The following is a 55,111-nucleotide window of genomic DNA, read 5'->3' on the forward strand; positions in this document are numbered from 1 at the left end:
CGGTGACGTCCCGAGCTTCCGGCTGGGGAGAGATTTCGTGCCAGACACGGTCGCGCTGCTGGCGAGCATAGGGAAGTGCTGCGCGCAAATGGGTCAGGCATTGCAGCACCACCCATTCGCTCATCCGGTCGGTCAGGCTGCGATCGACGAAGCGCACGACGGGCAGGTCCGGAAGCTCGTAAGCCGAGAGAATATGATCGACACCGGCGCCGCCGGAGAAAATGGCCTTCAAGTCCCGTGCGCGTTCAAACAGTGCCGGGTCCGGCTTCCAGACAACGGCATAGGGCACGCCGGAAAGATCCCGGCCGGCATTGGCCGGATCGCCCATGTCGATCACTTCGCGGCCGGGAAAGGCTCCCTTCAGCGCCTCGACGACGCCGCTGCGGGCAAATTTGAGGTCGATGACGACGGCATTCCGGTGGTGCATGAAAGGCGGTCCGTTTACTGGCTGACGCCGCCGATTTCGACGGCTTCGAGGTTGAAGGCGGCGGCCATCAGGGCGCGGGTGTAATCGGCCTTCGGCGCCTGGAATATCTCCGTCGCCGGCCCTTGCTCCACGACCTTGCCGGAACGCATGACGATCACCTCGTTAGCGAGCGCCTTTACGACGCGCAGGTCGTGGCTGATGAACAGATAGGCGAGGTCGTGCTTCTTCTGCAGGTCGCGCAGCAGGTCGACCACCTGGGCCTGTACCGTCATGTCAAGCGCCGAGGTCGGCTCGTCCAACATGACGAAACGGGGCTTCAGCACCATGGCGCGAGCGATCGCAATGCGCTGGCGCTGGCCGCCGGAAAATTCGTGCGGATAACGCCAGCGGGTCGCCGTATCGAGGCCGACCTCCTCGAGGGCCCAGCAGACGCGGGCATCACGCTCGGCGGCAGTGAGCTTCCGCTCATGCACCTTCAGGCCTTCTGCGATGATCTCGCCGACCGACATGCGCGGGCTGAGCGAGCCGAAGGGATCCTGAAAGACGATCTGCAGCCGGTCGCGCAGCGGACGCATTTCGGCGAAGGAATAGCCGTCAATGTCCTGGCCGATGAAGCTGATGCGCCCCTTGGACGAGATCAGCCTGGCGAGCGCCAGGCCGAGCGTCGTCTTGCCCGAGCCGGATTCGCCGACGACGCCGAGCGTCTGGCCGGCGCGCAACACCATGTCCACACCATCGACGGCCTTTACGTGATCGACGACCTTGCGCAGGAAGCCGGACTTGATGGGGAACCAGACGCGAATGTCGTCGCCCTGCATGACCACCGGCTTGGTCTCGTCGAGCCTGGGCGGTTCGCCGCGCGGCTCCGAGGCCAGCAGCTTCCTGGTGTAGTCGTGTTGCGGGCTGGTGAAGATGTCCTCGACCGGACCGCTTTCGACGATCTTGCCCCTGGTCATGACGCAGACCTTGTCGGCGAACTTGCGCACGATGCCGAGGTCGTGGGTGATGAACAGCATGGACATGCCGTGGTCGGCCTTGAGCTGGCGCAGGAGATCGAGGATCTGGGCCTGTACGGTGACGTCCAGCGCTGTGGTCGGTTCGTCGGCGACCAAGAGCTTCGGCCGGTTGGCGAGTGCCATGGCGATCATCACGCGCTGGCGCTGACCGCCCGAGAGTTCATGCGGATAGGCGGAAAGGCGCTTCTCCGGATCGCGGATACCGACCTGGCGCAGGAGCTCCAGCGTGCGGTCGCGCGCTGTCTGGCCGGCAATCGCCTGGTGCAGCACAAGGATTTCGCCGATCTGCTTTTCGATGTTGTGGAGCGGATTGAGCGACGTCATCGGCTCCTGGAAGATCATGGTAATGTCGTTGCCACGCACCGCACGCAACTCCTGCTCCGACGCCGTCATCAGGTCGCGGCCTTCGAACAGGATTTCCCCGGACGGATGGCTGGCCGCCGGATAGGGCAGGAGTTTCAGGATCGAGGCGGCCGAGACCGACTTGCCCGAACCGGATTCGCCGACCAGCGCCACGACCTCGCCCGGCGCAATGTCGAAGGACACCCGGTCCACGGCGAGCGTCTCCTTGCCCCCCTGGTGGAAGGCAACCGAGAGATCGCGGACGGAGAGCAGAGGTGCGGTCATCGGAACGTCTTTCTCGGATCAAACGCATCGCGCACCGCCTCGCCGACGAAGATCAGCAGAGAGAGCATGATCGACATGGTGAAGAAGGCGGTCAGCCCGAGCCAGGGGGCCTGGAGATTGCGCTTGCCCTGCGCGATCAGTTCGCCGAGCGAGGGCGAGCCGGGCGGCATGCCGAAACCGAGGAAATCGAGCGAGGTCAGCGTGGTGATCGAGCCCGACAGGATGAAGGGCAGGAAGGTGAGCGTCGCCACCATGGCATTGGGCAGCAGGTGCCGGAACATGATGGTCCAGCTGCCGACGCCGAGCGCGCGGGCCGCGTTCACATACTCGAAGTTGCGGGCGCGCAGGAATTCGGCGCGGACGATGCCGACGAAACTGACCCATGAGAACAGCAGCATGATGCCGAGCAGGACGAAGAAGCCGGGCGGCAGGATCGCGGCGATGATCAGCAGGATGTAGAGGACCGGCATGGACGACCAGATCTCGATGAAGCGCTGCATCAAAAGGTCGGTCCAGCCGCCGAAATAGCCCTGGATCGCCCCGGCGGTAACCCCGACGATCGCCGAGCAGAGGGTAAGGATCAAGCCGAACAGGACTGAAATACGGAAGCCGTAGATCATCCGGGCGGCAACGTCCCGGGCCTGGTCGTCCGTGCCCAGCCAGTTGAGATTGCCAACCACGCAATTCGGGTCCTCGTCCTTCAGCGGATAGGCGGAGCAGCGCTCTTCCTTGTCCATCAGCCAGAACGGCGCGGTCGGGGCCGAATGGGGGATTTCGGAATTGACGGTGCGGTAGGAATAGCGGATCGGCGGCCACAGCAACCAGCCATTGGCGTTGATCTCGTCGGTGATGAAGGGCGAGCGATAATCGGTGACCGCCAGGAACCCGCCGAACTTCTCCTCCGGATAGTCGACGGCGACAGGAAACAGGATCTCGCCCTTGTAGGAGGCGATCAGCGGCCGGTCATTGGCGATCAGTTCGGCAAACAGCGACAGCACGAACAGCACCATGAACAGCCAGAACGACCAGTAGCCGCGCTTGTTGGCGCGGAAGTTCTCCAGACGTCGCTTGTTGGTCGGCGAGAACCACGGCTTCTTGACCGGGGTCAGGGCATCGGTGCGGGAAGCGTCGAGGGAGGTCATGTCAGACATCCCTCCGCTCGAAATCGATACGCGGGTCGATCCAGGTGTAGATCAGGTCGGAAACCAGGCTGACGACGAGGCCCATGAGCGAGAAGATGTAGAGCGTGGCGAAGACGATCGGATAGTCGCGATTGACGACGGCGAGATAGCCGAGGCGGCCGAGGCCGTCGAGCGAGAAGATGTTCTCGATCAGCAGCGAACCGGTGAAGAAGGCCGAGATGAAGGCGCCGGGAATGCCGGCGATCACGATCAGCATGGCATTGCGGAAAACGTGGCCATAGAGAACCTGGCGCTCGCCGAGACCCTTGGCGCGGGCGGTGACCACATACTGCTTCTTGATCTCATCGATGAAGGAGTTCTTGGTGAGCAGGGTGGTGGTGGCGAAAGCGGAAAGCAGCAGGGCCGTCAGCGGCAGGGCGAGGTGCCAGAAGTAGTCGAGGATCTTCTGCCACCAGGAAAGCTCGGCGAAATTGTCGGAGACGAGGCCGCGCAGCGGGAACCAGTCGAAGAAGGAGCCGCCGGCAAAAAGCACGATCAGCAGGATGCCGAACAGGAAGCTCGGCACGGCATAGCCGATGACGATGACGCCGGAGGTCCAGACATCGAAGGGCGAACCGTCCTCGACCGCCTTCTTGATGCCGAGCGGAATGGAGATGGCATAGGAAATGATCAGGATCCACACGCCGAGCGAGATCGATACCGGCATCTTCTCGACGATCAGGTCGATGACGCTGGTATTGCGGAAGAAGCTTTCGCCGAAATCGAAGCGGATATAGTTCCACATCATGTCGAGGAAGCGGGTGAGTGGCGGCTTGTCGAAGCCGAACTGCTTTTCCAGCTTGGCGATCAGCTCGGGATCGAGACCCTGCGCGCCGCGATATTTGGCACTCGTGTCGTCGCCGCCGAACTGCTGGTTCAGCATGTCGCCGCCGCCGGACAAGCGCTGGTCGGCGCCGTCGCCCTGGCCGCTCAACTGGGCGATCACCTGCTCGACCGGGCCGCCGGGCGCAAACTGGATGACAAGGAAGGAAATCGCCATGATGCCGACAATGGTCGGGATCATCAGCAGCAGGCGCCTGAGGATATAGGCCCCCATCAGGCATTCTCTCCCGTCGGATGCGCGCACGCTCCAACCATGGTCGTCCTAGCTTCGATCAATCCGCCGATCCCTTCCGGTGACACCGATTCGTTCCTGCCATTCCTAGCCGTTCGAGGCGCGAGCGCAAAGCCCGGCCTTACCGGGCCGCCGATTTCGACCACCAGACGGTGGGAAAGCCGATCGAATAGGTCGGCAATTCGGCCGGATGGTCGAACTTGTCCCAGTAGGCGATGCGGGCGGTGCTTCCATAGTAGAGCGGCACGACATAGTCATGGGCGAGCAGCACGCGATCCAGCGCCCGGGTCGCCGCGACGAGTTCGTCGCGCCCCTTGGCGAAGATCACCTTGTCGATCAGCGCGTCAATGCCCGGATCGGCAATGCCGGCATAGTTGCGCGAGCCCTGGCGATCCTTTGACACAGAGCCCCAATAGTCGCGCTGCTCGTTGCCGGGGTTGAGCGTCTGGGCCCAGACCACCCAGGTCATGTCGTAGTCGAAGCTTCGGGCGCGGTTGGCATATTGCGCGTCGTCGACCGTGCGCACGCGAGCGTCGATGCCGATCTTGCGCAGGACCTCGCTATAGGGCACCGCGACCACTTCGAGCATCGGATTGGACAGGAGAATCTCGAAACTGAGCGGCGCGCCGGTTGCGGTATTCACCATGCGACCGCCCTTGATCTCGTATCCGGCATCTTTGAGCAGCCCAACCGCCTTGCGCAGGTTGTCGCGTTGCGCCTGCGGCGAGCCCCCGACCGGATTGGAATAGGGCGTGGTGAAAACGTCGGCAGGCACCTTGTCCTTGATCTCGTTGAGGAGTTCCAGCTCACGGCCCTCCGGCAAGCCGCGAGAGGCGAGTTCGGTGCCGAAGAAATAGCTGTCGACCCGCTTATAGGCGCCATAGAAGACGGTGCGGTTCATCTCCTCGAAATCGAGCGCGTAGTTGAGCGCTTCGCGCACCCGCTGGTCCTTGAAGATGTCGCGGCGCATGTTCGGCACCAGTGCCTGCATGATGCCGGTGGCGCGATAGGGGTTGGGCAGTTCCTCGCGCTTGACCCGGCCGTCCTTGACCGCCGGGAAATCGTAGGATGTCGCCCAGCGTGCCGCCTTGGTCTCCATCCAGTAGTCGAAATTGCCGGAGCGGAAGGCCTCGAACTGGACGTCGAGGTCGCCGAACATGGTGTAGCTGATCGCGGCAAAATTGTTCTGGCCGACATTGACGTTGAGGTCCTTGGCCCAATAGTCGTCGCGCAGTTCGTAGCGGATGGTCGCGCCGGCCTTGAAATCGGCTATCCTGTAGGGACCCGACCCCATGACCGGTTCGAGCGTCGTGCGGTTGATGTCGCGCGGCTGGCCATCGGGCCCCTTACCCTCCCACCAATGCCGGGGCAGGATCTGGAACTGGCCGAGGATCATCGGCAGTTCGTGATTGTTCGTCTCGTCGAAGCGGAAGGTGACGTCGCGCTCGCCGGTCTTCTCCACCGCGACCACATGGCGGTAGTAGCTCATGTAGAGCGGATTGAGTTCCTTGGACTTCTCAAAGCTGAAGATCACGTCTTCCGCCGTGACAGGCTTGCCATCGGCCCATCTGGCCTCGGCGCGCAGGCGGAAGGTCGCCGACGACACGTCCTCGGGATAAGAGACGCCCTCGGCGAGCAGGCCGTAAGAGGCCGAGACCTCGTCTTCCGCATCCTTCATCAACGTGTCGAACACCAGACCGAGACCGGGGGCTGCCTCGCCCTTTTCGAGGATCGGATTAAAGGTGTCGTAGGTGCCGGTGGCGGCGAGCTTGAGGTCGCCGCCCTTGGGCGCCTGCGGATTGACGTAGTCGAAATGCGGAAAATCGACGGGGTACTTGACCTCACCGGAGAGGGCCACGCCGTGGCGCAGCGGTTCGGCGGCGCCTGCCGGCGAACCCATCACCATCGCCAGGAAAGACAGGAGCGCCCCTATCCGAACTTTCGCCAACCCCATGCAAATCACCCCTTGTTTCTTATGGATTGTCTGAACAATAAGCCAAACAGCGGCAAAAAACAGACCGGGCATGGCGAAGACGCGGACTGCCGTGGGAAAACACGGATTCACCAAAATCTCGTTCCAGAGTAACGTCACGGCAAATCACCCGGACAAGACGGGCGATCCTTGAGGCGGCGGAAGACGGCATGACGATGATGATGATGCGTAGAAGGTTGAAGACCGTGGCGAAGGGCCTGGCGATGACGGCAGGACTCGTCGCGGCGATGACCGGCGGAGCGTCTGCGGAAAGCCGGCCGGCCAAGGAACTGTTCGGCGGCATGAAACTGCCGGCGCGCGCGGCACCGGCCGCTTACGGCTCCTATGCCAAGGGCTGCATCGCCGGTGCGGTCGCCATTCCGGTGGACGGACCCAACTGGCAGGCCATGCGCCTTTCGCGCAATCGGCGCTGGGGTCATCCGCAGATGATCTCGCTGCTCGAACGGCTGTCGAAGGATGCGCCAAGCGTGGGCTGGCCGGGCATCCTGATCGGCGACGTGTCGCAGCCGCGTGGCGGACCGATGCTCTCCGGCCACGCCTCGCACCAGATCGGCCTCGACGCCGATATCTGGCTGACGCCGATGCCGGACCGGCGAATGTCGGCGAAGGAGCGCGAAGACCTGCCCTTCACCTCGATGCTCAAGGAGAACAAATTCCTGACCGTCAACGACAAGGTCTGGACGCCGGCCCATGCCCGGCTGATCATGCTGGCGGCAGGCTACCCGCAGGTCGAGCGTATCTTCGTCAATCCGGCGATCAAGAAGAAGCTGTGCGACACCTGGACGGGCGACCGTTCGGCGCTCGGCAAGGTCAGGCCGATCTATGGCCACGATGCGCATTTCCATATCCGTATCGGATGCCCGCAAGGGACCACGGGCTGCAAGCCGCAAGCGGCTGTCGGCCCCGGCGACGGCTGCGACAAGTCGCTCGCCTGGTGGTTCACCGACGAGCCCTGGGCCAAGCCGAAGAAGGACCCGAACGCCAAGCCGCCGAAGCCGCCGCGGCCGATGCAGCTTTCCGACCTGCCGAAGGCCTGTGCCGTGGTGTTGCAGGCGCCCTCGCCCGACAGCGAGCTGGCGGCAACATATGGTGGTGGCACAACGACTGTCTCCGCCCTTGCCGCCGCGCCGGCGCGCGCGAACGAGGCCGTTCCCGCCATCGCCGCACAGATGCCCGACGTGCCGGCCGTCGTACCGATCCCGCTTCCGCGTCCCGCCGGCTATTAGGGCGGACGCCGAGCCGACGGGCTTTTCAAGCCGGGCGTCCTGGGTTAGAAGGCGATCAAATCGATTTAAATCCGACCGGGAACGACCATGACCCGATGCATCGCCCTGATTGCGCATGACCAGAAGAAGGACGACATGGCGGATTTCGCCAACCGTCACCAGTCGGTCCTGGCGCAATGGCGGATCGTCGCTACGGGCACGACCGGCGGTCGCATCCAGGCGACCTGCCCGAACCTCGACGTCACCCGGCTGAAAAGCGGGCCGCTCGGCGGCGATCAGCAGATCGGCGCGATGATCGCCACCGGCGAGGTCGACATGCTGATTTTCTTCGTCGATCCTTTGACATCCATGCCTCATGATGTCGATGTAAAAGCCTTGATGCGGCTGGCGACCGTCTACGACATTCCGATGGCGCTCAACCGCGCCACCGCCGAAATCCTGATGACCACCCATACCCCTTAAGCGACCAGCCCCACCGCCGCGGCCCGAAATGGAACCGGACATGCCCAAGCCCCTCGACAATGACAAGCTGACCTTTCCCATCCTGATCGGCGACATCGGCGGTACGAACGCCCGCTTTTCCATCCTGATCGACGCCTATGCGGAGCCGAAACAGTTTCCAAGCGTCCATACCGCCGATTTTTCCACGCTCGACGAGGCGATCCAGATCACCGTGCTCGACAAGACCTCGGTTCAGCCGCGCTCGGCGCTGCTGGCCATAGCAGGGCCGATCGAGGGCGATGAAATTCCGCTGACCAATTGCGACTGGGTGGTGAGGCCAAGGGCAATGATCGCCGATCTCGGATTTGCCGAGGTGATGGTGGTCAATGATTTCGAAGCCCAGGCGCTCGCCGTCGCATCGCTTTCCGACGAGGATCGCGCGCCGATCGGCAACAACAATCACAGCCCGGTCGCATCGCGTGTCGTGCTCGGCCCCGGAACCGGGCTCGGCGTGGCCGGCCTCGTCCATGCGCAGCACACCTGGTTTCCCGTGCCCGGCGAAGGCGGCCATGTCGATATCGGCCCGCGCAGCGAGCGCGACTTCGCCATCTTCCCGCACCTGACACCGATCGAGGGCAGAATCTCGGCCGAGCAATTGCTATGCGGCCGAGGCATCGTCAACATCTATACGGCGGTCTGCCTTGCCGACGGCGTGGAGCCAAAGTTCACGATCCCCGCCGATATCACCGCCACCGGCCTTTCGGCAGCGGACGCCCAGGCCGCGGAAACCATCAGCCTGTTCGTCACCTATCTCGGCCGGCTCGCCGGCGATCTGGCGCTTATCTTCATGGCGCGCGGCGGGGTCTTCCTCTCGGGCGGGATTTCGCAGAAGATCATCCCGGCTCTCCAGCGGCCGGAATTCCGTCAGGCCTTCGAGGACAAGGCGCCGCACACGGCTCTGATGAAGACGATCCCTACCTTTGTCGTCACCCATCCGCTCGCCGCTCTTTCAGGCCTTGCGGCCTATGCGCGAACGCCTGCCAGTTTCGGGCTCGCCACCGAAGGCCGTCGCTGGCGCCGCTGACCGGCGCCGCGGCGCGGCCGATTGACACTGGCCAAACGGCATTCGACTGGCTATAGAGCGCCCAGCGCGGGCCGATGGCGCATGCCGCGGCCCCTTTCGAACGGGAACGCCCTCATTTGAACGCCAGCAGGACAAACCAGACAGCGATCAGCACGGCAAGCGTCACCGCTGTGCTCAAGCGCATCATCGCGGAAAACGGCCGCGATCATGTGCGCGGCTATGTATTTGCCATTCTCTGCCTGATGGCCGTCGCCCTGACGACGGCCTTTACCGCCTGGATCATGGAAGCGGTGGTCAACGAGGCCTTCGCCAACCAGCGTGCCGACGTCGTCTGGCTGATCTGCGGCTCGATCCTGGCCGCCTTCGTCCTGCGCGGCTTCGCCAGTTACGGCCAGGCCGTCACGCTGTCGAAAATCGGCAACAACATCGTCGCGCGCTATCAGCGCCGGCTCTATTCCCACCTGATGACCCTGTCGCTCGGCTATTTCACCGAGTCGCGCTCGGCGCGCCTGGCCGCGCAGATCAGCCAGAACATCAACGGCATTCGCGATGTCCTAAACCTCACCGTGACCTCGATGGCGCGCGACCTGCTGACACTCGTCGCCCTGGTGGGCGTCATGGTGTTCAAGGATCCTATCCTGTCGCTGATCGTCTTCGTGGTCGCCCCGCCCATGCTCCTGGCGATGCGCTACATCTCCAAGCGGCTGCGCAGCGCCACCAAGGAATCGGTGATCTACAACAGCCACGTGCTGGGAGCGATCCAGGAGACCATCCAGGGGATCGCCATCGTCAAGGCCTTCACCATGGAGGCCGAGCTCGAGCGCAAGGTCGAGGGCACGATCTCGGCTGCGGAAAAGCGCGCCAATCGGATCGCCCGGCTGAGCGAGCGCACCTCGCCGATCACCGAGACCTTTGCCGGAGTGGCCATTTCCAGCGTGCTGGCCTATGCGGCCTTCCGATCGATCTATGGCGGGGTCCTGCCCGGCGCCTTCTTCTCCTTCGTTACGGCGCTGCTTCTCGCCTACGAGCCGGCCAAGCGGCTGGCCAAGCTGCAGGTGCAGATGGAACGCGCCGTGGTCAATGCACGGATGATCTACGAGATCCTCGACATGCAGACCCACCAGCGCGACAAGGACGGAGCGGCCGATCTCAAGGTGACGGAAGCACGCATCGAGTTTCGCGGGGTGAAGTTCGCCTATGGCGAAAACGAGGCGGTGCTCAAGGGCATAGATTTCATCGCGGAAGGCGGCAAGACGACCGCGCTGGTCGGCCCTTCGGGTGCCGGCAAGTCGACGGTGATCACGCTCATTCCGCGGTTCTACGATCCGCTCGAGGGCGAGATCCTGATCGATGGCCAGAACATCGCCGACGTCACCAAGACCTCCTTGCGCAAGCATCTCGCCTATGTCTCGCAGCAGCCCTATCTCTTCGAGGGGACGATCCGCGACAACATCCGCTATGGCCGTCCGGACGCCACCCATGCCGAGATCGAAGAGGCGGCTAGGCTTGCCCATGCCCATGATTTCATCGTCGCTCAGCCGCTCGGCTACGATACACCGGTCGGCGAGAACGGCGTGACGCTGTCCGGCGGCCAGCGCCAGCGACTGTCGATCGCCCGCGCCCTGGTGCGCAACGCGCCGATCCTTCTGCTCGACGAGGCGACCTCGGCGCTCGACACCGAATCCGAGGCCGCCGTGCAAAAGGCGCTCGACGAGGCGATGACCGGGCGCACCGTGGTCGTCATCGCCCACCGGTTGTCGACCATTCGCCGCGCCGACAAGATCATCGTCATGCAAGGCGGCACGATCGCCGAGGAAGGCAGCCACGACGATCTTGCACAGCGTCCGGACGGGCTCTACGCTCGCCTGAACCAGTTGCAGCCGACCGCCGCCTCGCAGGACTTCATCTAGGGACAACCGATCACCATGCAGGATGCTATGAAACTCGTCGTGGTGGGTGCCGGTGGGCGGATGGGCCAGACGCTGATCCGCGTGATCCAGGCGAGCGAGGGTGTGACGCTGCATGCCGCCGTCGAGCGAGGCGGCTCCAGCCTGATCGGGCGCGATGCCGGCGAACTTGCCGGGCTCGGACACATCGACGTTGCCGTGACCGACGATCCGCTCGCCGCCTTTCTCGACGCCGACGGCGTCATCGACTTCACCTCGCCGCAGGCCTCCACCGAATTCGCCGCGCTGGCCGCGCAGGCGCGCATCGTTCATGTGATCGGCACCACCGGGTGCCTGGCCGAGCACGACGCCCGGATCGAGGCGGCTTCCCGCCACGCGCGGATCGTCAAGTCCGGCAATATGAGCCTCGGCGTCAACCTGCTCTCGGTTCTCGTGCAGCAGGCGGCGCGCGCGCTCGACGCGGCGGGCTGGGACATCGAGGTGCTGGAAATGCACCACAAGCACAAGGTCGACGCGCCGTCGGGCACCGCATTGCTGCTTGGCGAGGCCGCCGCGCGCGGCCGCGGTGTGGATCTCACCTCCCATTCGGTGCGGGTGCGCGACGGCCACACCGGAGCGCGCGAAACGGGCTCGATCGGCTTTGCCACCTTACGCGGCGGCTCGGTGGTCGGCGAGCATTCCGTCATCCTCGCCGGCGAGGGCGAGTTGGTGACGCTGAGCCACAGCGCCGGCGACCGCTCCATCTTCGCGCGCGGGGCCGTCAGGGCGGCCCTTTGGGCGCGAGGCCAGAAACCCGGTCTTTATTCGATGCTCGACGTGCTCGGGCTGTCTTCATCCATCTGAAAAGCAATGCGGAGGAATTTCCGATGAGTGGTACCCTCGTGCTCGTGCGCCACGGCCAGAGCGAATGGAACCTGAAGAACCTGTTCACCGGCTGGAAGGACCCAGGCCTGACCGAGCTCGGCGTCGAGGAGGCCAATGCGGGCGGCAAGGCACTTGCCGATTACGGCATCAAGTTCGACATCGCCTTCACCTCGGCGCTGTCGCGCGCCCAGAAGACCTGCCAGATCGTGCTCGACAATGTCGGCCAGCCGAACCTCGAGACGATCCGCGACGAAGCGCTCAACGAGCGCGACTACGGCGATCTGTCGGGCCTCAACAAGGACGACGCGCGCGCCAAATGGGGCGAGGAACAGGTGCACATCTGGCGCCGCTCCTACGACGTTCCGCCGCCGGGCGGCGAGAGCCTGCGCGACACCGGCGCCCGCGTCTGGCCCTATTACATGACGGAGATCCTGCCGCGCGTGCTCAGAGGCGAGACCGTGCTGGTCGCCGCCCACGGCAATTCGCTGCGTGCGCTTGTCATGGTGCTCGACCGCCTGTCGAAGCAGGAGATCCTCAAGCTCAACCTCGCAACCGGCGTGCCGATGGTCTACAAGCTGAAGGCCGACTCGACCGTGGCGTCGAAGGAAGTGCTGGGCGACATGTCCTGCGCCCACTGAGCGCCCTTTCATCGTCAATTCATGATGGTGAACTCGACGCGGTCAGCGGGAAACCGGGTGACCGCGTATTGTATAGGAATACCGTCGAGATCGGTGTTGAGCGCCCGGGTTACCAGGACGATGGCCCCCGGGGTCAGTGCCAATTGCGCGACATCGTCCGGTTCGGCATGGGTTGCGGAAACCTGCGTCACATCCCGCAGATAATCGCTCACGCCCTGCTCCAGCAGCGCCATGGTGATCGAGCCCGTCCGGCGGAAAGCCGCGTCGATGCCGTCGAACCGCCCGGCGGGAAACCAGGTGGTCGAGCGCGATAGCGCACGGCCGTCGGCCTTGCGCAGCGCTTCGAGGCGGATCACCGGAGTGCCGATGGCAAGCTTCAGCCATTTTGCCACCTCGGCATCGGCCGGCTCGTGGGCCGACGATAGCAGCAGCCCTTCCAGCCCCCTCGCCTGATCGCCGATGCCTTCGGTGAAGCGTGTGCGCTTGGCGATAGGGAAGGTGAACTTGTCCTTCCGGTCGATCATCGTGCCACGCCCCTGCACGGCGCGTACGATCCCTTCCTGGCCGAGCGCCGCGAGCGCGCTTCGCACCGTGTGACGATTGACCCCGAACTGCTCGGCGAGCTGTGTTTCGGGCGGAACCATACCCGTCGCGTCAAAGTCCCCTTGCGCAATGGAGGCACGGATTCTGTCGGCGATCTGGCGCCACAGCGCCACCCCCTTTTGTCGTTCCATCGATTTTTGCTCAATCATGTCACACGCTTGTCACGCCCGATTGCTAGCCATAGAGTAACTTGTATGGTTGTCTATATTACTAGACATTTAGAGGCCTGACAATGGAAGCAAGACAGGAAAATTCGGGACCGCCGGCCGCAGAACGCAAGCGCGTCGTGGACCTTCTGGCCCGCGCGGCGCCCGACGAGCTGAGCCGCATCTGGGATGCCATGCCCACACGACCGGATGTGAAGATGCTGCGCGGACCGGAAATCGGGCTTGTCATGGTGCGTGGCCGGATCGGTGGCGGCGGCGCGCCCTTCAACCTTGGCGAAGCCACGGTCAGCCGGGCGACCGTCAGGTTGGACAGTGGCCTGGTCGGACACGGCCATGTGCTCGGCGCCAATCTGAAGCGTGCGAAGCTCGCAGCCATCTTCGACGCGCTGTGGCAGGACGAGGCGCATCGCGAGCTGGTCGAGACGCAACTGCTTGGCCCGACCGCCACCCGGATTGCCGAAGAAAAACGGAAAAAGTCGGAAGAAGTGGCCGCAACGCGCGTCGACTTCTTCACCATGGTGCGGGGAGAGGACTGATGCCGACGACGATCGAGGCCCTGACCGGCGGGTTCTCCGAGCCGGTTCACCACGCCCAGAGCGTGTTTCGCATGATGATGGAATGCCTTTCGCGGCCGGGAACCATCCAGTCCATCCTTCCTGAAATCGAACCGCCGAAGCCGATGGGAGCCGCCGCCGGCGCCATGGCTTTGACGCTTCTCGATCACGATACGCCCGTCTGGCTGACCCAAGGCCTTGCCAAGTCGGCGGTGGCGGACTGGATCGCGTTTCACACCGGCGCGCCAATCACCCGCGAAAAATCGGAGGCGCGCTTCGCCTTCGCCGAGAGCGGCGCTTCCTTCGCCTCCTTCGGGCTTTTCGCCCTCGGGTCCCAGGAATATCCCGACCGGTCGACGACGATCATCCTGGAAGTGGCGAGCCTCGACAAAGGGCCGGCGCTGACGCTGTCCGGCCCGGGCATTCGCGACAGCGCAACCATCGCGCCGCTCGGCCTTCCCGACATCTTCCTGCGGCAATGGGCCGACAACCGGGCGCTTTTTCCGCGCGGCGTCGACGTCTTGCTGACCGCCGGGCGCCAGATGCTCGGCCTGCCGCGCACCTGCAAGATCACGAGCAAGGAGGCCTGAGCCCATGTATGTTGCCGTCAAGGGCGGGGAAGCCGCCATCGACAATGCCCATCGGCTTCTGGCCGACCGGCGGCGCGGCGACCGTTCGCTTCCGGCGCTGACCATCGACCAGATTGTCGAGCAGCTCGGCCTCGCGGTCGACCGCGTCATGGCGGAAGCCTCGCTGCACGACCGGGCGCTGGCGGCTCTCGCCGTCAAGCAGGCCCGCGGCGATTTGATCGAGGCGATCTTCCTCTTGCGCGCCTATCGCACGACCCTGCCGCGCTTCGGCTATTCGGTGCCGGTCGACACAGGGCGCATGCAGGTCGAGCGGCGGGTTTCGGCCACCTACAAGGACCTGCCGGGCGGTCAGCTTCTGGGACCGACCTTCGACTACACCCACCGCCTGCTCGACACCTCGCTGCTCGAAGACGACGAAGTGCCTTCTCCCGTGCACAAGGCGCCGCTTACCGAGGCGGTCATGCGGGTCTCGGATATCCTGGCTCAGGAAGGTCTGATCGAAGCCGACGGCGATCTGCCGGCGGACCAGAGCGGCGGCGACATTACCCGGGAACCGATCGAATTCCCCATGGAGCGGGATACCCGGCTTCAGGCGCTCGCCCGCGGCGATGAAGGTTTTCTTCTGGCGCTGGCCTATTCGACCCAGCGCGGCTACGGCCGCACGCATCCGTTCGTGGGAGAGATCCGCATCGGCGAGGTCGAAGTCGAACTCGAGGTTGCGGAATTGCGCTTTGTCGTCTCGCTCGGCGACATCCGTGTCACGGAATGCCAGATGGTCAACCAGTTCAAGGGATCGGCCAAGGCACCGCCGCAGTTCACCCGCGGCTATGGCCTGGTGTTCGGCCAGAGCGAGCGCAAGGCGATGGCCATGTCGCTCGTCGACCGGGCGCTGCGTGCCACGGAATTCGGCGAGGATATCGTCGCCCCGGCGCAGGACGAGGAATTCGTGATTTCACATTCCGACAATGTGCAGGCGACCGGTTTCGTCGAGCACCTGAAACTGCCGCACTATGTCGACTTCCAGGCCGAATTGGACCTGGTGCGGCGTATGCGCACCGAGTTCGAGGCCACGCGGCGAGAGCAGAGGGCCGGACTGGCCGAGGCCGCCGAATGACCGGGTCGAACTCAGTCACGGCTTCCTCAATCACGGCCCTGTTCGTTGAACCAGTAAGCACTGCCGACGGTCGTGGCGATCATGACCGAGATGATGATCGTGAGAATGACATTGATTTCCATATCCAGCACCTCCTTTTGATGCAGGACAACGCCCGATGACGCAGGAAGTTTCACACTATTCCGGACTGGCGAGTTATAATTTTGCCTATCTGGACGAACAGACCAAGCGGATGATCCGCCGGGCGATCCTGAAAGCGATTGCCATACCCGGTTACCAGGTGCCCTTCGCATCCCGTGAAATGCCCATGCCCTACGGCTGGGGCACGGGCGGCGTGCAGGTGACCGCCTCGATCATTGGCCAGGAAGACGTGTTGAAGGTGATCGACCAGGGGGCCGACGACACGACCAATGCCGTCTCCATCCGCGCCTTCTTCCAGAAGGTCGCCAACGTCGCGGTAACCACCCACACCCGGGACGCGACGATCATCCAGACGCGCCACCGCATTCCGGAGGAAAAGCTCCAGGAAAACCAGGTGCTGGTCTACCAGGTGCCGATCCCGGAGCCCTTGCGCTTCCTCGAGCCGCGCGAGACCGAGACGCGCAAGATGCACGCGCTCGAGGAATACGGCCTGATGCACGTGAAGCTCTACGAGGACATCGCCAAGAATGGCCGGATCGCCACGACCTATGCCTATCCGGTCAAGGTCGCCGGGCGCTACGTCATGGACCCCTCGCCGACGCCGAAGTTCGACAATCCGAAGATGCACATGTCGCAGGCGCTGCAGCTGTTCGGCGCGGGCCGCGAAAAGCGCATCTATGCGGTTCCGCCCTTCACCGAAGTCGTCAGCCTCGATTTCGAGGACCATCCCTTCGAGATCCAGACCTTCGACAAGCCCTGCGCGCTGTGCGGCGCCGAGCAGGTTTATCTCGACGAGGTCATTCTCGACGACAAGGGCGGACGCATGTTCGTCTGCTCCGACACCGATCATTGCGAGGAACGCCGCGAGCATGGCCATGTGGGCCATCTGGGCGTGGCGAAGGAGGCCGCAGAATGAGCGACATGCCGCTTCTCAAGGTCCGCGACCTTTCAAAATTCTACGGCAAACGCATCGGCTGCGCCAATGTCGCCTTCGAGCTCTGGCCCGGCGAGGTACTGGCGATCGTCGGCGAATCCGGCTCCGGCAAGACAACGCTGCTCAACTGCCTGTCCACCCGGCTGATGCCGACCACCGGCAGCGTCGAATACCATATGCGCGACGGCGGCTACCGCGACCTCTACCACATGAGCGAGGCCGAGCGGCGGTTCCTGATGCGCACCGACTGGGGCTTCGTCCACCAGAACCCGGCCGACGGGCTGCGCATGACGGTGTCGGCCGGTGCCAATGTCGGCGAGCGGCTGATGGCCATCGGCGACCGGCACTACGGCAATATCCGCCGCACGGCCAGCGACTGGCTGGAGCGGGTGGAAATCAGCACGGACCGCATCGACGACCAGCCACGCGCCTTTTCCGGCGGCATGCGCCAGCGCCTGCAGATCGCCCGCAATCTGGTGACCGGCCCGCGCCTCGTCTTCATGGACGAACCGACCGGCGGGCTCGACGTCTCGGTGCAGGCGCGCCTGCTCGACCTGGTGCGCGGCCTCGTCAACGACCTCGGGCTTTCGGCGATCGTCGTCACGCACGACCTTGCCGTCGCCCGCCTGCTGTCGCACCGGATGATGGTGATGAAGGACGGCCATGTGATCGAACAGGGACTGACCGACCGCGTCCTCGACGACCCGCGCGAGCCCTATACCCAGCTGCTCGTCTCTTCGATCCTGCAAGTCTGAAGCCTTAAAGAGGAAATCCCCATGGCCACGCCCCTCGTCGTCTCGGAAGTCTCCAAGAGCTTCACCATGCACCTGCGCGACGGCCTGCGCCTGCCCGTCGTCGCCAATGTCTCCTTCTCGGTCGCTTCAGGCGAATGCGTCGTGCTCGGCGGCCCGTCGGGCATCGGCAAGAGCTCGATCCTCAAGATGCTCTATGGCAATTATGCCGTGGATGCCGGCCAAATCCTGATCGAGCACAAGGACCGCATCATCGACATCGCCAATGCCGATCCACGCTCCGTGCTGGAAGTCCGGCGCGCCACGCTCGGCTATGTCAGCCAGTTCCTGCGCACCGTGCCGCGCGTCGCCACCATCGACGTCGTCGCCGAGCCGCTGGTCGCTCGAGGGGTCGCCACCGAAGAGGCGCGCCAACGCGCCGCGGAACTCTTGGAAAAGCTCAACCTGCCGCGCGATCTCTGGCAGCTGCCCCCTGCCACCTTCTCCGGCGGCGAGCAACAGCGCGTCAACATCGCCCGCGGCTTCATCACCGATCATCGCATTCTCCTGCTCGACGAGCCGACAGCCTCGCTCGATGCCGCCAACCGCGCCGTGGTGGTCGAGATGATCCGCGCCAAGAAGGCCGCAGGCGTCGCCCTGCTCGGTATCTTCCACGACGAGGAAGTGCGTGAGGCGGTGGCCGACCGCATTCTCGACGTCTCACAGTTTTCGCCGCGGAAGGTTGCCGCATGAGCCGGAAACTCGGGCTCGAGCCCCTGATCCATGACAGTGCCCGCGTGACGAACTCGACGCTCGGCCACTATACCGAGGTTTCCGAGCGCTGCCGCCTCGATGAGGTGGTGATGGGCGACTATTCCTACATCATGCAGGATGGCGCGGCGTGGTGCGCCGAGATCGGAAAGTTCGCCAATATCGCGGCCTCCGTGCGCATCAACGCCACCAATCACCCGACCTGGCGCGCGACCCTGCATCACTTCACCTATCGTGCCGCGGACTATTTCGAGGGCGCCGAAAACGATCACGACTTTTTCGAGTGGCGGCGGGACAACAAGGTCACCATCGGCCATGACGTGTGGATCGGCCATGGCGCCACCGTACTTCCAGGTGTGACCGTCGGCAATGGCGCGGTGATCGGCGCCGGGGCCGTCGTCTCGAAGGATGTCGCCCCTTACACAATCGTCGGCGGGGTGCCGGCTCGGCTGATCCGCGAACGCTTTGCGGCCGTGACAGCGGAGAGAATGGAGGCCCTCGCCTGGTGGAACTGGGACCACGACCGGCTGTTTGCCGCGCTTGGCGATTTCCGTGCCCTCAGCGCCGAGGACTTCGTCGCAAGATACGCCGGTTAATTCATATATTTCACAGACTTGGTGGATTTAATAAAATCTACACAAATCTGACATTCGCGCTTCACGCACCCTGTCTAAAGCCAGTGCGACCCGTTGAACAGGACGTCGAAAGAGCCGACATGAAATTCCAGCTGAAGAATGTCACCCGCAAGTTCGGCCAGCATCTCGCCGTCGATGGCGTGAATGTCGAGATCGATAAGGGTGAGATGGTTGGCGTCATCGGCCGCTCGGGAGCCGGCAAGTCCACCCTGCTGCGGATGATCAACCGTCTGGTCGATCCATCGTCCGGCTCTATCCATTTCGGCGACGTCGAGGTCTCCGCACTCAAGGGTGCCGGCCTGCGCAACTGGCAGCGTGACTGCGCGATGATCTTCCAGCAGTTCAATCTGGTGCCGCGCCTCGACGTCCTGACCAATGTGCTGCTCGGCCGGCTCAACCATCGCCCGACGGCGCTCAGCATTCTCAACGTCTTCTCGCGCGAGGAGCGGATCATGGCAATCGCTGCGCTCGAGCGCCTCGGCATCGAGCAGACGGCCCTGCAGCCGGCCGGTACGTTGTCCGGCGGCCAGCAGCAGCGCGTGGCCATCGCCCGTGCCCTGATGCAGGGTCCCAAGGTCGTGCTGGCCGACGAGCCAATCGCCTCGCTCGATCCGCTCAATGCCAAGATCGTCATGGATGCGCTGCGCGACATCAACGAGCGCGAGGGCATCACCGTCGTCACCAACCTGCACACGCTCGACACGGCGCGCAACTACTGCTCCCGCATCATCGGCATGGCGCAGGGCCGGGTGGTGTTCGACGGCACCCCGGACAAGCTGACCGCCGAAACGGTCCAGGAAATCTATGGTGCCGACAGCCATGGCGCCGGCATCGACGAGACAATGACCTCGACGAGCATCCGCATCCCCGGCGCCGCGGCCGCAGTCGGCGTCCCCGCATCCCCCGGTTTCAGGACCCTGGCCGTCGCCGAAGCCTGAAATCACGACGATCGACCGCCCGCGTGAAGGGCATTTCATTGATCAGAAAAGGTTCCGGCCCGGCCGGACAACAGGAGAGAAACTCATGCTGAAGAAGACCCTTCTTGCCGCCGTGGCGCTCGTGTCGCTCGCCGGCGTTGCCGCTGCAGAAGACCTCAAGGAATTCCGCATCGGCATTCTGGGCGGTGAAAACGAAGCCGACCGCCTGCGCAACTTCCAGTGCATGACCGAAAAGCTTCCCGCCGTTCTCGGCGTCGAGAAGGTCTCGCTGTTCCCCGCTGCCGACTATGACGGCGTCATCCAGGGCCTGCTCGGCGGCACGCTCGACTACGCCGAACTCGGCGCCTCGGGCTTCGCCAAGGTCTATCTGACCAAGGCCGACGCGGTCGAACCGATCCTGACCACGGTCCAGACCGACGGCTCGACCGGCTATCACTCGATCATGGTCGCCCGCAAGGATTCGGGCATCACCAAGCTCGAAGACATGAAGGGCAAGAAGCTCGGCTTCGCCGACCCGGATTCCACCTCCGGCTATCTCGTACCGCTGGTCACCCTTCCGGAGGCCGTCGGCGCCCCGATCAAGGAATTCTTCGGCGAGACCGGCTTCGGCGGCGGCCATGAAAACCTCGTCCTCGAAGTGCTCAAGGGCACCTTCGTTGCCGGTACGACCTGGGGTTCTGGCGTCGGCGAATTCAAGGACGGCTACACCTCGGGCAACCTGAAGAAGATGGTCGACAAGGGTATCCTGAACATGGACGACCTCGTCGAGCTCTGGAAGTCCCCGCTGATCCCGAACGGCCCGGTCGTCGTCCGCGCTTCGATGAACGAAGACATGAAGACCAAGTTCAAGACCTTCATGATGGAACTGCCGAAGTCCGATCCGGCCTGCTTCTCGGCCATCCAGGGCGGTGACTTCACCGGCTTCACCGAAGTCAACGTCGATTTCTACAAGCCGATCATCGACGCCCGCAAGGCCACCATCGGCGGCTGATCGAAACGCATCAACAAGGCCGCCGGACGAGCTCTCGTCCGGCGGTTTTTTTGAGGCAGCGAACCGCCTGTTCTGCCGGAAGGGAAATAGCATGACGTTTTCGACGACGCCTTCTCTGGGCGAGAATGGCGCCCGGATGGAGCGCCACTGGCAGGAACTTGCGGCGAAGCGCCGCCTCTATTCGCTCCTTAGCATCGCCTTCCTTCTCCTGGCCGTCGGCGGCTCGCTGTGGTTCGCCAACGACACCAATTCCGGCAAGTTCTTCGACCGCATCCCGCATTTTTTCGACTTCATCGAAGATCTCGTGCCGCGCGACGGCATGGAAGTCGTCCGCGCCCTTTTCGACCTGCCCTCGCCGTATGACGACGGCAGCATGAAATACAATTATCCGGAGGGCCGTCTGTTTTTCACCGAGACGCTCTACATTCCGGAATACATCCACAAGATGGTCGAGACGGTGAACATCGCCATCCTGTCCACCCTGATCGGCCTCTTGATCGGCTTCTGCCTGTCGTTTCTCGCCGCCCGCAACATGATGACCAACCCTTGGGTCCGCGGCGCTGCGCGGCGCATCATGGAGCTGCTGCGCGCCTTCCCCGAGGTGGTCATCGCCGGCTTCTTCCTCGCCATCTTTTCGCTCGGGCCCATCCCGGCGATCATCGCCGTGTCGATCCACACGATCGGCGCGCTCGGCAAGATGTTCTTCGAGGTCATCGAGAATGCCGACATGAAGCCGGATGAGGGTCTGAAGGCGGTCGGCGCCAACTGGATCGAGCGGGTCTGGTTCGGCATGGTGCCGCAGGTCATGCCGAATTTCATGAGCTATTTCCTGCTGCGGCTCGAGATCAACGTGCGCGCCTCGACGATCATCGGCGCGGTCGGCGGCGGCGGCATCGGCGAACTGCTGCGGCTGTCGATCGGCCAGGGCCATGAGGCCAAGACGCTGGCGATCGTGTTGTTGCTTCTCTGCACCATCATCGCCGTCGACCAGTTTTCCGCCTGGCTGCGCCGCAAGCTTGTCGGCGAACAGGCCTTCCAGAGCATCCAGTGAGGACCACGTCCATGCAAACCATGAACATGAGCGAACTGGAGGCGATCGCCGCCCGTCACCTCGGCATCCTGCAGCGCTCCGTCTGGCAGCGCTTCAAGGTCGGCTTCATCGCCGGTGGCATTCTTCTCTATTTCGTCTTCGCCTGGTGGTTCTTTTCGATCGGCAAGGTTGTTACAAACGCCAACTGGTCGATCGCCGGCTCCTACCTCGCCGACTGGGTGTCCTACGAGGTGCGTCCGGACATCTCGATCGCTGCCGACGGCGCCATGGAAATCACCTATCCCCGCTTCGACCCGCTCGGCCCCAATGCCAATCCGGATTGGCTGAAGGCGACGCGGGAAACGGTGAGCCGTACTGCGACTACACCTGCGGCTCCCAGCGCCGCAGCCGCGGCACCGGCAAAATCCTCGAGTTTCAGCTTCATGGCGCCGGCGGCGACCACAGCCAAGGCGGACGCACAGGACGCGATCGCTCCGCAAATCCGGCAGGAGGAAATCGTCACCCAGGCGCTGGTGGAGATGGGCACGGCCCGCACGGTCGAAATCATGCCGGACCGCGTGATCCTTTCACGCGACGGCGAGACCGTCATGCTCGATCTCGATGGCGCCCGCGATACCGTCGACGCCACGGCAGCGCTTCCCGACTGGGCCGAACAGCGCCAGCCCGGCGCCAAGGTGGTCGCCAGTTTCGGCCTGTCCGGATGGGTCGAGGTGCAGGCCGACAAGGTGAAGATCCGCAAGCGCTTTTTCGGCTGGGAGAATTTCTTCTTCGATACCAACTCCGCCTTCTTTGGCAAGGGTGCGGGCGAAGTGGCCGGGCTGATCTTTGCCGGCGAGCGTCTCGATCCGGCGCGCAGCAATCTGTCGCTGGCGTGGAACGACATTCTCTACAATCCGTCCTGGCAGCATCTCGACGTCTGGACAAAGCTGCTGCAAACCATCGTGATGGCCTTCATCGGCACGCTGTTCGCCATGATCGTCGCCTTTCCCCTGTCCTTTCTTGCGGCACGAAACATCTTCCGCAACCGGCTGGCCAACCAGATCATCAAGCGCTTCTTCGACTTCCAGCGCTCGGTCGACATGCTGATCTGGGCGCTGTTCTTCACCCGCGCCTTCGGTCCCGGACCGCTCGCCGGCATGTCGGCGATCTTCTTCACCGACACCGGCACGCTCGGAAAACTCTATGCCGAGGCGCTGGAGAACATCGACGACAAGCAGCGTGAAGGGGTGAAATCGGTCGGCGCAGCACCGCTCGCCGTGCAACGCTTCGGCGTGCTTCCCCAGGTCTTGCCGCTCTTTGCATCGCAGGCACTGTATTTCTGGGAATCGAACACCCGCTCGGCCACCATCATCGGCGCCGTCGGCGCCGGCGGCATCGGCCTCAAGTTGTGGGAAGCCATGCGGACCAATTCCGATTGGGAAAACGTCGCCTACATGGTCTTGCTGATCCTGATCGTCGTCTTCGTGTTCGACGGTATTTCAAATGCATTGCGCTCACGCTTGATGGGGACGAAGCATTGAATCTCGACCGCCGTCGTTGGCCGTATCATCAATCTGTCACGGTGATCGGCTAGCGAAACCGACTTGTCCCTCGCCGCGATGACACGTCATTGTGGCGGCGACTTCATCTTACGAGGACCCACCCTTGCGCTATGCGCTCTATTTCACGCCCCCCGCCGACGATAGCCTGACCCGGACCGCGGCCGCCTGGCTCGGCCGGGACGCCTTCTCCGGCGAAGACATCGCCGTAGAGGCGGCGGATGCGTTTGTGGTCGAAACCATGGCCGGCCTCACCGCCGAACCGCGGCGATACGGATTTCACGCCACGCTCAAGGCGCCGTTCGAACTGGCCCCGGACCGGACCGAAGAGGAATTGATTGCGCAGTTCGAGGCGTTTTGCGCCGCGCAGCCGGCCTTCGACATTCCGTCCATCGTGGTCGGGCAACTCGGCCCGTTCTTCGCGCTGATCCCCGCCGCGACGCACCCGCCGCTGCAGGAATTTGCCGCCGCCGTGGTGGAGGCTTTCGAGCCGTTTCGCGCAGCCCTCACCGACACCGATATCGCCCGGCGCAAGCCCGAGCGCCTGAGCGAGACGCAGCGCGCGTATCTGCTACGCTGGGGCTACCCCTACGTCATGGAGGAATTCCGCTTCCACATGACGCTGACCGGCCCGGTTGAACCTGAGCAGGCGGATGCCATGCGCGAACTCGCATCTTCGCGCTTCGCCTCCTTCACCAACAAACCGCTCCGAATTTCCGGCCTCGCGCTCTTCGTCGAACCGGAACGGGGCGCACCCTTCACTGTCCACACCTGGCAGCCGCTCACCGGCGCCTGAACCATCGAAAGTCGATCGCATGTCCGCCGAGACCATTCTTTCCAATGCCCGCATCGTCCTTGACGACCAAGTCATCGAAGGCTCCGTCCAGATCCGCGACGGCCGCATCGCCGACATTTCGGAAGGCCCGATGCGCGCCGGCGAGGATTTCGCCGGAGACTATCTGATCGCCGGCCTCGTCGAGCTGCACACCGACCATCTCGAATCGCACTACTCGCCGCGCCCGGGCGTGCGCTGGGACAAGACCTCGGCGATCCAGGCGCATGACGCCCAGGTCGCAACCGCCGGCATTACCACCGTGTTCGACTGCCTGCGCATGGGCTCCGACGAGGACGGCGGCTTCGCGAAAGGCGAGATGCGAGAGATGGCGGATGCCATCCAGGCGGCAGAGCGCGCCGACCGGTTGCGCGCCGAGCATCTGATCCACTTGCGTTGCGAAGTATCCGCCGCCGACGTGCTCGATCATTTTTCCGATTTCGAGACGGACCCCTACGTGCGGCTGGTCTCGCTGATGGACCATGCGCCGGGACAACGGCAGTTCCAGACGATGGAACAGTACACGCTCTACTACAAGACCAAGCGCGGCCTGTCGGAAGAGGCGTTTGCCCATTTCGTTACCCGCCGGCAGGAATCCTCGGCGAGATACGCAGCCCCCCACCGCGATGCGCTGGCACGGGTCTGCGCGGCGCGCGGCATCACGGTCGCCAGCCATGACGATGCGACGCTCGACCATGTCGAGGAAGCCAAGGGCTACGGGGTGCGGCTCGCCGAATTCCCGACCAGCGTCGAAGCCGCCGATGCCTCTCATATGGCCGGTATGAGCGTGCTGATGGGTGCACCCAACGTGGTGCGCGGCAAATCCCATTCCGGCAATATTGCCGCGCGCGATCTCGCCGGTCGTGGCGTCCTTGACGTCCTTTCGTCCGACTACGTGCCGCTCAGCCTGTTGCACGCGCCCTTCGTACTGGCGGATGATTTCGACGAAATCAGCCTGCCGCAGGCGCTGGCCATGGTCACCTCGACGCCGGCGCGCACTGTCGGGCTTGACGATCGCGGCCGGATCGCGCCAGGTCTGCGTGCCGACCTGGTTCGGGTGCGCCGCGACAATGGTGTACCCGTGGTGCGCTCGGTGTGGCGCGAGGGGCGCAGGGTCGCTTGATGGACTTCCAGACCGGCAGATTGCGAAAGCAGGGTTCGACGGGCACGATGGTCGCCATCGTCGGGCCGAGCGGCGCCGGCAAGGACAGCCTCATTCACCTGGCGATGCAACATTTCGCCAGCCGGCCGGACGTGCATTTCGTTCAGCGGGTGATCACCCGGCCCGCAGATTCCGGCGGAGAACAGCATCGTGGCGCTTCGCCGGCCGAGTTCGAGGCGATGCGGGAGCAAGGCGCTTTCGCGGTGGACTGGGACGCCCATGGCCTCAGCTACGGCATTCCGGCCTCGGTGCATGAAAAGCTGGCGCTCGGCCATCTGGTGGTCGCCAACGGGTCGCGTTCGGCGCTGCCGCACTGGGCCAAGGCGTTTCAGTCTCTTCTGGTCATCAATGTCACGGCCTCTCCGGAGGTGCTCGCGGAGCGGCTGGTTGCGCGCGGCCGTGAAAGCCGGGAAGAAATCCTCGAGCGGCTGAAGCGTGGGTCGCTCACCGTCGATGGCGATTACGACGTCGTCACCATCGACAACAGCGGCGCACTCGCAGATGCGGGGGCGAAGCTGATCTCGACGCTCGAGGCGGTGCTGGCGGGCCGCGCCAGGGGCTGACCTCGACAATCAGTCGGGATCGCCGAGACGTTCGACCGAGCCGAGCAGAGACGCGGCATGCGCGAGTGCCGCCGCGGTCGCCTCGATCATCTGCGGCAAGATCAGCCATTCCAGCGTCCAGGCGCTGCCGGAGCGTTCCTGTTCATGCACCAATGCCTGATGAATGCCCGCAAGTTGCGTGGCATTGTAGCGGGCAAGAGTTAGCAGCACTTCGGCAAGGATGGGGTTGCGCTTGTGCGGCATGGCCGAGGAACCGCCCGCGCCGGCGATCTCGATCTGGTCGATGCCGTTCTGCGCCATCAACGCGATGTCGAGGCCGACCTTGCCGAGCGCGCCCGTGACCCTTGACAGGAATGAGGCGAGATCGGCGATGCGGTCCCGATCGGTATGGGGCACGTATTCCGGCACCGACAGGCCCAGTTCCTGCGCCATGGCAAGCCTTACCGGATCGATCTTGTCACCAAATTTTTCCGCCGTGCCGGCCGCCCCGGCGAGCGACAGGATCAGCAGCCGGTCGGCCACGGCGGGAAGCGCCGCCGCAAGCTGCGCCAACGCCTTGCGCCAGACGGAGAGACGATCGCCGACATCGATGAGGATTGCAGCCTGCATGCGGGAGCGGGCCATCAGCGGCCGGTCTCCGAACCGGTCGATCAGGTCGGCGAGAATTCGGTCGACAGCCTCGAACCGCTGCTCAAGCAGCGTGAAAACGGGCTTGAGCTTGAGGGCCAGGGCCGTGTCGACCACATCCTGTGTGGTTGCGCCGAAATGCAGGGCCGATGCGGCTTCACCGCCGATCGCCTCGCGCATCTGCGTGACAAGGTCCGGCACCGGGACACCGTCCCTCAGCGTCGCCTGGGTCAGGCGGATCATATCCGGCCGGAAATGCTCCAGCCTGTCGGCGATCACGGCTGCGGGCACGGCGCCCACCAGTCCGCTGGCGGCTTCGGCGCGCGCAAGCGCCACCTCGAAGCGAAGCATGGCGGCAAGATCCGCCGCCTCCCCCAGCATGGCTGATACTTCGGCATCGCCGAGCAGGCAGTTATGATAAGGCAACATCGTCAACGCCATAAGTCAAACGCACTCCAATTCGAAGGCTGCACCCTCACCGAAACACGCGCCGATCGTCAACAATTAACAACGATCAAGGCACGCAGCCGATAAAAGACGGCGCGCCCCTCCCAAAGTCTGGGAGAGGCTCGCCGCCCGCGTCTGAGCGTAGGGGTCAGATGTCGAAGAACACCGTTTCGTTCTCACCCTGCAGGTGGATGTCGAACGTGTAGGTGTCGCCTTCGCGGCTGGCAATCAGGGTCGGAACGCGCACCTTGTGCTCGATGCGCGCAAGCACCGGATCGGCGGCATTCGCCTCCGACTCGTCGGAGAAGTACATGCGGGTGTGCAGACCGATATTGATACCGCGCGCCACGATCCACATCGTGATGTGCGGCGCCATCAGCCGACCGTCGTTGAACGGCACGCGGCCGGGCTTGATCGTCTGGAATACGAATTCGCCGGTGTCCATGTGCGCCGGGCAGCGACCCCAGCCGAGGAAATGCGGATCGGCCTTGCCGCGCGTCTCCGACGGGCTGTTGTAGAAACCGTCGGCATCGGCCTGCCATATCTCGACCATTGCGTCCTTGAGCGGCGTGCCCGAGCCATCGATGACGCGACCGCGAATGGTGATGCGCTCGCCACGGGTCTTGTCGTCGTAGAGCGGGCCGGAACCGAGATCCTTCTCATAAACGCCCTCGATGCCGGTGAAGCTGGGCGTGCAGCCGATATGGACGTAGGGACCTGCGGTCTGGGAGGCCGATTCCTTGAGGTAGCCGAGTGATTGCACCATGTCAGTTGCCCTCCTTGCGATTTTCGAACAGCGTCGAGCGACGGCCGCGCAGCACGATGTCGAACTTGTAGGCGCGCATGTCGTGCGGCATGGTGGCGTTCATGTCGAGCGGGGCGATCAGCCGCTCGATCGCCTCCTTGTCCGGGATCGTCTTGACGATGGGGCAGATCCAGATCAGCGGATCGCCTTCGAAATACATCTGGGTGATCAGCCGCTGGGCAAAGCCGTGGCCGAAGATCGAGAAGTGGATATGCGCCGGGCGCCAGTCGTTCACGCCGTTCGGCCAGGGATAGGGGCCGGGCTTGATCGTCTTGAACCAGTAATAACCATCCTCGTCGGCGATGGTGCGGCCGACGCCACCGAAATTGGGATCGAGCGGCGCAAGATAGGTATCCTTCTTGTGCCGGTAGCGACCGCCGGCATTGGCCTGCCAGAACTCGACCAGCGCGCCGGCGACACCGCGCCCGCGCTCATCCACGACGCGGCCATGCACCAGGATACGCTGGCCGATTGGGCTTTCGCCGGGCTTGGCGTAGTTGGCGATCAGGTCATTGTCGAACTCGTTGAGCATATTGTGGCCGAAGACCGGACCGGTGATCTCGCTCTTCGTTCCTTCGAGCGACAGCAGCGCACGCTGCGGAGAGCGCAGCACGCTTGTCTTGTACCAGGGCGTGTAGGCTGGCGGGTGCATCTCGCGGTCCCGGGGGAAAAATGCCCCCGTCTCGGGCTTCATATTGTTCATCGTCCTTCCTCCCTTTCACTGTCGGCTTCCATCTGCTGGAGCGCATTCCTGGCAATCTTGATCGCATGGTTCGCGGCCGGCACCCCGGCATAGATCGCCACATGAAGGAGCGCTTCCATGATGTCGTCGGGCGTCGCACCCGTGTTCTTCGTCGCCCGCACATGCATGGCCACCTCGTCGTGGTGGCCAAGGGCGGCGAGCAGCGCGATGGTCACCATCGAGCGCTCGCGCTTGGTCCAGGTCGGCCGTGACCAGACATGGCCCCAGGCAGCCTCCGTGATCAGGTCCTGGAACGGCTCGTCGAAGGCGGTCTTCGACTTCTGCGCCTGATCCACATAGCTGTCGCCGAGCACGCTGCGGCGGGTCGCCATACCCTGATGGTAGCGGGGAGACTTTTCCGGGGCTTCGCTCATGTCAGTCCTTCATGCCTTCTTGAGAAACGATTGCAGCAGTTCGGCCAGTTCCTCCGGCTGCTCGACGCAGGGAATATGGCCGCAGCTCTCGATGATCTCGAACCGGGCGTTCGGGATTGCGCCAGCCATCGCCTCGACCAGTTCCGGCGGGGTGGAGCCGTCCTGATCGCCCACCACGCAGAGGACGGGGACGGAGATCGTCGCGAGCGCATCGGTGAAATCGGTGTCGCGGATCGCCGCACAGGTGGCGGAATAGCCGTCCGCGGGCTGGCGGGTCAGCATCAGCCGATAGCCGGCGAGCTCTTCCGCACGCTCGCTGTGGAAGTCCGGAGTGAACCAGCGCTGCATCACATTGTCGGCTATGCTTTCCAGCCCATCCTTGGCAATCGCGTCGATGCGCCCGTTCCAGATGTCTGCGGTACCGATCTTCGCCGCCGTGTCGCACAGCATGAGCTTCTTCACCAGGTCCGGCCTTTTCTGCCATACCCCCTGGCAGATGAGTCCGCCGACCGACAGGCCGCAGAACACCGCCCGCTTGATGCCGACATGCTCGACCAGCGCAATCAGGTCATCAACCAGGTCGCCCATGCCGAAGGGGTTGTCGGCGCCGCCGGTCAGGCCATGGCCGCGGCTGTCGTAGAGCAGCACGGATATATCCTCGCTGATTTCGTCGAACAGCGGCAGCCAGATGCGGAAATCCGTGCCGAGCGAGTTCGAGAAGACGACGAGATTCTTCGCGTCGGGCTCGCCGAGAAGCTCGTAGTGAACTGTGATGCCGTTGATAGTGGCGAAGGCCATGGGATTCTCCTCACTGGGTGAAACGATATTCGATGCATTTTGGTGGGTAAAATGATATTTCCTCCCCAATCCATAATCAAACTGGTATGAATGATGGATCAGAGGATCAAGTTCAGACACCTACAGACGTTCCTTGAGGTCGCACGCCAGAGGAGCGTGGGCAAGGCCGCAGATGCACTGGCGATCACCCAGCCGGCGGTGACCCGGACGATGCGCGAGATCGAGGACATCCTTGGCGTGTCCCTGCTGGAGAAGGACGGGCGGGGCATCCGCGTCTCGCATTTCGGCGAAGTATTTCTGAAACATGCCGGAGAAAGCCTCGCCGCCGTGCAGCGCGGAATGGACTCGCTTGCGCAGGCGCTCAAATCGGAAGGTCCGCCCGTCCGCATCGGTACATTGCCCACTGCGTCAGCGACCATCATGCCCGATGCGGTGGCCGAATTCCTGGCGATCGGAACGGGCAGCCAGGTCACCATCGTCTCGGGAGAAAACCGCGTCCTGCTCAATTCGCTGAGACTGGGGGAACTCGATCTGGTGGTCGGGCGACTGGCGGCGCCGGAGTACATGACAGGCCTTACCTTCGAGCCTCTCTACAGCGAGGAGGTGGCGATCATCGTTTCACCGAACCACCCGCTGCTCGCCCGACGCAACTTCACGCTCGGGGCGCTGGCGAACTACACGGTACTGATGCCGACGAAGAACTCGGTCATCCGGCCCTTTGTCGATCGGCTGCTGTTGACCAACGGCATTCCGGACCTGCCGAACACGGTGGAAACCGTGTCCGATTCCTTCGGCCGCGCCTTCGTCACGCGCCACAACGCCATCTGGTTCATCTCGCGCGGGGTGGTGGCCGACGAATTGCAGAGCGGCCGGCTGGCCGAGCTGGAGATCGACATGGGCGAGACGCGGGGTGCGGTCGGACTGACGACGCCGGCGGCCGTCGAGCCAAGTGCTGCGCTTGCCTTGATGAAACAGACGATCCGCAACCATGTGGCGGCGCGGACAGCGCTGATCTGAACCGTCAGTGCGCCTCGTCCCAATTATGGGCGGCACGGGCATCGACCTTGAGCGGCACGCGCATGGAAACGGCCGGCATGGCGGCATGCTCCATCGTCGTAACGATGATCGGCATGGCGGCCTCGACCGCCTCGTCTTCGACCTCGAAGATCAGTTCGTCATGCACCTGTAAGAGCATGCGCGCCCGTTCCTTGAGGCCGGCCGTCTCGAGCGCCGGCTCGACCTTGATCATGGCGCGGCGGATGATGTCGGCCGCCGAGCCCTGGATCGGGGCGTTGATCGCTGCGCGCTCGTTGAAGGCGCGCATCGACGGGTTGGACGACCTGATTTCCGGATAGTGGGCGCGCCGACCGAAGATGGTTTCGACATAGCCGTTTTCGCGGGCAAAGGCCTTGGTGCTTTCCATGTAGTCCTTGATGCCGGGAAAGCGCTCGAAATATTTCTTGATGTAGTCGCCGGCCTCCGACCGCTCGATGCCGAGCTGGTTGGCCAGCCCGAAGGCGGAAATGCCGTAAATGATGCCGAAATTGATCGCTTTGGCGCGGCGGCGGACTTCCGACGGCATGCCCTCGACCGGAACGCCGAACATTTCAGACGCCGTCATCGCATGGATGTCGATGCCGTCGGCGAAGGCCTGGCGCAGCTGCGGGATCTCGGCCACATGGGCAAGGACGCGCAGTTCGATCTGGCTGTAATCGGCCGACAGCAGCTTGTGCCCCGGGGTCGAGACGAAGGCGGTGCGGATCTTGCGGCCCTCGGCGGTGCGCACCGGGATATTCTGCAGGTTTGGTTCGGAAGAGGACAGGCGGCCGGTCGTGGTTGAAGCGAGCGAATAGCAGGTGTGAACGCGCTTCGTCTGGGGGTGGACGAAGCCCGGAAGGGCGTCCGTATAGGTCGATTTAAGCTTGGTCAGCTGGCGCCAGTCGACGATCTTGCGCGGCAGGGGCGCACCTTCGGCGGCGAGGTCTTCCAGCACCTGGGCCGAGGTCGACCATTGGCCGGTCTTCGTCTTCGAGCCGCCGGGAAGGCCCATGCGGCCGAACAGGATGTCTCCCAACTGCTTGGGCGAACCGATGTTGAAGCGCTCGCCGGCGAGTTCATAGATCTCGTCCTCGAAGGCGGCGGCCTTCTGGCCGAGTTCGCCGGACAGGCGCGACAGGATCTGCCGGTCGATCGAGATGCCCCGCTCTTCCATGTCGGCGAGAACCGGGATCAGCGGGCGCTCCAGCCGCTCGTAGATGCGCGTCAGCTTGTCGGCCGCGAGACGGGGTTTCAACACCATCCACAGGCGCAGCGTCACGTCCGCATCTTCCGCGGCATAGGCGGTCGCCTTGTCGATATCGACATGATCGAAGGTGACCGACGACTTGCCGGTGCCGGCGACATCCTTGTAGGCGATCGGTGTGTGGCCGAGCCATTTCTCAGATAGGCCATCCATGCCGTGATTGCCCTTGCCGGCATCCAGCACATAGGACATCAGCATGGTGTCGTCGAAGCCCTTGATGACGATGCCGTAGCGTTTCATCAGCAGGTAGTCGTATTTGAGGTTCTGGGCGACCTTGAGGATCGACGGGTCTTCGAGCAGGCCTTTCAGTGCATCCAGCGCCGCCGCCATCGGGATCTGGCCCTCGGCCAGCTTCAGGCCGTCGCTGAACAGGTCGTCGCGGCCGGTCTTGTGGCCAAGCGGCACATAGGCGGCGCGAATGTCGGTCGAGCCGGGCTGCTGCCCGTTGTCGGCAATGGCCAGCGAGAAGCCGACCAGCTCGGCCAGCATGGGATCGATGGAAGTCGTCTCGGTATCGAAGGCGACGAGGCCGGTTTCGCGCGCCGCATCGATCCAGGCATTCAGCGTGTCGAGTTCACGGATCGTCTGGTAACCGGTTGTGTCGATCTTGGCGCCATGGAATGCGGCAGCGCGCGCGGCGGCCAGATCCGCCGGCGTCGGATCGCCGGTCGCGGGTGAGGAAAGCTGGGCTGCCTTGCCAGCCTCAACCGGTGCGGCGGACGGAGCGGAGGCCCCGCCATTGGCCGGTACTGCTGCGTCGAGGTCCGGTCCGTGGGCGGCTGGCCCCCATTCGACCGTGACCGGAGCCGGCTCGATGGCGGAAGCATCGCAACCGCAAGCCTCGGCGACGCGACGCGTCAACGTGGTGAATTCCATTGTCTTCAGGAAACCAATCAGTCTCGGTCCGTCCTGCTTTTCCAGCACCAGAGCGTCAAGCGGCATTTCGAGCGGCACATCGGTTTTCAGCGTCACCAGCTGGCGCGACAGACGCACGAGATCGGCATTGGCGACGATGTTTTCCCGCCGCTTGACCTGCTTGATCTCGCTTGCACGGGCCAGCAGCGTGTCGAGGTCGCCGAACTCCTCCAGCAGCTGGGCCGCCGTCTTCGGGCCAATACCGGGAACGCCGGGCACATTGTCGGTCGAATCGCCGGTCAACGATTGCAGGTCGATCATCTTTTCCGGCGGAACACCCCATTTCTCGATGACGTCAGGAATGCCGATCTGCTTGTCCTTCATGCTGTCATACATGTGGACCATCGGGGTCACGAGCTGCATCAGGTCCTTGTCGGAGGAGATGATGGTGACGTCGGCGCCGATCGCCTCGGCCTGGCGGGCATAGGTGGCGATCAGGTCATCGGCCTCGAAACCCTCGGTCTCGATGCAGGGCAGGTTGAAGGCGCGGGTCGCCTGGCGGATCAGGCCGAACTGCGGGACCAGCTCTTCCGGCGGGGCAGACCGGTTGGCCTTGTACTGCGGATAGAGTTCCTTGCGGAAGGTCTTGGACGAATAGTCGAAGATGACGGCGAAATGGGTCGGCGTCACCCCGACATTCGTGTCACGCGCGTCCGTCAGCAGCTTCCACAGCATATTGCAGAAACCCGAGACGGCACCGACCGGCAGCCCGTCGGACTTCCGGGTCAGCGGAGGAAGGGCGTGGAAGGCGCGGAAGATGAAACCCGAGCCGTCGACGAGGAAGAGATGATCGCCTTTTTTCATGTCGGCATGGATAGCGCGGGGCGTTCGAGGCGTCCATATAAACTTGGCGCGGCAACCCGGCCGCAAACACGGAAACGTTACGAATTTGTAATCCGGCCTTCCCTTGAAAAACCATATTTCACCGCACATTTGATAGTCACCGGCGCCTGATCACGCCGCAGTCTGAAAGAGGCTCGTCCCCCGCCGCTTCAGACTGGACAAAGGCCTTATCCCCCTCTCCGGGCCTTTGTCCCTCGTTTCGAAGCCGCCATCGCGTCCGCCTCCACGCAATGGCGGCTTCTTTACGTCCGGGCCATGGTTTTCCCTCGCCGCCCAGCCATCGGAACTCCGCAAACGGAGATAGATCGCCTGCGATTTATTCTTGAGGGAAGCCTCAAACAGGCTTACCCATTGGCATGGCCCAAAATCGCTCCGATTCCGCCACCTATCTCGCCGGTCAACTGGCCAAGGGATTTGCCCGCGCCCTGCAGGTGCGTGCGGCGAAACTGGGATTTTCGGCCGGGCAACTGCCCATCCTCATAGAACTGTGGAACGAAGAGGGGCTGACCCAGAAGCAGCTCCTTGACAGAGTGGACATCGAACAGGCGACGATGGCCAATACGCTGTCGCGCATGGAGCGCGACGGTCTGATCGAGCGCCGGCCGCATCCGACCGATCGTCGGGCCCAGCTCGTTTTCCTCACCGGCAAGGCACGCGACATGAAGGACGAGGCGCTTTCCGCGGCTGACGAGGCCGATCAGGCGCTGTTTGCCGGATTTCGCCGCTTCGAGAAGGAGTTGATGCTCGAATATATCCGCTGGGCGATCGACAACGCTCGCAAGCTGTGAGCGGAAACCCTCTGCCACACGACGAAATTTAATGGCGACCGGCCTCGAATCCCAAAAGCCTTTGGTCTATCGTCCCGCCGATTTTCAAATTTGCAGGATGAATGCCATGACCGATATTTCCGCCGTGCTTGCCAGCGCCGACAAGGCCTTGCCGCAGAGCCTCGACCGGCTTTTCGACCTCGTCCGTATCCGTTCGATCTCGACCGATCCGGCCTACAAGGCAGAGTGCCGCAAGGCCGCCGAGTGGCTGGTCCAGGAACTGGCCGCGCTCGGCTTTACGGCTTCGGTGCGCGACACGCCCGGCCATCCGATGGTCGTCGCCCACCACGCCGGCGCGACGGCAAACGCGCCGCATGCCCTGTTCTACGGCCACTACGACGTCCAGCCGGTCGATCCGCTGAACCTTTGGGAAAACGATCCCTTCGCCCCGGCAATCAAGGAAATCGAGCCCGGCCGCAAGGTGATCACCGGCCGCGGCACGTCCGACGACAAGGGCCAGTTGCTGACCTTCGTCGAAGCCTGCCGCGCCTACAAGGCGGTCCATGGCAGCCTGCCGATCGAAATCACCATCCTGTTCGAGGGTGAGGAAGAATCCGGCTCGCCCTCTCTCAAGCCCTTCCTTCTGGCCAATGCCGAAGAGCTCAAGGCCGACTATGCGCTGGTCTGCGACACCAGCATGTGGAACACGGAAACGCCGGCGATCGCCGCTGCGCTGCGCGGCCTGGTGGGCGAGGAAATCATCATCACCGCCGCCGACCGGGACCTGCATTCCGGCCTGTTCGGCGGTGCCGCCGCCAACCCGATCCACATACTGGTCGACATCCTGGCCGGCCTGCATGACGAGACCGGCCGCATCACCCTGCCGGGCTTCTACGACGGGGTCGAGGAGACGCCGGCCAACATCAAGGCATCGTGGGAAACGCTCGGCCGCACGGCAGAAGGCTTCCTCGGCGAAGTCGGACTGTCGATCCCGTCCGGCGAAAAGGGCCGCTCGGTGCTTGAGCTCACCTGGGCGCGGCCAACGGCGGAAGTCAACGGCATTACCGGCGGCTATACCGGCGAGGGTTTCAAGACGGTGATTGCGGCCAAGGCTTCGGCCAAGGTGTCGTTCCGCCTGGTCGGCGAGCAGGACCCGGCAAAGATCCGCGAGAGCTTCCGCGCCTATGTCCGCTCCAAGATCCCGGCCGATTGCTCGGTCGATTTCCATGAGCATGGCGGCTCACCGGCGATCCAGTTGTCCTACGATTCGCCGGTGCTGACCAAGGCCAAGAACGCGCTGTCCGACGAATGGCCGAAGCCGGCCGTCGTCATCGGCATGGGCGGATCGATCCCGATCGTCGGCGATTTCCAGAAGATGCTCGGCATGGACTCGCTGCTGGTCGGCTTCGGCCTGACCGACGACCGCATTCATTCGCCGAACGAGAAGTACGACCTGAACTCATTCCACAAGGGCATCCGCTCGTGGATCCGCATCCTGGATGCGCTCGCTTCGGCGTGACCAGGAAGTAGCGCGCTGTCCCTAGTGGCAGCGCGCCTCGCCTTCGAGGCTGACAGGGAGGCCGATGGTCCGCGAGAGCCGAAAACGCAAAAAGGCCGGGAGTTACCCGACCTTTCCTCTGCCGTTTCGACGCCCGTGCCAGTACATCCGTGGTCAGGGGCGGAAACGTGCAATGCGCATTCCCGGACATTGGCCTCAGCCTCTCGGCATCGGCGCGCGTCCCATGATCATTAGAATGACCTGAAGTGATTAACGAAAGGTTAACGCCTTGCTCATTCCTGATCCGAAATGCTGCAACCATCGTTGTAGCGGCCACAGCATTTGTTGGACTTCAAGTGGGAAGCCCGGACCTGCTTATCAAGGGGTCTTTTCGGACGAGGCTTGCCTGTCGATGAAAGCTGCGGATAAATTAGACCCATGAGCCTCCAGTCCGTCCGTTCCTTCTTCGCCGAAAAAGCCCCCGACATCGACGTCATCGTCACCGATGCGAGTTCGGCGACCGTCGCGCTGGCCGCCGAAGCCCATGGCGTCGATCCGGACCAGATCGCCAAGACGATCTGCCTGAGGATCGGCGACGACGTCGTGCTGGTGGTGACCGCCGGCACGAGACGGCTCGACAATCGCAAGTTCAAGGACCGCTTCGGCGTCAAGCCGCGCATGCTGGGGCCGGAAGACGTAGTCGAGGTCACCAGCCATCCGGTCGGCGGCGTCTGTCCGTTCGGCCTGCCCTCGCCGCTCAAGGTCTATTGCGACGTGTCGCTGAAATCGTTCGACCAGGTCGTGCCCGCCGCCGGCGCCACCAATTCGGCGGTCCACATCGCGCCAGAGCGCATGGCGGAACTGACCAATGCCGAGTGGGCGGATCTCTGCCAGTAGGACGGTATCCATCACGCGCCGGAGCGCGCCGGCTGATGGCAGGGCCGACGGAACAGCGCGATAGGGAAATGTTTACCGCATGTTAACCCCCCCTTAAATCGCCGCATTTAGACTCCAATCCTCCGGCCGCGCCTTCCTGCTTGTCATGCGGCTGCAACACACAGCGCAAAGCGCGTCCCGGCGACGGCCAAAGGACGCTGGCGCACAGGTTTCTGGAGCAAGATCGCCGGCCATGGCAAGCAGAGGCAAATCCCGTGAACGCGTCGAGCCGACCTTCGAGGAGGAGGACGAGCGCGATGACGAGCTTCGCGTCGATGCCGGCGACCGGATCGGCGGCAAGCGCACGGGCCGGAGCACTAAGGCAAAGACCGGCAAGACGGCAAAGGTGGCGCCGAAATCGCGTTCGTCGGGCCGCGGCAGGGGCAAGGCGAAGCGCAGCTCCGGCGGCTTGTCCGGCCTCATCGGCCGGCTGATCTACTGGTGCATCGTGCTCGGCATCTGGGGCGCGATCGGCGTCGGCGGGATCGTCATGTATTACGGCGCGCGCATGCCGAGCGCCAGTTCCTGGTCGATCCCCGAGCGTCCACCTAACCTCAAGGTCGTCTCCGTCGAGGGAACCGTCATCGCCAATCGCGGCGCGACCGGCGGCGAGGCGCTGGCGCTCGAAGACATGTCTCCCTTCATCCCGCAGGCGGTCATCGCCATCGAGGACAGGCGCTTCTATTCGCATTTCGGCGTGGATCCGCTCGGGCTTGCCCGCGCGGTGGTGACCAACCTGGCCAGCGGTCGCACGGTGCAGGGTGGCTCGACTCTGACGCAGCAGCTGGCAAAGAACCTGTTCCTCTCGCCCGAGCGCACGATCGAGCGCAAGATCCAGGAAGTGCTCCTCTCCTTCTGGCTCGAACACAAGTTCACCAAGGACCAGATCCTGGCGATGTATCTCAACCGCGTCTATTTCGGCTCGAACGCCTATGGCGTGGAGGCGGCATCGCGGCGCTATTTCTCCAAGTCCGCCCGCGATGTGAACCTCGGCGAGGCGGCACTCCTGGCCGGCCTGCTGAAGGCGCCGTCGCGCCTTTCCCCGGCACGCGACCCTGAAGCCGCCGAAGCGCGCGCGCAGGTCGTTCTCGGCGCCATGCGCGAGGAAGGCTTCATCTCCGACGACGAGATCAAGACGGCGATGTCTCAGCCCCCGACCACGGCCAAGCGCTACTGGACCGGTGCAGGCCAATACGTGGCCGACATGGTGCTCGACGAAACCAAGCGCCTCATCGGCACGATCAGCGAGGATCTCGTCGTCGAGACAACGATCGACATGACCCTTGAGAAGAAGGCCGAGGCCGTGATCGTCGAAAGCCTCGAGGCCGAAGGCGACAAGCTCAAGGCCTCACAGGCCGCGCTCGTGTCGATCGATGGCACGGGCGCGATCCGCGCCCTTGTCGGCGGCAAGGACTATGCCGAGAGCCAGTTCAACCGCGCGGTCAAGGCCAGGCGCCAGCCGGGCTCGGCCTTCAAGCCGTTCGTCTACGCCGCGGCGCTGGAAACGGGCGTCCGCCCCGAATCCACCCGCAATGACGCGCCGGTCCGGATCGGCAATTGGACGCCGGAGAATTACGACGAGAAGTATCGCGGACCGGTGACCATTTCCCATGCGCTGGCCAATTCGCTGAACACCATCGCCGCGCAGCTGGTGATGGAGGTCGGTCCGGACCATGTCATCAAGCTTGCCCATCGGCTCGGCATCGAATCGGAGCTGCAATCCAATGCCTCGATCGCGCTCGGCACGTCGGAAGTCTCGCTGCTCGAGCTGACGGCCGCCTATGCCCCGTTCATGAACGGCGGCTACAAGGCGACACCACACATCATCCGGCGCATCTCCACCGCCGAGGGCAAGGTGCTCTATGAGAACGACTATGCCGAACCGCCGCGCGTGCTCGGCGAACCCGTGGTCGCGGCGATGAACCGCATGCTGAAGGGCGTCATCACCGACGGCACCGGCAAGAAGGCCCGTCTCGACGGCTGGGAGGCGGCGGGCAAGTCCGGCACGACCCAGTCGTTCCGCGACGCGCTGTTCGTCGGCTATACCAGCAACCTGACGACCGGCGTGTGGTTCGGCAATGACGACGGCCAGTCGATGAAGAAGGTGACGGGCGGCGGGCTTCCCGCCAAGGCCTGGCACGACTTCATGACGGCCGCCCATGCGGGGCTGACGCCCGTGCCGCTCGCCGGCGAGGGCTATGTCGAACCGCAGGCGCAGCCGATGACGATCGGCACCATCCTTTCGGACGTTTTTTCCGGCGGAGAAAAGCGCTATCCGGCCGCGCCCAATGCGCCCGCCGTCCGGCAAGAGGAGGTCCCGCGGGCAGGCAGGCCGCCGGCGGAAATCCCGCAGGCCGATCCGTATCAACAGGGCGCGGGCGGGCCTGTTCCACCAGCCGATGTCGGCGCTCCATCACCGGTCCAGCCGGCGAGCCGTCGCACGACCCTTCTGGACATCATCATGGGGCAATGAGCCCAGACGTCTTGTTTCGGCGCGTGGCAGGAACCATCTTTTCGCATGCAGCCCGGCACAAGGCTTGACCGCTATCGGTCTAGCCGAGTTCGCAGCACTTTTCGGGCCGCAAAAAGGCCGAGCGATCGGCGCCAATCTGTTCTTTTTACAGGATTACGCCCCGTTTCCAGCCTTGCAGTCAGAAAAACCGCTTCTTATATACGCGACATAACCGCAGCCAACGCTGCGAGATCCCAGACCATCCACGTCGAGGGGCCGTCAGGGGAATGCCTTTCGGGGGTTCCGACGGCCTGCTTCAAGGAGAGAATGACATGGCTAAAGTAATCGGTATCGACCTTGGAACGACCAATTCCTGCGTTTCCGTCATGGACGGCAAGGACGCGAAGGTCATCGAGAATTCCGAAGGCGCGCGCACGACCCCGTCGATGGTTGCCTTCACCGACGACGGCGAGCGCCTCGTCGGCCAGCCGGCCAAGCGCCAGGCCGTGACCAACCCGACCAACACCCTCTTTGCCGTCAAGCGCCTGATCGGCCGTCGTTATGAAGACCCGACCGTCGAGAAGGACAAGGGTCTCGTTCCCTTCCCCATCGTCAAGGGCGACAATGGCGACGCATGGGTCGAAGCCCAGGGCAAGGCCTATTCTCCGGCACAGATCTCCGCCATGATCCTTCAGAAGATGAAGGAAACGGCTGAAGCCTATCTCGGCGAGAAGGTCGAAAAGGCCGTCATCACCGTTCCGGCCTACTTCAACGACGCCCAGCGCCAGGCCACCAAGGATGCCGGCCGCATCGCCGGTCTCGAAGTCCTGCGCATCATCAACGAGCCGACGGCTGCAGCGCTGGCCTATGGTCTCGACAAGAAGGACGGCAAGACCATCGCCGTCTACGACCTTGGCGGCGGCACCTTCGATATTTCGGTTCTTGAGATCGGTGACGGCGTCTTCGAAGTGAAGTCGACCAATGGCGATACCTTCCTCGGTGGTGAAGACTTCGACATGCGTCTGGTCGAATATCTCGCAGCCGAGTTCAAGAAGGACCAGGGCATCGACCTGAAGAACGACAAGCTTGCCCTGCAGCGCCTCAAGGAGGCTGCTGAAAAGGCCAAGATCGAACTGTCGTCCTCGCAGCAGACCGAGATCAACCTGCCGTTCATCACGGCGGACGCTTCCGGTCCGAAGCACCTGACGTTGAAGCTGACCCGCGCCAAGTTCGAAAGCCTGGTCGACGATCTCGTCCAGCGTACCGTTGCGCCGTGCAAGGCCGCTCTCAAGGATGCCGGCGTGACCGCCGCCGAAATCGACGAAGTGGTTCTGGTCGGCGGCATGAGCCGCATGCCGAAGGTCCAGGAAGTGGTCAAGCAGCTGTTCGGCAAGGAGCCGCACAAGGGCGTGAACCCGGATGAAGTCGTCGCCATGGGCGCGGCGATCCAGGCCGGCGTTCTGCAGGGTGACGTCAAGGACGTCCTCTTGCTCGACGTGACCCCGCTGTCGCTCGGCATCGAGACCCTCGGTGGCGTCTTCACCCGTCTGATCGATCGCAACACGACGATCCCGACGAAGAAGAGCCAGACCTTCTCGACCGCCGAAGACAACCAGAATGCGGTGACAATCCGCGTTTCGCAGGGCGAACGCGAAATGGCCGCCGACAACAAGCTGCTCGGCCAGTTCGACCTCGTCGGCCTGCCGCCGGCTCCGCGTGGCGTCCCGCAGATCGAAGTCACCTTCGACATCGACGCCAACGGCATCGTCCAGGTTTCGGCCAAGGACAAGGGCACCGGCAAGGAACAGCAGATCCGCATCCAGGCTTCGGGTGGCCTGTCCGACGCCGACATCGAGAAGATGGTGAAGGACGCCGAGGCGCATGCCGAGGAAGACAAGAAGCGTCGTGCCGGCGTCGAAGCCCGGAACCATGCCGAGAGCCTCGTCCATTCGACGGAAAAGTCTCTCAAGGAGTATGGCGACAAGGTTTCGGAGACCGATCGCAAGGCCATCGAGGATGCGATCGCCGCCCTCAAGGGCGCGATCGAAGCTTCCGAGCCGAACGCCGAGGATATCCAGGCCAAGACCCAGACCCTCATGGAAGCTTCCATGAAGCTCGGCCAGGCGATCTATGAAGCGCAGCAAGCCGAAGAAGGCGCTGGCGCCTCGGAAGGCGGCAAGGACGACGATGTCGTCGATGCCGACTACGAGGAAGTCAAGGACGACGACGCAAAGAAGTCGGCCTGATGAAGCGGCCAGAGCGACGCTTTACCTTCAAGAGGCTGGCCTTCGGGCCAGCCGCATTTTCATTGGCCCTGTGTGCAAGCGCCGTTGCGGCGCAGGACAAGGGCCAGATGGAAATTGTCCACAGCAAGGTGAGCGCCGCCGAGGTCACCATCGTCAAGGCGATCGGCGCGGGCGACAGCCGGCTACTCTCCAGGACAGGCACCGAACTCGGCCGGATCATCGAGTCAGCGCTCAAGCGCCGCGAGGATGGCGGCAGCGTGACGTCCTGCGACATGGCGGCCCATTCGCTGGCCTTTCTCGCCGTTTCGGCGGCGGACGGACTGGCCAACAAGGGCGAGCCTCGCCAGTTGCTGATCGAAGATGCACGCGCCGCGGCGTCTGACTTCCAGAAGGACATGGCCGCCTGCGAAAAGCAGGCAGGCAAGAGAACTGGCAGCCACACGAGCGTGGAGAAAGCTTTGAGAGCTTTGTAAGACCATGGCAAAAGCAGATTTCTACGAGACCCTGGGGGTCACCAAGACCGCTGACGAAAAGGAGCTGAAGAGCGCCTTTCGCAAGCTGGCGATGAAATTCCATCCGGACAAGAATCCGGGCGACGCCGAGGCCGAGAAAAAGTTCAAGGAACTCAACGAGGCCTATGAGACGCTCAAGGATCCGCAAAAGCGTGCAGCCTATGACCGTTTCGGCCATGCCGCCTTCGAGCAGGGCGGCGGCGCCGGCTTCCATCCGGGCGGCGGCGGTTTTGCCGGCGGCGGCTTCTCCGACATTTTCGAGGACATCTTCGGCGAGATGATGGGCGGCGGCCGCGGCGGCCGGGCCCGCTCGACGGGCGGCCGCGAACGCGGCGCCGACCTGCGCTACAACATGGAAATCTCGCTCGAGGAATCATTCACCGGCAAGACCGCCCAGATCAGGGTTCCGACCTCGATCACCTGCGAAGTCTGCACCGGAACCGGGGCCAAGCCGGGTACCCAGCCTACGACCTGCGCCACGTGCCAGGGAACGGGGCGCATCCGCGCGGCGCAAGGCTTCTTCTCGATCGAACGGACCTGTCCGACCTGCCACGGCCGTGGCCAGACCATTTCCGACCCCTGTGGCAAGTGCCATGGCCAGGGCCGGGTGACGGAAGAGCGGTCCCTGTCGGTCAACATCCCGGCCGGCATCGAGGACGGCACGCGCATTCGCCTTCAGGGCGAGGGCGAGGCCGGTCTGAGGGGCGGTCCGTCAGGCGATCTCTACATCTTCCTGTCGGTCAAGCCGCACGAGTTCTTCCAGCGTGACGGGGCGGATCTCTATTGTACCGTGCCGATCTCGATGACGACGGCGGCTCTCGGGGGCACGTTCGACGTGGTAACCCTCGACGGCGCCAAGTCGCGCGTCACGGTCCCGGAAGGCACCCAGCCCGGCAAGCAGTTTCGCCTGAAGGGCAAGGGTATGCCGGTCCTGCGTTCTGCGCAGACGGGCGACCTCTATATCCAGATCCAGATCGAGACGCCGCAGAAGCTGACCAAGCGACAGCGGGAGCTGCTGCAGGAGTTCGAGCAGCTGTCCTCGAAGGAGAACAACCCGGAATCGACCGGCTTCTTCGCCCGGATGAAGGACTTCTTCGACACGCTGAGCGACTGAGCGGAGCGGTCGATTCTTGAGAGACATCAAGCGAGCCGGAGACCTCTCCGGCTCGCTTCTTTTTTGCGGCATCGGATCAGGCGACGACCGGACGCGGCTGGCGAAGGATGAACCAGGCAAAGCGGCGCTGAATGGTGGGCGCAATGCCATAGACAATGCTGAACACCATGACGGGCGCCAGGATGGCGGTGCGCTCCCAGAGCGGCCATCCATCGGTCAGCGGCATCAGCACATAGAGAATTGCCGTGACGAAGGGATAGACGGCAGCCAGCATCAGCAGGGATAGCCGGAATTTGGAAGGGACGGGGCGGGAGGCGGAAAGGTCGGACATGTTGCTCTCCATAGGAACGGTACGTTTCGTTACATATAGAAACGGAGCGTTTCGTTCAATAGCAAACCATGCTATGGCGATTAAAAACTCCGGAGGCCGGCGTGTCAGTGAAGAACCAGGGAGAAAACCGGCGCACGTCAATCGGGTCGCAGCGCAATCCGGCCAGCGAGGAGGCCATTCTCAAGGCCGCGCAGGACATTCTCCTCGAAGGCGGCCTGCCCGCCTTTTCGATCGAGGCGGTCGCGCGGCGGGCCAAGGCAGGAAAGCCGACGATCTACCGATGGTGGCCGTCCAAGGCAGCACTGCTGCTGGATGTCTATCACCGGCAGAAGGACGGAGTGCCCCATCCCGACACCGGGGATATCCGCAAGGATCTCTCGCAGTTCCTCGCAGGACTGCTTGGTTTCTGGCGCGATGGCGGAGGGGCAATCTTCCGCTCGATCATCGCCGAAGCGCAGAGCGATCCCACCGCGCTGCAGGCGCTGCAGGCCTATGCCATGTCCCGATGCCGGCAGAGCGGTGTTATCCTGCAGCGCGGACAGGCGCGCGGAGAGGTTCGGGCGGATATCGATCCGGCACTGCTGATCGAACTCTTCTCCAGTTTTGCCTGGAACAGGCTGCTCACCAGCCGGCTGGACGTGAGCCGAGACGAGATCGAACAGATCGTCTCGGCCGTAGTGGACGGGGTCGCGTTGCGAAACCAGCCGCGTCAATAGTGCGGCGGGCGGGTGATGGCGGGCGCTTCGAGCGCCTGTTCCTCGAGCGACAGGAAGCGCTCGGTCAGGCGGTCGAGCTTGGCGCGTGTCTGTTCGACCACCTTCCACTGCTCCGTGATCTGGTCGGAGAGTTCCTCGATGACCCGGGCCTGATGCGCCACCGTCTCTTCCAGTCGCAGTATGCGGTCTTCCTGGTCGGCCATGATCTGCTCCCATTGTTGGATCGACGCGGTTCTGGCGGATGTCGTCCGTGCGGTCAATGGCGGCGGCGAACCGGCTGTGTCTCTTTCTAGCGCTGCTTCTTTTTCTTGTAAGGCATCAGCATGACGGCCGATGCGGTGACGGCCGCGGCGAAGGTGAGCGCCAGCGGAATGGCGATCATGGCCGCGGGCAGATAGGGGTTGCGGCTGTGCGCGAGATGGCTGCCGAGCCCGCCAATATCAAGCCAGATCAGCAGGACGGCGACGGCAAGGCCGAGGCCCGCGCCGAACAGTGCATTGACGCCCAGGAAACGGAGCATTTCCCAATGATCGCGGCGCGCCTCTTCCGGTGTCAGTTCGTCTCGATCGGAATTCATATGCCTAGCCCTGCTATCCCCGCCGAACGACCAGATACACCCATGCCAGACGGCGGTCCATGCGTCCGAACGTCCACCTTATCCCAATCGTTCCGTGCCTTGTCCGGGAAAACCACGAGCCCGCCTTGCCATCGAAGGCCTTTCAGCCTAGCTCAGGGCTAGACCGAACCCGGACCATCATGACGCACAAGACCTCGATCCACCGGCTGAAGCTCACGGATTTCCGCAATTATGCGACCGCAGCCCTTGCGCTCGACGGTCGACACGTCGTGCTGACGGGCGAGAACGGCGCCGGCAAGACCAATTTGATGGAGGCCGTCTCCTTCCTGTCGCCCGGCCGGGGCCTGCGCCGGGCGGTGCTGGCGGATGTCGCGCGCGTTGGTGCACCGGGCGGTTTTTCGGTCTTCGCCGAGGTCGACGGCATCGAGGGCGAGGTCGAGATCGGCACGGGCTCGGAGGGCGAAGGCGAGAGCGTGGTTCGGCGACTGCGCATCAACGGCACGCCGGCCAGGTCGGTCGACGAGTTGACCGATCACTTGCGCATCCTCTGGCTGACGCCGGCGATGGATGGGCTGTTTACCGGCTCTGCCTCGGAACGACGCCGCTTCCTCGACCGGCTGGTCCTGTCCCTCGATCCGGCGCACGGCCGCCGCGCCAGCGACTTCGAGCGCGCCATGCGCAGCCGCAACAAGCTCTTGTCGGAAGGGCGGTTCGATCCGGCCTGGCTCACCGGCATCGAACAGCAGATGGCCGGTCTGGGCGTGGCGATGATGCTGGCGCGCCGGGAAATGCTCGGGCTGCTGGCCGGCCTGACCGCCCGGCAGGACGATTCGAGTTTCCCTTCGGCGCGACTGGCCCTCAGCGGCTTTCTCGACGAGGAAAGCGACGCACCGGCGATCGAGATCGAGGACCGCTATCTCGCGGCGCTTGCCAATGGCCGCTATCGCGACGCGGCGGCCGGCCGGACGCTGGAGGGGCCGCACCGCGCCGACCTCCTGGTCCGCCATGCCGACAAGGACATCGAGGCGGAACGCTGTTCGACCGGAGAGCAGAAGGCCCTGCTCGTCGGTCTGGTGCTTGCCCATGCGCGTCTCGTCGCCACCATGACCGGCCACGCGCCCATCCTGCTGCTGGACGAGATCGCCGCCCATTTCGACGAGGGGCGGCGCGCCGTGCTGTTTGACCGGATCGACGCGCTCGGCGGCCAGGCCTTCATGACCGGCACCGACCGGGCGATGTTTTCGGCGCTCGGCGAACGCGCCCAGTTCGTCACTGTACGCGACAGCGTGCTCTCCGCCTGACGGCCTTCGCGGCCTTTCCCATCCGCGCCAACCGTGCGATCATCGATTCCATGGATCCCTTCAGCCCCGACGAAATCTCCCGTTATCACCGGCATATCCTGCTCCCCGAGATCGGCGGACAGGGACAGCAGAGGCTGAAGGCCGCCCGCGTGCTGGTGATCGGCGCCGGCGGACTGGGCGCACCTGCCCTGTTGTACCTTGCAGCAGCCGGTATCGGCACGCTGGGAATTGTCGACGACGACCGGGTTTCGCTCTCCAACCTTCAGCGTCAGGTGATCCATGACAGCGGCACGATCGGCGAGGAGAAGACGGAAAGTGCTGCCCGCGCGATCGCCCGCCTCAACCCCCATGTCCGGGTGCGGCGCTACGAGGAGCGTTTCGACGGTGTATTCGCCGCAGCTCATCTCGGCAGCTTCGACATCCTGATCGACGGTTCCGACAATTTCGATACGCGCTATGCGGCGGCCGATGCGGCGGCGGCGCGGCAGGTCCCGCTGGTGACGGGCGCTGTCGGCCGGTTCGACGGTTCGCTCACTGTGCTGAAACCCTATGAGAAAAATGCAGAAGGGGAGCCCAATCCGGGTTATCGCGACCTCTTTCCCGAAAAACCGCCCGCCGGGCTGGTGCCGGCCTGCGCCGAGGCAGGCATCATCGGTGCGTTGACGGGGGTGATCGGCACGCTGATGGCGATGGAAGCGATCAAGCTGATCACCGGGGTCGGTGAGCCTCTGGTCGGCCGCTTGCTGCTCTACGACGCGCTGTCGGCGCGATTCGACACGATCCGCTATCGGCGGCGCAAGGCGTCCCCTTCGCCATGACGATCGAGATGCTGCGCATCGGTGCGGACTTCGACCGCTACGAAGAATTGCTCGATGTGATCCTGGCGGCCTTCGCCTTCATGGACGGGCGGATCGACCCGCCCTCCTCTGCGCATCGACTGACGCCGGCCTCACTCCGGCAAAAGGCTGCACAGGAGATCGCGTTTGCCGCGGTCGAAAAGGGGCAACTGGTCGGCTGTATCTTCCTGAAACCGGAAGAAGCCACGCTCTACATCGGCAAGCTTGCGGTCCACCCCGCGGCACAGGGCAAGGGCATAGGCCGGCTCATGCTCGCGCGGGCAGAAGCGACGGCCCGGGAACTGGGGCTCGCCTGCCTACGGCTGGAGACCCGCGTCGAACTCACCGAGAACCACCGAATGTTTGCCGCCTGGGGTTTTGGCAGGGCGGCGGAGAACCGCCATGCCGGCTACGACCGGACGACATCCATCGAGATGCGCAAGCCGCTCGACTGACGGGACCTTGCTCAGGTCCGGCTCGGCAGCACGCGGTTCGGCGGGCGATGGCCGTCGAAATAGGTGCGGATGTTGATGATCACCTTGTCGCCCATGTCGATGCGACCCTCGATGGTGGCCGAACCGGTATGCGGCAGAAGCACGACCTTGCCCTCGTTGGCGAGCTTGACCAGCTTCGGATTGACCGCGGGTTCCTTCTCGAACACGTCGAGCCCCGCACCGGCGATCCGGCCTTCGCGCAGGCACTGGATCAGGGCGTCCTCGTCGATGATGTCGCCACGCGCGGTGTTGACGATGTAGCTGTTCGGCTGCATCAGCGCCAGACGCCGCGCCGACAGGAGATGGAAGGTGGCCGGCGTCGACGGGCAGTTGACCGAAACGATGTCGACGCGGGCGAGCATCTGGTCGAGGCTGTCCCAATAGGTCGCCTCCAGCTCGTCCTCGGTCACCGGATTGACGCGCTTGCGGTTGTGGTAGTGGATCGACAGGCCGAAGGCCTTGGCGCGTCGGGCGACGGCGGTGCCGATGCGGCCCATGCCGATGATGCCGATGCGCTTGCCCCAGATGCGCCGACCGAGCATCCAGGTCGGCGACCAGCCGGTCCATTCGCCGGGCTTGTCCATCAGGATGCGCGCCCCTTCGACGAGACGTCGCGGCACGGCTAGGATGAGAGCCATAGTCATGTCGGCGGTGTCTTCGGTCAGCACGTTCGGCGTGTTGGTGACCGTGATGCCCTTTCTTGCGGCCGCGTCGACGTCGATGTGGTCGATGCCGTTCGAGAAGCTGGCGATCAGCTTCAGTTGGGGCCCCGCCTGCTCGATCAACGCGGCATCGATGCGATCCGTCACCGTGGGCACGAGGACATCCGCGGCTTTCACGGCGGCGACCAGTTCGGGCTGCGTGCGCGGCTTGTCGTCGATATTGAGCTCCGCCTCGAACAGTTCGCGCATGCGGGTCTCCACGGCGTCCGGCAATTTCCGGGTGATGTAGACCTTGGGTCTTTTCCTGTTCGTCATGGGAAGAATCGATACCTTGTTCAGAGGTCGTTAACCAAGACGGGGGATAATTTCCCCGTTCAGGGCATTTTCTACCAAACCCGTCAGCGAAGACAAACAAAACCTCGCAGGTCGGCGCCCGTTTTCTGGCGAGACCGGCGGACCGGATGGCGGATTCGCGAAGAAACCCTTGAAATCTTTGAGCGATCGGAACCGCCATGCGTCACTTCGTGCTTCGTGCCTCTCTCGTTTCGTGGATCGCCCTCGGGCTTTGCGCAATGGGCGGGCCGGCAGCCGACGCCCAGGGCGTCTCCAAGGGGTCGAGCGGCCTGCCGCTGCCGCGCTTCGTCAGCCTGAAGGCCAAGCGGGTCAATCTGCGGATCGGCCCGAGCACCGACTATGCGGTGTCCTGGCTGTATCTCAAATCCGGCCTGCCGGTCGAGATCATCCAGGAATACGAGAACTGGCGGCGCATTCGCGATGCGGACGGCACCGAGGGGTGGGTCAGCCAGACGCTGCTGTCCGGCGAGCGCACGGCGGTCGCCGCGCCGTGGATGCGCGGCAATGACGTCTTCGTCATCCTGCGGGCCGATTCGCAATCCACTGCCCCGGCCGTCGCCAAGCTCGAGCCGGGCGTGGTCATCCGCCTCGAGGAATGCACCGGCAACTGGTGCCTGGCGGAAGCGGGCGGCGTCACCGGATGGGTCGCACAGGCCGAAATCTGGGGCGCCTATCCCGGAGAGGCTTTCAAATAAGCCCGGCGTCGCGGGCGGCGTCCGACAGCGAGCCGAACGGACGCGGACCGATCTGCTGAATGACGATTCCGGCTGAGAGGCAGCCGAGGCGTCCGCAATCGAAGAGCGACCTGCCTTGGGTATAGCCGAACAGGAAGCCCGCCGCGAACAGGTCTCCGGCACCCGTCGTGTCGACCAGCTTGTCGATCACGGTCGCTTCGACCCGGATGCGCTCGCCACCCTTGAGGATCACCGCCCCTTCTTCGCTCATCGTCACGGCCGCGAGCTTGCAATCCCTGGCCATCCTCTCCAGCGCGAGATCGAAATCCTCGGTCTCGTAAAGGGCGAGAGCTTCCTGCTTGTTCGAGAAGACGATATCGACCGTGCCCGAGCGCATCAGGTCGAGGAACTCGTCGCGATAGCGACCGACGCAGAAGCTGTCGGACAAGGTCATCGACATCTCACGACCGTTCTCGTGGGCGATGCGGGCACAGTCGAGGATGGCCTGCTTGGCGCGCGGCGGATCCCAGAGATAGCCTTCGAAATAGGTCACCTTTGACTGTGCGACGACCTCCGGCTCGACGTCTTCGGGGCCGAACTCGACGCAGGCGCCGAGATAGGTGTTCATAGAGCGCTCGCCATCGTCGGTAACGAAGATCATGCTGCGGGCGGTCGGCGGAAAAGTGCCTTCCGGCTTCGTTTCGTAATGCACGCCCTGGGCGCGGATGTCGTGGGCGAAGATCTTGCCCAGTTGATCCTCTGCGACCTTGCCGAAATAGGCCGCCTTGCCGCCGAGGCTGGCGATGCCGGCAGCCGTGTTGCCCGCGCTGCCGCCCGATGCTTCCACCGCCGGACCCATCAGGGCGTAGAGCTTTTCGGCGCGCTCGGCGTCGATCAGGTTCATCGCGCCCTTGGTAATGCCATTGTCGACGAGAAAGTCATCCTCGCAACGCGAGAGGATGTCGACGATGGCATTGCCGACTGTGAGAACATCGAACCTGCTCATGAATCCCGGATCTCCAATAGTTTGGGCTGCCTCGGTCATAGCTGTTTTTCCTCCGCAGAAAAGCGAAAACCTGCAGCCTAGGAGGAAATGCGTAGACGTCATTCCGTTGTCACGCAGACCAATTAGACAAGCCTCAAGTGACGACGGCATGAGCGCCTCACACGCAACGCCGTCCGCCCGGGACATGATTTGTCCCTTTCCAGGATCGCATCGACCACGGATGTACTGGCGATGTGAATTCTGGGCTCGACGGGATCGAGCAGGGAAAGCGGGGGAAGCCCCGCTTCTTTCGTTTGCGGGCCGTACTAACAATAATCAAAACGCACTGGCCGCCCGCCAGGCATCGCGGTAAGGCTTGGTCCCCAACGCTTGCTCCCGAGAGCCATTTCGCACATGTATGCCATCGCCCAGGACGTCTTTCCGATCTTCATCCTTATCCTGTTCGGCTGGGGGTTGGTGAAGACCAGGGTGCTGAATGCCGACATTGGCGACGGTCTCGGCGAGTTCGTGTTCAAGGTCGCAGTGCCGGTCCTCCTCTTCCGGACGATCTCCCAGGCCGACTTCCACGGAGCATCGCCGTTCCGCCTGTGGATCGCCTATTTTTCCGGCGTCGCGATCACCTGGGCGGTCGGGCACATCCTGGCGACCAGGATCTTTGGCCGCGACGCGCGGGTCGGTGTGCTGGCGGGGGTGTCGTCGGCCTTCGCCAATAACATCTTCATCGGCCTCCCGCTGGTGGAGCGGACCGTCGGAAGCGACGGCATCGTCGCCGTGTCGATCCTGCTTGCCGTGCACCTGCCGCTGATGATGGTCATCGGTACGGTGCTGATGGAGCGCGCCGAGCACAAGGTCAACGGTGGTCAGGCCCGCGGGGTCCTCAATGTGCTTCGGCAGGTGGCTACCAATCTCCTCCGCAATCCGCTGGTGATCGGCCTTGCGGCGGGCCTCATCATGCATGTGAGCGGACTTGCGCTTCCCGGCGTCTTGGCGAGCGTCGTTGACCAGATCACCGCCATGGCGGCACCGGCTGCCCTGATTTCGCTGGGCATGGCGCTTAACAAATATGGAATCCACGGCAATGTACGGATCGCCGCGGTCATTGCCGCGCTGAAGCTCTTGCTGATGCCCGGCTGTGTCTGGCTCGCGTGCAGGCTTCTCGGCTTGAGCGCCGAATGGACCGCGGCCCTGGTGCTCACCTCTTCGGTTCCCACCGGCATCAACGCCTGGCTGATCGCCAACCGCTTCGGTGTCGGGCACGGGCTCGCCGCCTCGGCGATCTCGCTTTCCACGGCGGTCGGCGTATTGAGCGTCACGCTTTGGGCCTGGATGCTGCAGTAAGCCCGCCCCCCACACATGGAGGGCAGAACGAAAAATGCCCGGCAAGGCCGGGCATAGTCCTCAACTCAGCCTTTAAAGGCTGGAACTCAGTTGTTGGCAGCCGGTGCCGGAGCGGCATCCGTAGCAGGCGCCGCGTCGGTCGCGGGCGCTGCCGGGGCAGCTTCAGCAGGAGCGGCAGCGGCTGCAGGTGCGGCGTCCGCAGCCGGAGCGGCCTCGGCGGGTGCGGCGGCGGCATCGGCAGCAGGCAGCGGAACCGGCGTATCGGCCAGCGTGCGCAGATAGGCAATCAGGTTGGCGCGTTCGTCTTCCTTCTTCAGGCCGGCGAAGCCCATGGCGGTGCCGGCGACGAACTTCTTCGGGGCAGCCAGGAAGTGGCTCAGATTGTCATAGGTCCAGGTGACAGAGCCGCCTTGCGAAAACTCCGTCATGGCAGCGGAATAACCGAAACCTTCATGCGATGCGACGGGACGCTCGACAATGCCGAAAAGGTTCGGGCCAACCTTGTTGGCGCCGCCCTTGTCGGCGGTGTGACAGCTCGTGCACTTCTTGAAGACCGTTTCGCCGGCAGCAGCGTCGGCGCTTGCCAGGAGCGTGGCAATCGGCGTCGCTGCGGCAGCGGCTGTATCAGCACCTGCTTCGCCTTCGGATGCACCCTCGGCGACGATGGCGTAGCCTTCCTTCTCCGGAACCTCCGCGTGGAAAATTCCTTCCGACGTGATGGATACCGTCATCAGGACGAAAACGGTGCCAAGAAGAGCACCAACGCCCATGTTCACATATGAGTTCATCTGCAAACGCTCCCATGCAGCCGGCGGATCAGCAACCGGACGATCTTGAAATCGCGCGGAACCTATGTCTTTTGCTTGACAGTTGCAACACGATTGTGATCCCCAATTCGGGACTTTTTGACACTTTTCCTGCGTGATTTGAAGGGGCTGACCATGAATAAAGGCGAATTGGGCAAGACCCTCGTGCTGATCCCGGCGCGCATGGCCTCGACCCGTCTGCCCGGCAAGCCCCTTGCCGACATCTGCGGCCTTCCGATGATCGTACAGGTCGCCATGCGGGCGCGCGAGGCGAATGTCGGGCGGATCATTGTCGCCGTTGACGACGCCCGGGTGTTCGAGGCGGTCGAGGCCGCGGGTTTCGAGGTTGTCATGACGCGCGCCGATCACCAGTCCGGCTCGGACCGCATCCACGAGGCGCTGACCAAGGCCGATCCGGATGGCGTCGTCGAGACCGTCATTAACGTCCAGGGCGACCTGCCGACGATCGAACCGGAGACCATCCGCGCCGCGCTGAGGCCGCTGGAGGATCCTTCCGTCGACATCGCGACACTGACCGTCGAGATCACCGACGAGGAGGAAAAGACCAATCCGAACGTCGTGAAGGTAGTCGGATCACCGCTTTCCGACACGCGGCTGCGGGCGCTCTATTTCACCCGCGCGACCGCCCCGCATGGCCAGGGGCCGCTCTATCACCATATCGGTCTTTACGCCTATCGTCGCGCCGCGCTCGAACGCTTCGTCGCTCTTCACCCCTCGCCGCTGGAAAAGCGGGAATCGCTGGAGCAACTTCGGGCACTTGAGGCAGGAATGCGCATCGACGTCGAGATCGTCAATTCGGTCCCGCTTGGCGTCGACACGCCCGTCGACCTCGAAAAAGCACGGCACATCCTCAGCCGCAAGGCCCAGTGAAGAACGGATACCCGATGACGACCAGAACCAACAAGATCGCCTTCCAGGGCGAGTTCGGCGCCAATTCAGACATGGCATGCCGCGACATGTTCCCGCAGATGGAGCCGCTCCCCTGCCCGACCTTCGAAGATGCCTTCGTGGCGGTGGAGAACGGCGAGGCGGATCTCGCCATGATCCCGATCGAAAACACCATTGCCGGGCGCGTCGCCGACATTCACTACCTGCTGCCGGAATCGCGGCTGCATATCATCGGCGAATATTTCATGCCGATCCGCTTCCAGCTGATGGTGCTGCCGGGCGTGTCGATCGACGAGATCCGCACGGTGCACAGCCACATCCATGCGCTCGGCCAGTGCCGCAAGATCATGCGGGCCAATGGCTGGAAACCGGTGGTGGCGGGCGACACCGCGGGGGCTGCCAAGCTCGTCGCCGAGCGCGGCGACCGGACGATGGGCGCGCTTGCGCCGCGCCTTGCGGCGGATCTCTACGGTCTCGACATCGTCGCCGAGAATGTCGAGGACACCGAGAACAACGTGACCCGCTTCGTCGTCCTGTCGCGGGAAGAATCGATCGCCCAGCGCGTGAGCCCCGACGAGCTGATCGTCACCACCTTCGTCTTCAATGTCCGCAACATTCCCGCCGCCCTCTACAAGGCGATGGGCGGCTTTGCCACCAACGGCATCAACATGACGAAGCTCGAGAGCTACCAGATCGGCGGCAAGTTCGTGGCAACCCAGTTCTATGCCGACATCGAGGGCCATCCGGAGGACGCGCCCGTACGGCGCGCGCTGGAAGAGCTGCGGTTCTTTTCCGAAAAGGTTCGCATCCTCGGCGTCTACAAGGGACATCCGATGCGCGGCAAGCTCGGTGGCTGAGGCCTACAGCAGGCCGCTTGGATTCGGATTCACGTGACCTGCTGTAGTCTTTTGTTTGCGCATGTCTTTTTCGCGAAACCGCTGCACACTTTCGCGAGACATGCTCTAACGCCTCAGCGTTTCCACTCGAGCCAATCGACGATCAGCCGCCGGGCGATCGTGCCCTCGATCGGCAGGCTCAGCCCGTTGACCGGGCCCTGCTCGATCAGTTCGGCAATCTCCGCACGGCTGAACCAGCGGCAATCGGCCAGCTCGGCGGCATCCGCCTGGACGTCGAACGAGAGCGCCTCGGCATAGCAGCCGATCATCAACTGGTGCGGCATCGGCCAGGGCTGCGAGGCGTGATAACGTACCCGGCCGATCTCGATGCCCGATTCCTCGCGTGTTTCGCGACGGACCGCATTTTCGATCGTCTCGCCCGGTTCGACGAAGCCGGCGAGGCTCGAATACATGCCTTCGGGAAAGCGATGATTGCGGCCAAGCAGGCAACGGTCGTGCTTCTCGTCGATCGCCAGCATGATCGCCACCGGATCGGTGCGCGGGAAGATCTCGTGGGCACAGCCCGTGCATGCTCGCTTGTAACCACCGATGCGGCTTTCCATCGCCGACCCGCAGCGGCCGCAAAAACGATTGTCGGCGTTCCACCGCAACAGGCTGAGCGCCTGAGCCGCCTCGCCCACCAGGTCCTCGCCAATCAGCCGGTCGCGAAACAGGGCACGCGCATCGGCAGGCTTGTAGTGGCTCGCCAGATCCTCGGCGGGGCACTGGACGGGAACGGCGATCCGCGGTTCCCCGGTCGGCTGGAAACCGAGCAGGACGGCATTGTCGAAATCGGGTGCGAGTTCCGCAAGCTCGTAAGGAGCAAAGAGCGGGTCGAGCACCTGGCCGTCGTGCTTCAACACGAGCTTTGCATCGCAAAAGGCGAGGATATGGGTGCCTTCCACCGCGAGCGCCTTTTCCAGAGACGTCTCGTCTCTATGCTCGCTGTCACGGGCAAGGGCATTGCGGGAAAAGGCGGTCAGGTCGCTCGGCTCGGGATGCGGGCCGTCGAAGTCGAATATCGATTTTTTCATGAGTG

At 63.7% G+C, this 55,111-nt stretch carries 56 protein-coding genes (2 of these 56 cut by a window edge); 36 read left to right on the forward strand and 20 right to left on the reverse strand.

Translation table 11 applies throughout. The features are described from left to right. From RHIZ70P_RS02720 to RHIZ70P_RS02740, 5 genes are all read right to left on the reverse strand, one after another. A protein-coding gene (locus tag RHIZ70P_RS02720; protein ID WP_115668824.1) for a 2-hydroxyacid dehydrogenase crosses the window boundary here: on the reverse strand, positions 1–427 show its beginning. The gene continues 536 nt to the left of window position 1, outside the view; 427 of the gene's 963 nt are visible here — the first part of the coding sequence; the start codon lies at positions 425–427; its stop codon lies off the left edge, out of view. Positions 428–441: 14 nt separating this feature from the next. Further along, positions 442–2,070, reverse strand: a complete 1,629-nt coding sequence (locus tag RHIZ70P_RS02725) for an ABC transporter ATP-binding protein (RefSeq protein ID WP_115668825.1) — start codon at positions 2,068–2,070, stop codon at positions 442–444. Beyond that, on the reverse strand, positions 2,067–3,212 hold the full coding sequence (locus tag RHIZ70P_RS02730) for an ABC transporter permease (protein WP_115668826.1): 1,146 nt from the start codon (positions 3,210–3,212) through the stop codon (positions 2,067–2,069). Before RHIZ70P_RS02730 ends, RHIZ70P_RS02725 begins: the two co-directional genes overlap by 4 nt. 1 nt (position 3,213) lies before the next feature. Then, positions 3,214–4,308 carry a microcin C ABC transporter permease YejB gene (locus RHIZ70P_RS02735; protein WP_115668827.1) on the reverse strand — a complete coding sequence of 365 codons (1,095 nt, stop codon included), beginning with the start codon at positions 4,306–4,308 and terminating at the stop codon, positions 3,214–3,216. A gap of 139 nt (positions 4,309–4,447) precedes the next feature. Then, positions 4,448–6,280: an extracellular solute-binding protein gene (locus tag RHIZ70P_RS02740; RefSeq protein WP_115668828.1), complete on the reverse strand. Its 1,833-nt coding sequence runs from the start codon at positions 6,278–6,280 to the stop codon at positions 4,448–4,450. A gap of 188 nt (positions 6,281–6,468) precedes the next feature. On the opposite strand from RHIZ70P_RS02740, the gene mepA reads away from it, so the two are divergent. The 6 genes from mepA to RHIZ70P_RS02770 all read left to right on the forward strand — a co-directional run bounded on the left by mepA (position 6,469) and on the right by RHIZ70P_RS02770 (position 12,479). Then, entirely contained in the window at positions 6,469–7,545 is a 1,077-nt protein-coding gene (gene mepA / locus RHIZ70P_RS02745; RefSeq protein WP_115668829.1) for a penicillin-insensitive murein endopeptidase, read from the forward strand. A gap of 87 nt (positions 7,546–7,632) precedes the next feature. Further along, positions 7,633–8,007: a methylglyoxal synthase gene (locus RHIZ70P_RS02750; RefSeq protein ID WP_115668830.1), complete on the forward strand. Its 375-nt coding sequence runs from the start codon at positions 7,633–7,635 to the stop codon at positions 8,005–8,007. Positions 8,008–8,047: 40 nt separating this feature from the next. After that, positions 8,048–9,070 (forward strand): glucokinase, encoded by a 1,023-nt coding sequence (locus RHIZ70P_RS02755; protein WP_115669049.1) that lies wholly within the window; start codon positions 8,048–8,050, stop codon positions 9,068–9,070. Positions 9,071–9,144: 74 nt separating this feature from the next. Then, positions 9,145–10,980, forward strand: a complete 1,836-nt coding sequence (locus tag RHIZ70P_RS02760; protein ID WP_181903924.1) for an ABC transporter ATP-binding protein — start codon at positions 9,145–9,147, stop codon at positions 10,978–10,980. Between the two features lie 15 nt (positions 10,981–10,995). Continuing rightward, positions 10,996–11,820, forward strand: coding sequence for a 4-hydroxy-tetrahydrodipicolinate reductase (gene dapB / locus RHIZ70P_RS02765; RefSeq protein WP_115668831.1), 825 nt, complete (start codon positions 10,996–10,998; stop codon positions 11,818–11,820). Positions 11,821–11,843: 23 nt separating this feature from the next. Next, a complete protein-coding gene (locus tag RHIZ70P_RS02770) occupies positions 11,844–12,479 on the forward strand; it encodes a 2,3-bisphosphoglycerate-dependent phosphoglycerate mutase (protein ID WP_115668832.1) in 636 nt (211 codons plus the stop codon). A gap of 14 nt (positions 12,480–12,493) precedes the next feature. On the opposite strand, the gene phnF is transcribed toward RHIZ70P_RS02770, so the two are convergent. Next, positions 12,494–13,213 carry a phosphonate metabolism transcriptional regulator PhnF gene (phnF, locus tag RHIZ70P_RS02775; protein WP_419178259.1) on the reverse strand — a complete coding sequence of 240 codons (720 nt, stop codon included), beginning with the start codon at positions 13,211–13,213 and terminating at the stop codon, positions 12,494–12,496. Positions 13,214–13,314: 101 nt separating this feature from the next. Between phnF and phnG the strand changes: the two genes are divergently transcribed. The 14 genes from phnG (at position 13,315) to phnN (ending at position 25,794) form a co-directional block, all read left to right on the forward strand. Beyond that, the gene (phnG, locus tag RHIZ70P_RS02780; RefSeq protein ID WP_115668834.1) at positions 13,315–13,785 is read left to right on the forward strand and encodes a phosphonate C-P lyase system protein PhnG; all 471 of its coding nucleotides are present in this window, start codon (positions 13,315–13,317) and stop codon (positions 13,783–13,785) included. Further along, complete coding sequence (phnH, locus tag RHIZ70P_RS02785; protein ID WP_115668835.1) at positions 13,785–14,393, forward strand: phosphonate C-P lyase system protein PhnH; 609 nt, start codon at positions 13,785–13,787, stop codon at positions 14,391–14,393. Before phnG ends, phnH begins: the two co-directional genes overlap by 1 nt. 4 nt (positions 14,394–14,397) lie before the next feature. Next, on the forward strand, positions 14,398–15,507 hold the full coding sequence (locus RHIZ70P_RS02790; RefSeq protein WP_115668836.1) for a carbon-phosphorus lyase complex subunit PhnI: 1,110 nt from the start codon (positions 14,398–14,400) through the stop codon (positions 15,505–15,507). A 157-nt stretch (positions 15,508–15,664) separates the two neighbouring features. Then, positions 15,665–16,564, forward strand: a complete 900-nt coding sequence (locus tag RHIZ70P_RS02795) for an alpha-D-ribose 1-methylphosphonate 5-phosphate C-P-lyase PhnJ (protein ID WP_115668837.1) — start codon at positions 15,665–15,667, stop codon at positions 16,562–16,564. After that, positions 16,561–17,337, forward strand: coding sequence for a phosphonate C-P lyase system protein PhnK (phnK, locus tag RHIZ70P_RS02800; protein WP_115668838.1), 777 nt, complete (start codon positions 16,561–16,563; stop codon positions 17,335–17,337). Before RHIZ70P_RS02795 ends, phnK begins: the two co-directional genes overlap by 4 nt. A 21-nt stretch (positions 17,338–17,358) precedes the next feature. After that, positions 17,359–18,066, forward strand: a complete 708-nt coding sequence (gene phnL / locus RHIZ70P_RS02805) for a phosphonate C-P lyase system protein PhnL (protein WP_115668839.1) — start codon at positions 17,359–17,361, stop codon at positions 18,064–18,066. After that, positions 18,063–18,680 carry a DapH/DapD/GlmU-related protein gene (locus RHIZ70P_RS02810; protein ID WP_115668840.1) on the forward strand — a complete coding sequence of 206 codons (618 nt, stop codon included), beginning with the start codon at positions 18,063–18,065 and terminating at the stop codon, positions 18,678–18,680. The genes phnL and RHIZ70P_RS02810 overlap by 4 nt, the downstream gene beginning before the upstream one ends. 119 nt (positions 18,681–18,799) lie before the next feature. Next, positions 18,800–19,657 carry a phosphonate ABC transporter ATP-binding protein gene (gene phnC, locus RHIZ70P_RS02815; protein ID WP_115668841.1) on the forward strand — a complete coding sequence of 286 codons (858 nt, stop codon included), beginning with the start codon at positions 18,800–18,802 and terminating at the stop codon, positions 19,655–19,657. 85 nt (positions 19,658–19,742) lie between these two features. Continuing rightward, positions 19,743–20,648 (forward strand): phosphonate ABC transporter substrate-binding protein, encoded by a 906-nt coding sequence (phnD, locus tag RHIZ70P_RS02820; RefSeq protein WP_115668842.1) that lies wholly within the window; start codon positions 19,743–19,745, stop codon positions 20,646–20,648. A 91-nt stretch (positions 20,649–20,739) separates the two neighbouring features. Next, entirely contained in the window at positions 20,740–21,699 is a 960-nt protein-coding gene (gene phnE / locus RHIZ70P_RS02825; protein WP_115668843.1) for a phosphonate ABC transporter, permease protein PhnE, read from the forward strand. Between the two features lie 11 nt (positions 21,700–21,710). Beyond that, positions 21,711–23,219 carry a phosphonate ABC transporter, permease protein PhnE gene (phnE, locus tag RHIZ70P_RS02830; protein WP_115668844.1) on the forward strand — a complete coding sequence of 503 codons (1,509 nt, stop codon included), beginning with the start codon at positions 21,711–21,713 and terminating at the stop codon, positions 23,217–23,219. A 124-nt stretch (positions 23,220–23,343) separates the two neighbouring features. Beyond that, positions 23,344–24,033, forward strand: a complete 690-nt coding sequence (locus RHIZ70P_RS02835; protein WP_115668845.1) for a DUF1045 domain-containing protein — start codon at positions 23,344–23,346, stop codon at positions 24,031–24,033. Between the two features lie 19 nt (positions 24,034–24,052). Then, the gene (locus RHIZ70P_RS02840; protein ID WP_115668846.1) at positions 24,053–25,192 is read left to right on the forward strand and encodes an alpha-D-ribose 1-methylphosphonate 5-triphosphate diphosphatase; all 1,140 of its coding nucleotides are present in this window, start codon (positions 24,053–24,055) and stop codon (positions 25,190–25,192) included. After that, the gene (gene phnN, locus RHIZ70P_RS02845; RefSeq protein WP_235842115.1) at positions 25,192–25,794 is read left to right on the forward strand and encodes a phosphonate metabolism protein/1,5-bisphosphokinase (PRPP-forming) PhnN; all 603 of its coding nucleotides are present in this window, start codon (positions 25,192–25,194) and stop codon (positions 25,792–25,794) included. Before RHIZ70P_RS02840 ends, phnN begins: the two co-directional genes overlap by 1 nt. A 9-nt stretch (positions 25,795–25,803) precedes the next feature. On the opposite strand, the gene RHIZ70P_RS02850 is transcribed toward phnN, so the two are convergent. The 5 genes from RHIZ70P_RS02850 to pcaD all read right to left on the reverse strand — a co-directional run bounded on the left by RHIZ70P_RS02850 (position 25,804) and on the right by pcaD (position 29,587). Continuing rightward, the gene (locus RHIZ70P_RS02850; RefSeq protein WP_115668847.1) at positions 25,804–26,862 is read right to left on the reverse strand and encodes a 3-carboxy-cis,cis-muconate cycloisomerase; all 1,059 of its coding nucleotides are present in this window, start codon (positions 26,860–26,862) and stop codon (positions 25,804–25,806) included. Positions 26,863–27,016: 154 nt separating this feature from the next. After that, positions 27,017–27,634, reverse strand: a complete 618-nt coding sequence (pcaG, locus tag RHIZ70P_RS02855) for a protocatechuate 3,4-dioxygenase subunit alpha (RefSeq protein WP_115668848.1) — start codon at positions 27,632–27,634, stop codon at positions 27,017–27,019. Between the two features lies 1 nt (position 27,635). Continuing rightward, positions 27,636–28,376, reverse strand: a complete 741-nt coding sequence (gene pcaH, locus RHIZ70P_RS02860) for a protocatechuate 3,4-dioxygenase subunit beta (protein ID WP_115668849.1) — start codon at positions 28,374–28,376, stop codon at positions 27,636–27,638. Continuing rightward, positions 28,373–28,789 carry a 4-carboxymuconolactone decarboxylase gene (pcaC, locus tag RHIZ70P_RS02865; RefSeq protein WP_115668850.1) on the reverse strand — a complete coding sequence of 139 codons (417 nt, stop codon included), beginning with the start codon at positions 28,787–28,789 and terminating at the stop codon, positions 28,373–28,375. Before pcaC ends, pcaH begins: the two co-directional genes overlap by 4 nt. 9 nt (positions 28,790–28,798) lie before the next feature. Next, complete coding sequence (gene pcaD, locus RHIZ70P_RS02870) at positions 28,799–29,587, reverse strand: 3-oxoadipate enol-lactonase (RefSeq protein WP_115668851.1); 789 nt, start codon at positions 29,585–29,587, stop codon at positions 28,799–28,801. A gap of 90 nt (positions 29,588–29,677) precedes the next feature. On the opposite strand from pcaD, the gene pcaQ reads away from it, so the two are divergent. Then, positions 29,678–30,604, forward strand: a complete 927-nt coding sequence (gene pcaQ / locus RHIZ70P_RS02875; protein ID WP_115668852.1) for a pca operon transcription factor PcaQ — start codon at positions 29,678–29,680, stop codon at positions 30,602–30,604. A gap of 4 nt (positions 30,605–30,608) precedes the next feature. Here pcaQ and polA read toward each other — a convergent pair whose 3' ends face one another. Next, on the reverse strand, positions 30,609–33,608 hold the full coding sequence (polA, locus tag RHIZ70P_RS02880; protein ID WP_115668853.1) for a DNA polymerase I: 3,000 nt from the start codon (positions 33,606–33,608) through the stop codon (positions 30,609–30,611). Between the two features lie 395 nt (positions 33,609–34,003). Here polA and RHIZ70P_RS02885 point away from each other — a divergent pair, with 395 nt between their 5' ends. From RHIZ70P_RS02885 to dnaJ, 7 genes are all read left to right on the forward strand, one after another. Beyond that, on the forward strand, positions 34,004–34,435 hold the full coding sequence (locus RHIZ70P_RS02885; protein ID WP_115668854.1) for a MarR family winged helix-turn-helix transcriptional regulator: 432 nt from the start codon (positions 34,004–34,006) through the stop codon (positions 34,433–34,435). A 106-nt stretch (positions 34,436–34,541) separates the two neighbouring features. Further along, positions 34,542–35,933 carry a M20/M25/M40 family metallo-hydrolase gene (locus RHIZ70P_RS02890; protein ID WP_115669052.1) on the forward strand — a complete coding sequence of 464 codons (1,392 nt, stop codon included), beginning with the start codon at positions 34,542–34,544 and terminating at the stop codon, positions 35,931–35,933. 417 nt (positions 35,934–36,350) lie between these two features. After that, positions 36,351–36,809 carry a YbaK/EbsC family protein gene (locus RHIZ70P_RS02895; RefSeq protein WP_115668855.1) on the forward strand — a complete coding sequence of 153 codons (459 nt, stop codon included), beginning with the start codon at positions 36,351–36,353 and terminating at the stop codon, positions 36,807–36,809. A gap of 232 nt (positions 36,810–37,041) precedes the next feature. Further along, positions 37,042–39,321 carry a transglycosylase domain-containing protein gene (locus tag RHIZ70P_RS02900; protein ID WP_115668856.1) on the forward strand — a complete coding sequence of 760 codons (2,280 nt, stop codon included), beginning with the start codon at positions 37,042–37,044 and terminating at the stop codon, positions 39,319–39,321. Positions 39,322–39,632: 311 nt separating this feature from the next. Beyond that, positions 39,633–41,546, forward strand: coding sequence for a molecular chaperone DnaK (dnaK, locus tag RHIZ70P_RS02905; protein WP_115668857.1), 1,914 nt, complete (start codon positions 39,633–39,635; stop codon positions 41,544–41,546). Between the two features lie 107 nt (positions 41,547–41,653). After that, the gene (locus RHIZ70P_RS02910) at positions 41,654–42,019 is read left to right on the forward strand and encodes a hypothetical protein (RefSeq protein ID WP_235842117.1); all 366 of its coding nucleotides are present in this window, start codon (positions 41,654–41,656) and stop codon (positions 42,017–42,019) included. Positions 42,020–42,023: 4 nt separating this feature from the next. Further along, a complete protein-coding gene (gene dnaJ, locus RHIZ70P_RS02915) occupies positions 42,024–43,172 on the forward strand; it encodes a molecular chaperone DnaJ (protein ID WP_115668859.1) in 1,149 nt (382 codons plus the stop codon). Between the two features lie 76 nt (positions 43,173–43,248). Here dnaJ and RHIZ70P_RS02920 read toward each other — a convergent pair whose 3' ends face one another. Further along, positions 43,249–43,503 (reverse strand): hypothetical protein, encoded by a 255-nt coding sequence (locus tag RHIZ70P_RS02920; RefSeq protein WP_235842118.1) that lies wholly within the window; start codon positions 43,501–43,503, stop codon positions 43,249–43,251. A gap of 101 nt (positions 43,504–43,604) precedes the next feature. On the opposite strand from RHIZ70P_RS02920, the gene RHIZ70P_RS02925 reads away from it, so the two are divergent. Then, positions 43,605–44,219 (forward strand): TetR/AcrR family transcriptional regulator, encoded by a 615-nt coding sequence (locus RHIZ70P_RS02925; protein ID WP_235842119.1) that lies wholly within the window; start codon positions 43,605–43,607, stop codon positions 44,217–44,219. Here RHIZ70P_RS02925 and RHIZ70P_RS02930 read toward each other — a convergent pair. Together RHIZ70P_RS02930 and RHIZ70P_RS02935 are read right to left on the reverse strand one after the other, a co-directional pair. Next, the gene (locus RHIZ70P_RS02930) at positions 44,213–44,422 is read right to left on the reverse strand and encodes a SlyX family protein (protein ID WP_419178260.1); all 210 of its coding nucleotides are present in this window, start codon (positions 44,420–44,422) and stop codon (positions 44,213–44,215) included. The genes RHIZ70P_RS02925 and RHIZ70P_RS02930 overlap by 7 nt on opposite strands. An 86-nt stretch (positions 44,423–44,508) precedes the next feature. Next, positions 44,509–44,796 carry a hypothetical protein gene (locus RHIZ70P_RS02935; RefSeq protein ID WP_115668862.1) on the reverse strand — a complete coding sequence of 96 codons (288 nt, stop codon included), beginning with the start codon at positions 44,794–44,796 and terminating at the stop codon, positions 44,509–44,511. 179 nt (positions 44,797–44,975) lie between these two features. On the opposite strand from RHIZ70P_RS02935, the gene recF reads away from it, so the two are divergent. The 3 genes from recF to RHIZ70P_RS02950 are packed head-to-tail and all read left to right on the forward strand — an operon-like array spanning position 44,976 to position 47,388. Next, positions 44,976–46,097, forward strand: a complete 1,122-nt coding sequence (gene recF, locus RHIZ70P_RS02940; protein WP_115668863.1) for a DNA replication/repair protein RecF — start codon at positions 44,976–44,978, stop codon at positions 46,095–46,097. Positions 46,098–46,147: 50 nt separating this feature from the next. After that, the gene (gene moeB, locus RHIZ70P_RS02945; protein ID WP_115668864.1) at positions 46,148–46,915 is read left to right on the forward strand and encodes a molybdopterin-synthase adenylyltransferase MoeB; all 768 of its coding nucleotides are present in this window, start codon (positions 46,148–46,150) and stop codon (positions 46,913–46,915) included. 2 nt (positions 46,916–46,917) lie between these two features. Continuing rightward, a complete protein-coding gene (locus RHIZ70P_RS02950) occupies positions 46,918–47,388 on the forward strand; it encodes a GNAT family N-acetyltransferase (protein WP_181903935.1) in 471 nt (156 codons plus the stop codon). Between the two features lie 11 nt (positions 47,389–47,399). Here the strand turns inward: RHIZ70P_RS02950 and RHIZ70P_RS02955 are convergent, their stop codons facing one another. Next, on the reverse strand, positions 47,400–48,404 hold the full coding sequence (locus RHIZ70P_RS02955; RefSeq protein ID WP_115668866.1) for a 2-hydroxyacid dehydrogenase: 1,005 nt from the start codon (positions 48,402–48,404) through the stop codon (positions 47,400–47,402). A 197-nt stretch (positions 48,405–48,601) separates the two neighbouring features. Here RHIZ70P_RS02955 and RHIZ70P_RS02960 point away from each other — a divergent pair, with 197 nt between their 5' ends. Then, on the forward strand, positions 48,602–49,138 hold the full coding sequence (locus tag RHIZ70P_RS02960; RefSeq protein ID WP_115668867.1) for an SH3 domain-containing protein: 537 nt from the start codon (positions 48,602–48,604) through the stop codon (positions 49,136–49,138). On the opposite strand, the gene RHIZ70P_RS02965 is transcribed toward RHIZ70P_RS02960, so the two are convergent. Continuing rightward, positions 49,131–50,123: an adenosine kinase gene (locus RHIZ70P_RS02965; protein WP_115669054.1), complete on the reverse strand. Its 993-nt coding sequence runs from the start codon at positions 50,121–50,123 to the stop codon at positions 49,131–49,133. The two genes, RHIZ70P_RS02960 and RHIZ70P_RS02965, sit on opposite strands and share 8 nt — an antisense overlap. Positions 50,124–50,516: 393 nt before the next feature. Between RHIZ70P_RS02965 and RHIZ70P_RS02970 the strand changes: the two genes are divergently transcribed. Beyond that, a complete protein-coding gene (locus RHIZ70P_RS02970; RefSeq protein ID WP_115668868.1) occupies positions 50,517–51,461 on the forward strand; it encodes an AEC family transporter in 945 nt (314 codons plus the stop codon). A gap of 86 nt (positions 51,462–51,547) precedes the next feature. On the opposite strand, the gene RHIZ70P_RS02975 is transcribed toward RHIZ70P_RS02970, so the two are convergent. Then, positions 51,548–52,249 carry a c-type cytochrome gene (locus RHIZ70P_RS02975; RefSeq protein ID WP_115668869.1) on the reverse strand — a complete coding sequence of 234 codons (702 nt, stop codon included), beginning with the start codon at positions 52,247–52,249 and terminating at the stop codon, positions 51,548–51,550. Positions 52,250–52,402: 153 nt separating this feature from the next. Here RHIZ70P_RS02975 and RHIZ70P_RS02980 point away from each other — a divergent pair, with 153 nt between their 5' ends. Together RHIZ70P_RS02980 and RHIZ70P_RS02985 are read left to right on the forward strand one after the other, a co-directional pair. Beyond that, entirely contained in the window at positions 52,403–53,158 is a 756-nt protein-coding gene (locus RHIZ70P_RS02980; RefSeq protein ID WP_115669055.1) for a 3-deoxy-manno-octulosonate cytidylyltransferase, read from the forward strand. A gap of 14 nt (positions 53,159–53,172) precedes the next feature. Continuing rightward, positions 53,173–54,033, forward strand: a complete 861-nt coding sequence (locus RHIZ70P_RS02985; protein ID WP_115668870.1) for a prephenate dehydratase — start codon at positions 53,173–53,175, stop codon at positions 54,031–54,033. Between the two features lie 113 nt (positions 54,034–54,146). Here RHIZ70P_RS02985 and nudC read toward each other — a convergent pair whose 3' ends face one another. Together nudC and RHIZ70P_RS02995 are read right to left on the reverse strand one after the other, a co-directional pair. Further along, the gene (gene nudC, locus RHIZ70P_RS02990) at positions 54,147–55,106 is read right to left on the reverse strand and encodes an NAD(+) diphosphatase (protein WP_115668871.1); all 960 of its coding nucleotides are present in this window, start codon (positions 55,104–55,106) and stop codon (positions 54,147–54,149) included. Next, a protein-coding gene (locus tag RHIZ70P_RS02995; RefSeq protein ID WP_181903925.1) for an HIT family protein crosses the window boundary here: on the reverse strand, positions 55,103–55,111 show its final stretch. Its footprint extends 432 nt past the window's final position; 9 of the gene's 441 nt are visible here — the last part of the coding sequence; the start codon falls outside the window, past its right edge; its stop codon occupies positions 55,103–55,105. The genes nudC and RHIZ70P_RS02995 overlap by 4 nt, the downstream gene beginning before the upstream one ends.

Origin of the sequence: Paenirhizobium selenitireducens ATCC BAA-1503 (assembly GCF_900492185.1) — a bacterium.
In the GTDB taxonomy this organism is placed as follows: Bacteria; Pseudomonadota; Alphaproteobacteria; order Rhizobiales; family Rhizobiaceae; genus Allorhizobium; species Allorhizobium selenitireducens_A.

Bases quoted from the DNA above. Each gene is read 5' to 3' on its own strand.
- RHIZ70P_RS02725 (WP_115668825.1), bottom strand. From the start codon at position 2,070: ATGACCGCACCTCTGCTCTCCGTCCGCGATCTCTCGGTTGCCTTCCAC.
- RHIZ70P_RS02730 (WP_115668826.1), bottom strand. From the start codon at position 3,212: ATGACCTCCCTCGACGCTTCCCGCACCGATGCCCTGACCCCGGTCAAG.
- RHIZ70P_RS02735 (WP_115668827.1), bottom strand. From the start codon at position 4,308: ATGGGGGCCTATATCCTCAGGCGCCTGCTGCTGATGATCCCGACCATT.
- RHIZ70P_RS02740 (WP_115668828.1), bottom strand. From the start codon at position 6,280: ATGGGGTTGGCGAAAGTTCGGATAGGGGCGCTCCTGTCTTTCCTGGCG.
- mepA (WP_115668829.1), top strand. From the start codon at position 6,469: ATGACGATGATGATGATGCGTAGAAGGTTGAAGACCGTGGCGAAGGGC.
- RHIZ70P_RS02750 (WP_115668830.1), top strand. From the start codon at position 7,633: ATGACCCGATGCATCGCCCTGATTGCGCATGACCAGAAGAAGGACGAC.
- RHIZ70P_RS02755 (WP_115669049.1), top strand. From the start codon at position 8,048: ATGCCCAAGCCCCTCGACAATGACAAGCTGACCTTTCCCATCCTGATC.
- RHIZ70P_RS02760 (WP_181903924.1), top strand. From the start codon at position 9,145: ATGGCGCATGCCGCGGCCCCTTTCGAACGGGAACGCCCTCATTTGAAC.
- dapB (WP_115668831.1), top strand. From the start codon at position 10,996: ATGCAGGATGCTATGAAACTCGTCGTGGTGGGTGCCGGTGGGCGGATG.
- RHIZ70P_RS02770 (WP_115668832.1), top strand. From the start codon at position 11,844: ATGAGTGGTACCCTCGTGCTCGTGCGCCACGGCCAGAGCGAATGGAAC.
- phnF (WP_419178259.1), bottom strand. From the start codon at position 13,213: ATGGAACGACAAAAGGGGGTGGCGCTGTGGCGCCAGATCGCCGACAGA.
- phnG (WP_115668834.1), top strand. From the start codon at position 13,315: ATGGAAGCAAGACAGGAAAATTCGGGACCGCCGGCCGCAGAACGCAAG.
- phnH (WP_115668835.1), top strand. From the start codon at position 13,785: ATGCCGACGACGATCGAGGCCCTGACCGGCGGGTTCTCCGAGCCGGTT.
- RHIZ70P_RS02790 (WP_115668836.1), top strand. From the start codon at position 14,398: ATGTATGTTGCCGTCAAGGGCGGGGAAGCCGCCATCGACAATGCCCAT.
- RHIZ70P_RS02795 (WP_115668837.1), top strand. From the start codon at position 15,665: ATGACGCAGGAAGTTTCACACTATTCCGGACTGGCGAGTTATAATTTT.
- phnK (WP_115668838.1), top strand. From the start codon at position 16,561: ATGAGCGACATGCCGCTTCTCAAGGTCCGCGACCTTTCAAAATTCTAC.
- phnL (WP_115668839.1), top strand. From the start codon at position 17,359: ATGGCCACGCCCCTCGTCGTCTCGGAAGTCTCCAAGAGCTTCACCATG.
- RHIZ70P_RS02810 (WP_115668840.1), top strand. From the start codon at position 18,063: ATGAGCCGGAAACTCGGGCTCGAGCCCCTGATCCATGACAGTGCCCGC.
- phnC (WP_115668841.1), top strand. From the start codon at position 18,800: ATGAAATTCCAGCTGAAGAATGTCACCCGCAAGTTCGGCCAGCATCTC.
- phnD (WP_115668842.1), top strand. From the start codon at position 19,743: ATGCTGAAGAAGACCCTTCTTGCCGCCGTGGCGCTCGTGTCGCTCGCC.
- phnE (WP_115668843.1), top strand. From the start codon at position 20,740: ATGACGTTTTCGACGACGCCTTCTCTGGGCGAGAATGGCGCCCGGATG.
- phnE (WP_115668844.1), top strand. From the start codon at position 21,711: ATGCAAACCATGAACATGAGCGAACTGGAGGCGATCGCCGCCCGTCAC.
- RHIZ70P_RS02840 (WP_115668846.1), top strand. From the start codon at position 24,053: ATGTCCGCCGAGACCATTCTTTCCAATGCCCGCATCGTCCTTGACGAC.
- phnN (WP_235842115.1), top strand. From the start codon at position 25,192: ATGGACTTCCAGACCGGCAGATTGCGAAAGCAGGGTTCGACGGGCACG.
- RHIZ70P_RS02850 (WP_115668847.1), bottom strand. From the start codon at position 26,862: ATGGCGTTGACGATGTTGCCTTATCATAACTGCCTGCTCGGCGATGCC.
- pcaG (WP_115668848.1), bottom strand. From the start codon at position 27,634: ATGGTGCAATCACTCGGCTACCTCAAGGAATCGGCCTCCCAGACCGCA.
- pcaH (WP_115668849.1), bottom strand. From the start codon at position 28,376: ATGAACAATATGAAGCCCGAGACGGGGGCATTTTTCCCCCGGGACCGC.
- pcaC (WP_115668850.1), bottom strand. From the start codon at position 28,789: ATGAGCGAAGCCCCGGAAAAGTCTCCCCGCTACCATCAGGGTATGGCG.
- pcaD (WP_115668851.1), bottom strand. From the start codon at position 29,587: ATGGCCTTCGCCACTATCAACGGCATCACAGTTCACTACGAGCTTCTC.
- pcaQ (WP_115668852.1), top strand. From the start codon at position 29,678: ATGATGGATCAGAGGATCAAGTTCAGACACCTACAGACGTTCCTTGAG.
- polA (WP_115668853.1), bottom strand. From the start codon at position 33,608: ATGAAAAAAGGCGATCATCTCTTCCTCGTCGACGGCTCGGGTTTCATC.
- RHIZ70P_RS02885 (WP_115668854.1), top strand. From the start codon at position 34,004: ATGGCCCAAAATCGCTCCGATTCCGCCACCTATCTCGCCGGTCAACTG.
- RHIZ70P_RS02890 (WP_115669052.1), top strand. From the start codon at position 34,542: ATGACCGATATTTCCGCCGTGCTTGCCAGCGCCGACAAGGCCTTGCCG.
- RHIZ70P_RS02895 (WP_115668855.1), top strand. From the start codon at position 36,351: ATGAGCCTCCAGTCCGTCCGTTCCTTCTTCGCCGAAAAAGCCCCCGAC.
- RHIZ70P_RS02900 (WP_115668856.1), top strand. From the start codon at position 37,042: ATGGCAAGCAGAGGCAAATCCCGTGAACGCGTCGAGCCGACCTTCGAG.
- dnaK (WP_115668857.1), top strand. From the start codon at position 39,633: ATGGCTAAAGTAATCGGTATCGACCTTGGAACGACCAATTCCTGCGTT.
- RHIZ70P_RS02910 (WP_235842117.1), top strand. From the start codon at position 41,654: ATGGAAATTGTCCACAGCAAGGTGAGCGCCGCCGAGGTCACCATCGTC.
- dnaJ (WP_115668859.1), top strand. From the start codon at position 42,024: ATGGCAAAAGCAGATTTCTACGAGACCCTGGGGGTCACCAAGACCGCT.
- RHIZ70P_RS02920 (WP_235842118.1), bottom strand. From the start codon at position 43,503: ATGTCCGACCTTTCCGCCTCCCGCCCCGTCCCTTCCAAATTCCGGCTA.
- RHIZ70P_RS02930 (WP_419178260.1), bottom strand. From the start codon at position 44,422: ATGGCCGACCAGGAAGACCGCATACTGCGACTGGAAGAGACGGTGGCG.
- RHIZ70P_RS02935 (WP_115668862.1), bottom strand. From the start codon at position 44,796: ATGAATTCCGATCGAGACGAACTGACACCGGAAGAGGCGCGCCGCGAT.
- recF (WP_115668863.1), top strand. From the start codon at position 44,976: ATGACGCACAAGACCTCGATCCACCGGCTGAAGCTCACGGATTTCCGC.
- moeB (WP_115668864.1), top strand. From the start codon at position 46,148: ATGGATCCCTTCAGCCCCGACGAAATCTCCCGTTATCACCGGCATATC.
- RHIZ70P_RS02955 (WP_115668866.1), bottom strand. From the start codon at position 48,404: ATGACGAACAGGAAAAGACCCAAGGTCTACATCACCCGGAAATTGCCG.
- RHIZ70P_RS02960 (WP_115668867.1), top strand. From the start codon at position 48,602: ATGCGTCACTTCGTGCTTCGTGCCTCTCTCGTTTCGTGGATCGCCCTC.
- RHIZ70P_RS02965 (WP_115669054.1), bottom strand. From the start codon at position 50,123: ATGAGCAGGTTCGATGTTCTCACAGTCGGCAATGCCATCGTCGACATC.
- RHIZ70P_RS02970 (WP_115668868.1), top strand. From the start codon at position 50,517: ATGTATGCCATCGCCCAGGACGTCTTTCCGATCTTCATCCTTATCCTG.
- RHIZ70P_RS02975 (WP_115668869.1), bottom strand. From the start codon at position 52,249: ATGAACTCATATGTGAACATGGGCGTTGGTGCTCTTCTTGGCACCGTT.
- RHIZ70P_RS02980 (WP_115669055.1), top strand. From the start codon at position 52,403: ATGAATAAAGGCGAATTGGGCAAGACCCTCGTGCTGATCCCGGCGCGC.
- RHIZ70P_RS02985 (WP_115668870.1), top strand. From the start codon at position 53,173: ATGACGACCAGAACCAACAAGATCGCCTTCCAGGGCGAGTTCGGCGCC.
- nudC (WP_115668871.1), bottom strand. From the start codon at position 55,106: ATGAAAAAATCGATATTCGACTTCGACGGCCCGCATCCCGAGCCGAGC.